General features: G+C 66.7%; 44 protein-coding genes, 1 tRNA gene and 2 pseudogenes (1 of these 47 cut by a window edge). 30 read left to right on the top strand and 17 right to left on the bottom strand.

Annotated features, from left to right (window positions below; genetic code table 11):
* Positions 1-72: 72 nt before the first annotated feature.
* Together ON37_RS21885 and ON37_RS21880 are read right to left on the bottom strand one after the other, a co-directional pair.
* Entirely contained in the window at positions 73-969 is an 897-nt protein-coding gene (locus ON37_RS21885) for an aminoglycoside phosphotransferase family protein (protein ID WP_040721836.1), read from the bottom strand.
* Complete coding sequence (locus ON37_RS21880; RefSeq protein WP_245553330.1) at positions 966-2,402, bottom strand: helix-turn-helix domain-containing protein; 1,437 nt, start codon at positions 2,400-2,402, stop codon at positions 966-968. Before ON37_RS21880 ends, ON37_RS21885 begins: the two co-directional genes overlap by 4 nt.
* A 574-nt stretch (positions 2,403-2,976) precedes the next feature.
* Between ON37_RS21880 and ON37_RS21870 the strand changes: the two genes are divergently transcribed.
* The 4 genes from ON37_RS21870 to ON37_RS21850 all read left to right on the top strand — a co-directional run bounded on the left by ON37_RS21870 (position 2,977) and on the right by ON37_RS21850 (position 5,140).
* On the top strand, positions 2,977-3,444 hold the full coding sequence (locus ON37_RS21870) for a hypothetical protein (RefSeq protein ID WP_040721833.1): 468 nt from the start codon (positions 2,977-2,979) through the stop codon (positions 3,442-3,444).
* 132 nt (positions 3,445-3,576) lie between these two features.
* Positions 3,577-3,741: a hypothetical protein gene (locus ON37_RS21865; RefSeq protein ID WP_245553328.1), complete on the top strand. Its 165-nt coding sequence runs from the start codon at positions 3,577-3,579 to the stop codon at positions 3,739-3,741.
* Positions 3,742-3,931: 190 nt separating this feature from the next.
* A complete protein-coding gene (locus ON37_RS21855) occupies positions 3,932-4,183 on the top strand; it encodes a recombinase family protein (protein ID WP_040721831.1) in 252 nt (83 codons plus the stop codon).
* Between the two features lie 423 nt (positions 4,184-4,606).
* Positions 4,607-5,140 carry a sigma factor-like helix-turn-helix DNA-binding protein gene (locus tag ON37_RS21850; protein ID WP_157171541.1) on the top strand — a complete coding sequence of 178 codons (534 nt, stop codon included), beginning with the start codon at positions 4,607-4,609 and terminating at the stop codon, positions 5,138-5,140.
* 108 nt (positions 5,141-5,248) lie between these two features.
* On the opposite strand, the gene ON37_RS21845 is transcribed toward ON37_RS21850, so the two are convergent.
* Positions 5,249-6,025 carry a TetR/AcrR family transcriptional regulator C-terminal domain-containing protein gene (locus tag ON37_RS21845; protein WP_083893189.1) on the bottom strand — a complete coding sequence of 259 codons (777 nt, stop codon included), beginning with the start codon at positions 6,023-6,025 and terminating at the stop codon, positions 5,249-5,251.
* Positions 6,026-6,162: 137 nt separating this feature from the next.
* Between ON37_RS21845 and ON37_RS34285 the strand changes: the two genes are divergently transcribed.
* From ON37_RS34285 to ON37_RS21825, 4 genes and pseudogenes are all read left to right on the top strand, one after another.
* On the top strand, positions 6,163-6,744 hold the full coding sequence (locus tag ON37_RS34285) for a DUF5994 family protein (protein WP_306306502.1): 582 nt from the start codon (positions 6,163-6,165) through the stop codon (positions 6,742-6,744).
* Positions 6,745-6,857: 113 nt separating this feature from the next.
* Positions 6,858-7,199 (top strand): DUF5994 family protein, encoded by a 342-nt coding sequence (locus ON37_RS21835; protein ID WP_245553326.1) that lies wholly within the window; start codon positions 6,858-6,860, stop codon positions 7,197-7,199.
* Positions 7,200-7,231: 32 nt separating this feature from the next.
* The gene (locus ON37_RS21830; RefSeq protein WP_040721830.1) at positions 7,232-7,747 is read left to right on the top strand and encodes a DUF5994 family protein; all 516 of its coding nucleotides are present in this window, start codon (positions 7,232-7,234) and stop codon (positions 7,745-7,747) included.
* A pseudogene (locus ON37_RS21825) lies at positions 7,723-7,974 on the top strand (LpxL/LpxP family acyltransferase); the annotation flags it as partial. The gene ON37_RS21830 and the pseudogene ON37_RS21825, both read left to right, overlap by 25 nt.
* Positions 7,975-8,201: 227 nt before the next feature.
* Here the strand turns inward: ON37_RS21825 and ON37_RS21820 are convergent.
* Together ON37_RS21820 and ON37_RS33705 are read right to left on the bottom strand one after the other, a co-directional pair.
* Positions 8,202-8,678, bottom strand: coding sequence for a DUF5994 family protein (locus ON37_RS21820; RefSeq protein ID WP_040721828.1), 477 nt, complete (start codon positions 8,676-8,678; stop codon positions 8,202-8,204).
* Positions 8,675-9,259: a DUF5994 family protein gene (locus tag ON37_RS33705; RefSeq protein ID WP_157171538.1), complete on the bottom strand. Its 585-nt coding sequence runs from the start codon at positions 9,257-9,259 to the stop codon at positions 8,675-8,677. The genes ON37_RS21820 and ON37_RS33705 overlap by 4 nt, the downstream gene beginning before the upstream one ends.
* A 515-nt stretch (positions 9,260-9,774) precedes the next feature.
* On the opposite strand from ON37_RS33705, the gene ON37_RS21810 reads away from it, so the two are divergent.
* Positions 9,775-10,680: a phosphatidylinositol mannoside acyltransferase gene (locus ON37_RS21810; protein ID WP_040721827.1), complete on the top strand. Its 906-nt coding sequence runs from the start codon at positions 9,775-9,777 to the stop codon at positions 10,678-10,680.
* Between the two features lie 261 nt (positions 10,681-10,941).
* On the opposite strand, the gene ON37_RS21800 is transcribed toward ON37_RS21810, so the two are convergent.
* The gene (locus ON37_RS21800) at positions 10,942-11,826 is read right to left on the bottom strand and encodes a slipin family protein (protein WP_051031894.1); all 885 of its coding nucleotides are present in this window, start codon (positions 11,824-11,826) and stop codon (positions 10,942-10,944) included.
* A gap of 326 nt (positions 11,827-12,152) precedes the next feature.
* On the opposite strand from ON37_RS21800, the gene ON37_RS21795 reads away from it, so the two are divergent.
* Complete coding sequence (locus ON37_RS21795; protein ID WP_040721825.1) at positions 12,153-12,563, top strand: VOC family protein; 411 nt, start codon at positions 12,153-12,155, stop codon at positions 12,561-12,563.
* Between the two features lie 856 nt (positions 12,564-13,419).
* Here the strand turns inward: ON37_RS21795 and ON37_RS31130 are convergent.
* A pseudogene (locus tag ON37_RS31130) lies at positions 13,420-13,857 on the bottom strand (DUF5994 family protein); the annotation flags it as partial.
* Positions 13,858-14,471: 614 nt separating this feature from the next.
* Between ON37_RS31130 and ON37_RS33700 the strand changes: the two are divergent.
* The 3 genes from ON37_RS33700 to ON37_RS31120 all read left to right on the top strand — a co-directional run bounded on the left by ON37_RS33700 (position 14,472) and on the right by ON37_RS31120 (position 16,023).
* Entirely contained in the window at positions 14,472-14,888 is a 417-nt protein-coding gene (locus ON37_RS33700) for a hypothetical protein (RefSeq protein WP_083893188.1), read from the top strand.
* Between the two features lie 291 nt (positions 14,889-15,179).
* Positions 15,180-15,611, top strand: coding sequence for a site-specific integrase (locus ON37_RS31125; RefSeq protein ID WP_051031891.1), 432 nt, complete (start codon positions 15,180-15,182; stop codon positions 15,609-15,611).
* Entirely contained in the window at positions 15,595-16,023 is a 429-nt protein-coding gene (locus ON37_RS31120) for a tyrosine-type recombinase/integrase (protein ID WP_168441348.1), read from the top strand. The genes ON37_RS31125 and ON37_RS31120 overlap by 17 nt, the downstream gene beginning before the upstream one ends.
* 251 nt (positions 16,024-16,274) lie before the next feature.
* On the opposite strand, the gene ON37_RS21770 is transcribed toward ON37_RS31120, so the two are convergent.
* The gene (locus ON37_RS21770; RefSeq protein WP_051031889.1) at positions 16,275-16,640 is read right to left on the bottom strand and encodes a DUF5994 family protein; all 366 of its coding nucleotides are present in this window, start codon (positions 16,638-16,640) and stop codon (positions 16,275-16,277) included.
* A gap of 432 nt (positions 16,641-17,072) precedes the next feature.
* Between ON37_RS21770 and ON37_RS21765 the strand changes: the two genes are divergently transcribed.
* The gene (locus ON37_RS21765; protein WP_040721823.1) at positions 17,073-17,507 is read left to right on the top strand and encodes a hypothetical protein; all 435 of its coding nucleotides are present in this window, start codon (positions 17,073-17,075) and stop codon (positions 17,505-17,507) included.
* A gap of 985 nt (positions 17,508-18,492) precedes the next feature.
* Here ON37_RS21765 and ON37_RS34280 read toward each other — a convergent pair.
* Positions 18,493-18,924, bottom strand: coding sequence for a DUF5994 family protein (locus ON37_RS34280; protein WP_245553318.1), 432 nt, complete (start codon positions 18,922-18,924; stop codon positions 18,493-18,495).
* Between the two features lie 588 nt (positions 18,925-19,512).
* Between ON37_RS34280 and ON37_RS21760 the strand changes: the two genes are divergently transcribed.
* The gene (locus ON37_RS21760) at positions 19,513-20,061 is read left to right on the top strand and encodes a sigma-70 family RNA polymerase sigma factor (RefSeq protein ID WP_051031888.1); all 549 of its coding nucleotides are present in this window, start codon (positions 19,513-19,515) and stop codon (positions 20,059-20,061) included.
* Positions 20,062-20,068: 7 nt separating this feature from the next.
* On the opposite strand, the gene ON37_RS21755 is transcribed toward ON37_RS21760, so the two are convergent.
* A complete protein-coding gene (locus ON37_RS21755) occupies positions 20,069-20,797 on the bottom strand; it encodes a TetR/AcrR family transcriptional regulator C-terminal domain-containing protein (RefSeq protein WP_040721822.1) in 729 nt (242 codons plus the stop codon).
* A gap of 280 nt (positions 20,798-21,077) precedes the next feature.
* Between ON37_RS21755 and ON37_RS21750 the strand changes: the two genes are divergently transcribed.
* The 3 genes from ON37_RS21750 (at position 21,078) to ON37_RS21740 (ending at position 22,627) form a co-directional block, all read left to right on the top strand.
* A complete protein-coding gene (locus ON37_RS21750) occupies positions 21,078-21,581 on the top strand; it encodes a DUF5994 family protein (RefSeq protein WP_051031886.1) in 504 nt (167 codons plus the stop codon).
* A gap of 111 nt (positions 21,582-21,692) precedes the next feature.
* Positions 21,693-22,055 carry a DUF5994 family protein gene (locus ON37_RS21745; RefSeq protein WP_245553315.1) on the top strand — a complete coding sequence of 121 codons (363 nt, stop codon included), beginning with the start codon at positions 21,693-21,695 and terminating at the stop codon, positions 22,053-22,055.
* Positions 22,056-22,099: 44 nt separating this feature from the next.
* Positions 22,100-22,627, top strand: a complete 528-nt coding sequence (locus ON37_RS21740) for a DUF5994 family protein (RefSeq protein WP_040721821.1) — start codon at positions 22,100-22,102, stop codon at positions 22,625-22,627.
* A gap of 366 nt (positions 22,628-22,993) precedes the next feature.
* On the opposite strand, the gene ON37_RS21735 is transcribed toward ON37_RS21740, so the two are convergent.
* Together ON37_RS21735 and ON37_RS21730 are read right to left on the bottom strand one after the other, a co-directional pair.
* Positions 22,994-23,066 (bottom strand) — tRNA-Ala (locus ON37_RS21735).
* A 136-nt stretch (positions 23,067-23,202) separates the two neighbouring features.
* Positions 23,203-23,973, bottom strand: a complete 771-nt coding sequence (locus tag ON37_RS21730; protein WP_051031903.1) for a uracil-DNA glycosylase — start codon at positions 23,971-23,973, stop codon at positions 23,203-23,205.
* 413 nt (positions 23,974-24,386) lie between these two features.
* Here ON37_RS21730 and ON37_RS21725 point away from each other — a divergent pair, with 413 nt between their 5' ends.
* The 6 genes from ON37_RS21725 (at position 24,387) to ON37_RS21700 (ending at position 30,895) form a co-directional block, all read left to right on the top strand.
* Positions 24,387-24,830: a GyrI-like domain-containing protein gene (locus ON37_RS21725; RefSeq protein WP_040721820.1), complete on the top strand. Its 444-nt coding sequence runs from the start codon at positions 24,387-24,389 to the stop codon at positions 24,828-24,830.
* Positions 24,827-25,258, top strand: coding sequence for an effector binding domain-containing protein (locus ON37_RS21720; protein WP_040721819.1), 432 nt, complete (start codon positions 24,827-24,829; stop codon positions 25,256-25,258). The genes ON37_RS21725 and ON37_RS21720 overlap by 4 nt, the downstream gene beginning before the upstream one ends.
* A 524-nt stretch (positions 25,259-25,782) precedes the next feature.
* Positions 25,783-27,600, top strand: coding sequence for a putative bifunctional diguanylate cyclase/phosphodiesterase (locus tag ON37_RS21715; protein ID WP_051031902.1), 1,818 nt, complete (start codon positions 25,783-25,785; stop codon positions 27,598-27,600).
* An 8-nt stretch (positions 27,601-27,608) separates the two neighbouring features.
* Complete coding sequence (locus ON37_RS21710) at positions 27,609-28,655, top strand: GAF domain-containing protein (protein ID WP_040721817.1); 1,047 nt, start codon at positions 27,609-27,611, stop codon at positions 28,653-28,655.
* A gap of 131 nt (positions 28,656-28,786) precedes the next feature.
* Positions 28,787-29,914 carry a glycosyltransferase gene (locus tag ON37_RS21705; RefSeq protein ID WP_040721866.1) on the top strand — a complete coding sequence of 376 codons (1,128 nt, stop codon included), beginning with the start codon at positions 28,787-28,789 and terminating at the stop codon, positions 29,912-29,914.
* Positions 29,915-30,067: 153 nt separating this feature from the next.
* A complete protein-coding gene (locus ON37_RS21700) occupies positions 30,068-30,895 on the top strand; it encodes an SDR family oxidoreductase (protein ID WP_373282069.1) in 828 nt (275 codons plus the stop codon).
* Here ON37_RS21700 and soxR read toward each other — a convergent pair.
* Positions 30,876-31,436, bottom strand: a complete 561-nt coding sequence (gene soxR / locus ON37_RS21695) for a redox-sensitive transcriptional activator SoxR (RefSeq protein WP_083893184.1) — start codon at positions 31,434-31,436, stop codon at positions 30,876-30,878. The genes ON37_RS21700 and soxR overlap by 20 nt on opposite strands.
* A 127-nt stretch (positions 31,437-31,563) precedes the next feature.
* On the opposite strand from soxR, the gene arcA reads away from it, so the two are divergent.
* Positions 31,564-32,790 carry an arginine deiminase gene (gene arcA, locus ON37_RS21690; RefSeq protein ID WP_051031901.1) on the top strand — a complete coding sequence of 409 codons (1,227 nt, stop codon included), beginning with the start codon at positions 31,564-31,566 and terminating at the stop codon, positions 32,788-32,790.
* A 6-nt stretch (positions 32,791-32,796) separates the two neighbouring features.
* Positions 32,797-33,165 carry a GntR family transcriptional regulator gene (locus ON37_RS21685; protein ID WP_040721815.1) on the top strand — a complete coding sequence of 123 codons (369 nt, stop codon included), beginning with the start codon at positions 32,797-32,799 and terminating at the stop codon, positions 33,163-33,165.
* A gap of 18 nt (positions 33,166-33,183) precedes the next feature.
* Here ON37_RS21685 and ON37_RS21680 read toward each other — a convergent pair whose 3' ends face one another.
* Positions 33,184-34,770: a dolichyl-phosphate-mannose--protein mannosyltransferase gene (locus tag ON37_RS21680; protein WP_051031883.1), complete on the bottom strand. Its 1,587-nt coding sequence runs from the start codon at positions 34,768-34,770 to the stop codon at positions 33,184-33,186.
* 231 nt (positions 34,771-35,001) lie between these two features.
* Between ON37_RS21680 and rsmI the strand changes: the two genes are divergently transcribed.
* Positions 35,002-35,850 carry a 16S rRNA (cytidine(1402)-2'-O)-methyltransferase gene (gene rsmI / locus ON37_RS21675; protein ID WP_040721813.1) on the top strand — a complete coding sequence of 283 codons (849 nt, stop codon included), beginning with the start codon at positions 35,002-35,004 and terminating at the stop codon, positions 35,848-35,850.
* 15 nt (positions 35,851-35,865) lie between these two features.
* Here the strand turns inward: rsmI and ON37_RS21670 are convergent, their stop codons facing one another.
* Together ON37_RS21670 and metG are read right to left on the bottom strand one after the other, a co-directional pair.
* Positions 35,866-36,546 carry a TetR/AcrR family transcriptional regulator gene (locus tag ON37_RS21670; RefSeq protein WP_040721812.1) on the bottom strand — a complete coding sequence of 227 codons (681 nt, stop codon included), beginning with the start codon at positions 36,544-36,546 and terminating at the stop codon, positions 35,866-35,868.
* Positions 36,547-36,559: 13 nt separating this feature from the next.
* Positions 36,560-38,128, bottom strand: a complete 1,569-nt coding sequence (gene metG / locus ON37_RS21665) for a methionine--tRNA ligase (RefSeq protein ID WP_040721811.1) — start codon at positions 38,126-38,128, stop codon at positions 36,560-36,562.
* Positions 38,129-38,241: 113 nt separating this feature from the next.
* On the opposite strand from metG, the gene ON37_RS21660 reads away from it, so the two are divergent.
* Complete coding sequence (locus tag ON37_RS21660; RefSeq protein WP_040721808.1) at positions 38,242-39,078, top strand: TatD family hydrolase; 837 nt, start codon at positions 38,242-38,244, stop codon at positions 39,076-39,078.
* A 196-nt stretch (positions 39,079-39,274) separates the two neighbouring features.
* On the top strand, positions 39,275-40,402 hold the full coding sequence (locus tag ON37_RS21655; RefSeq protein ID WP_040721861.1) for a resuscitation-promoting factor: 1,128 nt from the start codon (positions 39,275-39,277) through the stop codon (positions 40,400-40,402).
* An 84-nt stretch (positions 40,403-40,486) separates the two neighbouring features.
* Here ON37_RS21655 and ON37_RS21650 read toward each other — a convergent pair whose 3' ends face one another.
* Entirely contained in the window at positions 40,487-41,248 is a 762-nt protein-coding gene (locus tag ON37_RS21650) for an SDR family NAD(P)-dependent oxidoreductase (protein WP_040721860.1), read from the bottom strand.
* 189 nt (positions 41,249-41,437) lie between these two features.
* Here ON37_RS21650 and ON37_RS21645 point away from each other — a divergent pair, with 189 nt between their 5' ends.
* On the top strand, positions 41,438-42,120 hold the 5' portion of the coding sequence (locus tag ON37_RS21645; protein WP_051031882.1) for an alpha/beta fold hydrolase. Its footprint extends 508 nt past the window's final position; 683 of the gene's 1,191 nt are visible here — the first part of the coding sequence; its start codon is at positions 41,438-41,440; the stop codon falls past the right edge of the window.

Here is a 42,120-nt window from a genome sequence, read left to right as displayed (position 1 = left end):
AAGGATCTTTTTCAGGCGGGGTGTCATTTCATGTCATTCCACTCGGTAGGCTTTACGAGCGAGCTGAGGCGCTCATTCCAACGCATGCCAGCCCGACCAAGGCCGGTCGCCCGCTTGGCCGCGAATGCAAGCCAACCGATGGCCCGCCTGCTCCCGCCATCTCGGATCGTTTGCCGCCACCTGCACGGCCATCGTCGTCATCCGGAACTCCCGGATGTCGCGAAGCAGCTCGAACCCCTCCCACCCTGTGACGTCATACCCGTAGACATCGCAGAACTCGCCGTACTGTTTCGAGTCGATCCACCCGAATGATGACCACTTGATCGCCGTATGTACCAAGTCCCACTCCGGCGGCCCGATCGACGTGCGCTCCAGGTCGAGCAGGATCACGCGGCCGTCGTCGGCCACCACGACGTTGCCCACCCAGGCATCGCCGTGAATCACGCACCAGGGCAGCCCGGTCGGCAGCTTCTCCCACCGCCGACGCAGCTGCGCCAGGTGCTCGCGCATCCAGCGTCGGTCATCGTGCGGCAAGGAAGCCGCACCCGCGATTCGCTCATCGAGGCGGACGAACGGTGCGACCTCTCCGAGCGTGAAATTCGCCGGCGGTGCCAGCGAGTGAAGCTTCTTGAGTGCCCCAGCCACCTGGGCGGGGGTGGTGGGATGGTGGGGTGGCAGCTCGCGCCAGAACGTCACCGCCCGACCATCAGCCTCGACAGGCTGATGGACATCGGGTTCAGCCTGGACGGCCTCGACGCCCGCGGCTTCCAACCACCGGGCCACCGCCACCTCCCGCGAAGCGGCAGCCTGTTGTCCTGGCCGACTGATCCGCACCACGATGCCGCCAGGCAGCCGGTAGATCGCGTTCTCGCCGAGTCTTAGCAGCTCGGCACCGGACGAATTGAAACCTGCTGCAGTGCAGGCAGACCGAAGAACAGCCGACACCTCCTCCGGGTTCGCCTCGCTCATACCCCCGCCACAACAGCGTCGATCCGGGTACGGAGTTCGTTGACCTCAGTCGTCCGCTGGTGCTGCTTCGCGAAGCCCGCCAGTTCGCGCAGATCGTCGGCAGCACGGCGTGAACGGATATGGCCAGCGTCAGCCAAGGCAGCTGTCCCCAGCTCCGTTGCTTCGACCGGATCGCCAGCTGCCATCGTGAGCGACGCCAGCTTGATGCCCGAGATCGCTCGGGAACGTACGTAGGTGTCGGTGTGCCCGTCAACGGCAGTCTGGAGGCGCTGCTTGGCTTCCGTGAAGAATCTGCCCTGCACGGCAAGGTCGAACAGCGCGTGGCCAGTATCGCCGGAATGCTGGGCCCCGTCGTAGTAGGACATCCACGGCGGATCGTTTTCGGGCGAGGCGTCGGCGAATGCTTCGTCTGCTTGCCCGACGGCCCACATTGCCTCTTCGACACGGTGAAGCTTGGCGAGCGCTCGCGCCCGTGCCGACTGCAACATGGCACGTTCAGTAGCTGTCAGCCGGTCCGAACGCACCATCGCCAGTTCGATGTAGGTAAGGCCGTCATCGGGATTGCCGCACCAGATCGCCTGGCGGGCCATCGACGACAGCACCTTCCCCCGAAGGTGCCAGTCGCCGGCTTCCTCGGCGCATGTCCAAGCCAATCGGAACATACTTCGAGCGTCAGCATGGGCGTAGGCGTCGAAGGCCATGAAGCCCGCGGTGTGCCCCAAGAATCCCACCGCGCTCTGCAATTCGGCACGGTGCCGCTCCGCGCAGTTGGCACTCAGCAGACTGACGGCGTAACGAAGTTGCGCGCCAACCGCTTCCCGGATCAGGCCGCCGCCGTAGGCATGGTCCCAGGTGCTGAACTCGCGGGCGGTTTGACGGATCTGCTCGATCTCCGTCGCGCCGACTGTCGACGGCACCGGGCTTGGCTGGATCGCACTGAGGAGATCCATCAGCGGCGCGGCGGCACCGGTTACCGTGACGCCGAGCGCGGCGCGAAGAAAATCTTGGCGCTTCACATCATCGAGCGTAGCGGCGGACGCGCCGGGCAGCTTGAACCACAACAGGTCCGCGGGCACCCGAAGGATCTGCGCCCACCGGATCAATTTCGACAGGTACTCCGGTGCCGGGCCCTTCTCCAAGCGACTGAGCTGAGCTTGCGTCAGGCCGAGCCAACCGGCGACGAGTTCCTGCGGCAGCGTCCGGCCGTGGTACGGATGCGTCCGGTACGCCGCAATGACCCGCCCCATGTGCCAGGTAGCGAGCGCATCGCGCATTTGATCGGTCTGCCAGAACCCGAATGGCACCTCCGGCGGGTGAGCCATCTCCTGGCGGAAGGTGGCCTCGCATGGGCCACAATATGGCTGGCCGTTGTAGCTGTTCAGGCGGTTGCCGCAGCGCGTGCAGTACCGCTGCGGCTTCGGTACCCGCGTCATCGTTTGCCCCCGGTGCGGTCGGGTTGTGCGCCGTTTTCCCTGGTCGGGCGGACATTACCACCGGTTCGACCCACCGCCTATACGTTTCATGTATATGTCAAACCCGCTGGTAAACCGGCGTACGGGCTGGTGTCGCGGCGCTGGGGTGACATACGGGAAATACCTAGCGGCGGTGCGGATTTCGGCATACCGGCGAATACCCGGGTCCGCCACTGTGGTCCTGGTACCCGGCCCCAAGCCGACGCCGTTAGCCGTGAACGGCGCACCCGCGCCCGGTGAGCCGGGCCAGGTGGCGAAAGCCCTTGGGGCCGGGTACCTATCGCCTTTCACGATCACCGGAGGTAGTCGGACCGATGCCGTACAGCACACTCGCCATCCACCAGTTGGCCACCATCACTCAGCAGGAAACTCACCTGGCACCTGAGACGCCTTTTGGCATCGACCAGGCGCACTCCGTCATGCAGTTCCACGTCGCCTGCCGGGCGAAACGGTGCCCGCGAAAGGCAGCGGCGCTCCAGACGCTGGCCGAGGCCGGCCGGGTCATCCCCTCTTCCAGCAAGCCGCGGTAAGTGCCGTGAACGAGCTACCGCTGTTCCCGACCGCCGAGCATCTTCAGCGGGCCTTTCGGGGCGACGTGGTGACGTCACCCCTGGCCGATCTGACTGACGCGGCTTCCGCCCTGATTCCCTTTCACTGCCAACGACGCGAGGCTATTCGGCAGATGGCGGAGCCGGATGCGTTGTCTGACAGCATGCTTCGGCAGGCGGTAGAGAATTTCAACGCAGCAGAGGCACAGCTCGCCACACTCGCCGCGACGATCGACCAGGCCGTGACGCGAGTCCTTCGAAGCCGCAAGCATGTGGCCGGGATGTGGCACACCGAAACTGTCGGCCTGGTGGTCTCTCGGCTGGCGGAACTCTGGCTGGACTACCTCGACAGGCAATCTCACGAAGATGCCTACTGGGTGGCCCGGATGAGTGACGCCTACAACTGCCTGGTCGCGGAACTGGCCACGGGTCGGCGGCTGCCGCCGGATATGTAGCTGTCGCAGCAAAAAGTCATCTTCAAACACATTCAGGCGCAACCAATTTCGATTCCATCGAGCGCCACTCATGTCGACACCGAAGGGATGACCGCCGTGATGTCACCAGACCCTCTGCGCCAGAGGACTTTCGTGCACGCAGATGGGAAGCTGGCCGAGTTCATGTGCCAAGTGCATCTGCTGGAGTTGACGTCGGAACGCGCCGAGGAACTGCGCCATATTCACAGGACACATCACCCGGACGAGTGTGTGGTGCACCTGGAGGCGGCCTATCTGCTACTGATCGAGGACGACTGAGGTGGTGCCCTCGATCGTCGGGGTACTGTGGCCCGCCTCCGTGTTCTTCACGGCGGTGCTCAGCTACCGAGTCGGGGCCTACTGGAGTTCGACGGAAAGCGTTGGACGGCACCGGGCGGGAGTGGTGCCAAACGAGGACCCCTGGGACCAGAAGCTGACGGACGACTTGGGACGAGGATGAAGCAGGACCATGGCCGACTTGAAGAAGCGCGGCGTCAGCCTGGTCAGTGCGACAGAGTCGATCGATGACACACCGGTCGGCCAGCTGATGCATGGCATCCTGGCCGCGTTCAACGAGTACCGCTCGCGCGAGGGCGGTGCCGACATCGCCTACAAGATCGGCCAGAAGGCCAAGGAGCCTAGAGCTGCTGCGCAACCCTTACGAGATGTACAAGAGGGCGAGCGACAAGGTTCGGCGCAGCCTAAACCATGCGATCTTTAAGCGGATCTACGTGTTCAACGAGGAGATCATCGGACACGAGTTGCAGCCCCACCCTGGCGGGGCTGCATGCGATACAAACTGGAGTTGCGGCCGTACGGCGTGGGGAAGATCCAGGCAGGGCGGTGGCGCTGGCGCGGAGTGTCCTGAGGCGCATCTGCCAGAAACGGAACTCGCCGCCCCGATGGGTGGCGAGTCGCTATGGTTGATTGAAGCCCTGACCTGGGGCTCTTCTTCAGGTCAGGGTTTGAATAAGGACCATATGGTGGGCCTAACGCTCCACAACCCGAACCCGCTGACGGTCGAAGGGCCCGCGATACGGATCAGGCCGTTAGGCATTCGGCAGATTGAACCACGGCGCAACCGGGACCGGAATACGCCGTGTCGGCCGGCACGGTGAGGGGACGTGGTGCGCTGGCGTGGATCATGATCGACCTGTTTCCGGTGCATGCTCGAATGGAAATCGGGGATGGCATGCTGGACGGTGGGCGTCGGATTTCCGCGATTGCGCTGATCAGGATTGGCGAAGTGGTTGGCTCGGCCGGAATTCAGGGTCGAGGCAGGGGTGCGTTCCAGGTGGTGCGGGTGCCGGGCCCACGCGGGAGCCCCATAGCGTGGCTGATGATGTTCGCTCATCGCCGCGCTGTCGACCGGGTGCGGGCGGAGCAATCACTGGCCGCCCGCGAACGCGTTTTCGGTCTTACACAGTTCCCGCCCGACAGCGATGTCGTGTACGACGAGGTCGGCCAGCGTCTCGTCGAATGTGCTGTTGCCCGGGAGGTACACAAACTCCGCGACCGCCAGCGCGAAGCGGTCGTGCTGGCCTTCTTCGGTGACCACACCTATGCCCAGGTCGCCGTGGACCTGGGCATCTCGGTCCCGACCGCTAAATCGCGGATTCGAGCCGGACTGAAAACTCTCGGCCGCCGCCTGCCATCGAGCTTGTACGACCTCCCGTAAAAGTCAACCTAACAGAGAACCCCGAGGCTGATCGGTGAAATTCGTTGAGACACTGATACTTCGAGCTGATACGCTGACTCGGCCGTCCGCCGCCGCCGGTCGAGGTAGTCACCCCTTCTCTCCGCTGCCGGCAGCGATATCGGGTGCGGCGGCACCCGTGCCGGGGTGCGGCAGAGTGGCCGTAAGGCCGGCCAGCAGCATATCGAGTCCCCGCTCCAGCTCGGCTTCACCGTCGTAGTCGGCCAGCAACGGCGCGAGTTGGCGCAGCAACGGGAACTCGGTGACCGGCAGCCGATGCAGGCCGAGTCGCAGTACTTCGTCGGACTCTTCCGGACGTTCCACCAATTCCTGCAGCTCATTGAGCACATGGCCGTAGAGGAAACCGAACAGCGCGCGATAGATGTGCAGCGCATCGGCTTCGGAGAAGCCGACATGGGTGAGCAAGGCCAGTATGTCCTCCAGCGGCCGGAGGACCGCTGGGGAACGCTGCCCGAGCGGCGTCGCCAGTGGTCGCGTCACCAGCAACGGAACCACCCGCGGATGCGCCAGCGCCAGTTCGCGGAAATCACGAGCAATCGTCCGCAACCGCCCGCGCCAATCCGGGTCGGACCTATCCACTCGCAGCTGTCCGAAGATGATCTCGGCGACTCCGTCGAGCACCGCCGCCTTGTTCGGCACATGCCGATAGATCACCATCGGGTCCCGGCCCACCGCCTCGGCCAAACGGCGCATCGACAACCCTTCGACGCCGTCGTTGTCGATGATCGCCAGTGCGGCCGCCAGCACTCCGGCGCGCGTGACCGGGCCGGCCACCCGACCGTTCGCGGCACGACTCACGTCGGCCCTGTCCGAGAAACCCTGGAGGTTCGATGACGATTCGTCCATGTTGCAGCCTCACTCGCCGGCGGGAAATGCGGTAGCGATAGAGTGTAGACCTACAGCGTTGACATTACCGTGTCCACGGGCGTCTACTGGAGGAACAGCACGTCTTCGAGCACCGACCACTGCGTCCTGAGCTGTCGATGCGGCATCGGGCACAGGTCGAGTGCCGAATATTTCGGCCGCCACGTTCCATCCCGACCAGCAAGGGACCGGTCACTATGGCCATCGCTCACACATTCGCACACAAGACCAGGGCCTTCCCGGAAGCAATCCGGCGCTATCTCGACCCGTTGCCCGAACACACCTCGAGCGCGCCGGCTCAACCCTCGCACCGACTTCACGAACCTGCGGCCACCCACCGCCCACCGCGACTGCGGCTGAAGCCGGAAGACGGCCATTCGGACTACATCGATGGCGCGTGGTGGCCCAGATCTACCGATCTCGCTACCGAGCTTCCAGAACTGTTGGCTGCCTTGACAACTCGGCTGGGTCGGGTCGATCGGATCGTCTACGATCCGGACAGCTGGTCCCCGCTGCCACGGCAGGTGACAGTGGCAGATCATTCGATCAGCCTCGAGCCGTACTGGTTCCAGTTGCGAAACACGATGTACGTCGTCGGCTCCAATTCCGCCGTCACGGTGCTACATGTGATCCTTCCATCCACCGACGGACGTACCGCCCACTCCGCGATGGTGGACGCCGTCACCGCGCAGCAGGAGTAGATCATGCCTCGCCTGCATGTACGACGCCCCGTCATCAGCGGCTTCGAATCGGACACGCCCGCACACGACGAGCGGCAGCCGTTCCGAACCCCCTCGCGCACACCGCTAGTGTCGTGACTGGAAATGTCGACGGCGCCTGGTGGCCGTGGACTACGAACCTCACGTCCGAGCTACACGACCTGATCAGTGCGGTCACCCCACGCCTCGGGCCCAGGATGCGCGTCGGCTTCGAATGGAACGCGACCAGCATCGCCCAGCGACGCATCGACACCGACGACCACATCCGCGTGCACGGTGCCAGTGACGGCCAACCTCCCGACGTGATGCGCCTCTACGGGGCACACGACACCGCACTGGCGCTGCTCGCCATCCCAGCCGACACGACCCCCGAGGTCGCACGCGAGCGCATGCGTCTCGCGGTGGCAGGACACATCGGCCCGCCGCCCGGGCCGTGACACCGGGACGCGGCCGAGGCAGGACCGTCGCTATGGCACAGGACAACGACCGCGCGCATCGGCAAAGCTCCGACCCGGTCGACGACCGAGTACCGCGACTGCGGCTGAAACCGGACTCGGCGAAGACCGGCTACGTCGACGGGGCGTGGTGGCCGCGCAGTGACAATCTCATGATCGAATTGCCCGCGCTGCTGGCAACCGTGACAGGCCGGCTCGGCCCAGTCCGCCGGATCACCTACCGCCTCGGTGAGTGGGCGAGCGCGCCCAGCGATCTGGTCATCGAGGGGCTGGCCGTCCGCCTCGAAGGCCACCGCACCGGCACCGTCAACACGATCGAGATGCTGGGCACCCGCGACCGCCGACTGGTCCTCCTGGTGATCCCGCCCTATACCGACGACCATCGGGCCTTCGCCGCAATGAACGCCGCATCCGCCACCGGCGACATCTCCACCGTGGACGAACTGTTGATGATCAGCCCCGGAGAACGACGAGCTCGCACCACACGAGCGGAGGCGGTGCGCCGATGGAGCTCCGAGGACCAGCGTTGACCTTGAAGGGTCGCGCACTCGATCTCGGCTACGCGGTCGGTTGGCAGTTGGTGCGTACCCTGCCGCAGCAGTGGGCGCTGGGCCTGTTCGGTCTCGCGGCCGATCGCGCGACCAGGGACGGCGGTCCGGTTCAGCTACGGCGCAACCTGGCCAGAGTGCTGGTCACCACTCCCTCGCAGGTGCCGGACGACCTCGTACACGCGGGCATGCGCTCCTACGCACGCTACTGCATGTGAACGATATGTGGGTCGCGCGGCAATCCCGGGCTGGCGCCGTCCCGGGCCGCTGTTGGTGTTCGACTCGGCGGAATTCGAATCTGAGCGGGCTCTGTCGGGCCGTGGTCGCTGCCGCTGGGTACAGGCTACGGGGATATGCGTTTGCGGTGCCGGGTCGGTTCCGTCCGGCGAGGTTCGCTACGGAAACCGGTGGTCGGGTACCGGCATGGAGTGGTTCGTCATCGTGGCTGTTCCGCGGCTGTGTTCACGGTCTGGCGGAACTGTGCTTCGGCGTGGGCGGGGAAGGTGGCGGGGTCGATCACCAGCAATCGAAGGCGCCGGTCGTGCGGACCGAAGACGTACATCAGTCCGGGCGGTTGTCCTGGGAGCGGTCCGGTGACCTCGATCCCGTCCGGAGGATCGATTCCGCGCTGGGACCGGCTCAGCGAATTCCAATCGAAGGTGATGCGCGCGGTGGCGCCCAGTCGCGTGGTCAGAGCGGCGACCAGGTCGTGCAGTTCGGTGGTGAGGTTGTCGGTTCTGGGCCACCAGGCACCGTCCACGCCCGCGGATTCCTCGTCACGGTCGCGTAGCAGCAGCCGCGGGGTGCGGGTCGGCGTGTCGAATGGTTGGCCGCCGCCCTCGGAGTGCTGGGGTCGGCCCGCACCACGGCCGGCAGTGCTACCGCCCTCCTTCGGCGGCGGGTTCTGTGTCATCTCGAACCTCCCGCAACCGCGATAGACGTATCTCGGTCCTGCAGGGCAACCGGCGCATCGTGTCCGCCTTCGTCGTCCCAGCGGCACAACGCAACCCGGTTCTGAATGTTCTCGAGGCTGCGGCGGGTACCGGAGGCCACGAGTTCGTCGGCGGTGAACTCGCTGCCCGGTCGAGCCGCGGCCGTCAGCAACGCCTGGGCTGCCGCGGCCTCGGTTCCTGCCGGGATCACCAGGAGGACGAGACGGGTGCCGTCGAGTCCCAGCACACAGAGCATGTGCGTGGGCAGATGCCGGTAACCGTCCAGGCGTACCGAACGCTTCCCGATCACTGTGCGCTTGGGTGCCGGGTCCCAGGCGTCGATGTTGTACATGATTCGTTCCACGCTGCCTGCCCGCCGGCCCAAAAGCGCCTCGAGACCGGCCATTTCGGCGACGAGGTCGGTCGTGTGGGGCCACCAGGCCCCGCCCACCACCCCGGGCCTGGGCGCTTGCGGTAACCGCCGTGATCGCGGCGAGGCGCCGCTGCGGAGGGAAAAGCGTGCCGAGCGGTCCAGCGGGACCGGCTCGTGTTGTAGCGTCATCGCGACGCTCCTGACCGGGACGGCATTGCGGTCCCTGTTCATTCACCGAGCGACGACGAGACTGTGGCTGTCTCGTACGAAAAGCCCCCGGCACCTCGAGCCTACCCGCGATGTACCCGGGCTGCCCCTCGCGTGTGCCGACGAGCGATCTTCGGGCTTCACAGTGAGCCCATTCCTGAAGCAGAATCCCTCGTCGGCGAGTCGAATCTGGACAGCGCCCACTACTCGGCGTTCACTGGGGAAGTACACCTCCCGGCGTTGGGGGACTTCATGAGCACCATTTTCCGGCTGATCGGGCCGATCTCCGCGGCCCGGCGCGCCGGTTGCCCGGCCCACCGCGACACCACTGCCGGGACCGGACGACCTCCGCGCGGTCCCGAGAACCGGCCGAGGCCAGAACACGGCGACGTCCGTTCCGGAGTTCGTCGGGGCACCGACCCGACTGCGCGGCACACTCGGGCCGCTCCGGGAGCCTGCGGCGACGAAACCGTGACCTCCTCAGTCGGCGGTGGCCGATGGCCCTGACCGAGCGTGCGTGGGATCTCGGATACGCGGCAGGCTGGCAACTGGTGCGGGCCTTGCCGCAACGGTGGGCGATGCGATCGTTCGAGGCCGTCGCCGACCGTGCCGCCCGTGACGGTGGACCGATTCAGTTGCGGCGCAACCTGGCCAGGGTGCTGGCCACCACCCCGGCGCAGGTGCCCGACGAACTCGTGCGCGCGAGCCTGCGCTCCTACGCGCGCTACTGGTGCGAAGCGTTCCGGCTGCCGTCGATGGATCCGGCTCGGTTGGCCGAGCGCATCGACTCCGTCGCCACCGGGCTCGAACATATCCACGAGGCGGCCGAGCGCGGACGCGGGGCGGTGCTGGCGCTACCGCACAGCGGCAACTGGGAGGTGGCCGGCGTCTGGCTGGTTCAGCGGATCGGTTCGCCGACGACCGTCGCCGAGCGACTGAAACCGGAATCGCTGTACCGACGCTTCGTCCGGTTTCGTGAGCGTCTCGGTTTCGAGATCGTCCCCCTCAACGGCGGCGCTACCCCACCCTTCCAGCATCTGACCACGCGGCTACGGCAGGGAGTCATGGTCGGGCTCCTCGGTGAACGCGACCTGTCCGGCACGGGAGTGCCGGTCACCTTCTTCGGTGAACCGGCACACATGCCGGTCGGTCCGGCTCGGCTGGCGATCGACACCGGCGCCCCGTTGCTACCGGTGCAGTGCTGGTTCACTTCCGACGGCTGGGGCTTCGATGTCGGCGCACCGATCGACACGGCCGGCGGTCTGCGGCCTACCACGCAGGCATTGGCCGACCGATTCGCCGCCGCGATCGCCGCCCATCCCGCCGACTGGCACATGCTGCAACCGGTGTGGGACGCCGACCAGCTCCCGCGTGAGCGGGCTCGTAGCGTTCCGCGTCCCTGAGCCGGCCCGGGCGGCCATCACCGCCCGCGCCGGTGCCACACTGTCTACCCACGCCCGCGGCCACCTGCGTGCACCCGCTGGCTCGTCCGGAATCACAAGCGTATTCGCCGGCGACGGGGCCTTATGGTCAGCGCAGGTTGGGGTGATCGCCGAGATGGGCGCCCGCGATCATCACGATGACCGGCCGAAGACGTCGAGCACGGCCAAGCTGTAGTCCTGCGGGATCGGATCCTAGGCCGACCGTTTGACCTACGCGGTGGACTACACGGCGGTCTGATCCCCGGCTGGTCGAGGATCACCGGAATTCGGTGCGGAACCGGTCGGCGCGGGACGGGCGGACTCTGGATCGGGGGACGCGGTGGTCATCGATGCGGCGGCGGCCGATTCGCGGGCGAGGAAGGCGCCGAGTTCGCCGATCGCGCTCATCAGTGGTGCCGGGAACACGACAGTGCTGTTCTTGTCTACGCCGAGGTCGACGAGGGTCTGCAGGTTGCGCAGTTGCAGCGCCAACGGGTGCGCCATCATCGTGTCCGAAGCGTCGCCGAGTGCGGCGGCAGCCATCGATTCGCCCTCGGCGGCAATGATTTTCGCGCGCTTCTCCCGCTCGGCTTCGGCCTGGCGGGCCATCGCCCGTTTCATGCTCTCGGGCAGTTGGATGTCCTTCAACTCGACGAGGGTGACTTCGACGCCCCATTCCAGGGTGGCCACATCCAGAATCTCGCGGATGTTGGCGTTGATGACGTCGGTCTCCGACAACGCCTCGTCGAGCGTGTGCTGGCCGACGACCTTCCGTAGCGTGGTCTGCGCGATCTGATCGATGGCCGCGTTGACGTTTTCGATGGCCACTACCGATTTCACCGCATCGATCACGCGAAAGTATGCGACGGCGGAGATATCGACGCTGACGTTGTCGCGGGTGATGATGCCCTGGGACTGGATCGGCATGGTGATGATGCGCAGCGATACCTTCGTGAGCCGATCGATGACGGGAATGATCAGGGCCAGACCCGGTTCCTTGACCCCGACCACCTTGCCGAGCCGGAACAGCACACCCTTTTCGTACTGGGTTACGACTCGCACCGACCGCGACAGGCCGATCAGGACCACGATTACGACGACAACGACAACGGCGATAACGATGGACATAGCACGTCCTCCGAGGGGCGGGTCACCGGGCAGTCGGCGAAGGTCCGCGCGCCCAGTTGTAGACGAGTGTCGCGGCGACCCTGGGTCCGAATACCGAAACGGTATTCAACACGACGATAAGCCGACGCGCGTTCACAGTCCACGCCCGGGTCCAATGCCCCGGTTCGGCGGACATCCGAATTCGGCTGTAAACAACCCCGCTGAGCGCAAACTTCGCCCGCAAAGCCGCGTGTTGTCAACGACACGAAATCTATTGGGCACCGGCTGAACCGGACGCGGCGTAGCGTGAAGGTCTGGGCAGCGCTTCTCGAAAGAGGGGAACGGATGTGGGAACGTCGACACGGATCGCCTCCTGCTTGATGCGAGTGTCCGACCTCGAGCGTTCCGTGGACTTCTATTGCGACGTGTTCCGGTGCAACGTCGCGATTCACGAGCCGGACGCGGCGCTTCTGTTGACGCCGGACGGCTTCCAGCTCTACCTGCGTACGCGCGAGGCGATCTACACACGCGATATCAATGCCGTGGGCGTCGAGCAGGTCATCTGGTCCGCGGGCAGCGAGCAAGAACTGCGACAGATCGAACAACGTCTGCGCGGCCACGATCCCCGCATTTACACCAATACTCTGCACGGAATCTCCTTCGTCGACGGCGTCGATCCCGACGGCATTCGCGTGCTGATCACCTACCCGACTCCCGAACAACTTCCTCGCGAGGTCATCGACCGCCGATTCCGGTAGCCCGACAGAGACTCGATCATCTGTACCGGCGCGGCGTCGCGCACGTTGTCCGTTCGGCCGTGCGCGCTGGTCGCCGGGTGAGATTCTCTGCACCCGCCGTTGGGATGGGGATCGTCCGCCGGTGCACTGTGTCCGGCTTCGTCGTCCCAGCGGCGCAACGCCGCCTGGTTCTGGGCCGGCCGGGGGGCAACGCCCTCAACGATGGCGTCTTCTGACCGTTTCCGATCCGTGCCCCGCGCCCTCCGGTTTCGACCGCTCAACCGATCCCGCCAGCGTAAAGGCTGCCGCCGAGAGCCGGGTCATCGGCGCAGGTCAGCTTATCCGTTGTTTTTCGGCGCCGGCCGCCGCGCCGGGGTCCTTCTCATCGGGAGGCGTTGACCGGTCGATCAGATCATTTTTGTCAATCCCCTCCTCACACAGCGAACTCCACCGGCCATCGTCAGCTACCGGTCGGTGACGCTTCATATTTCACAGGAAACGACTCTTGCCGGCAGGTGATTCCTATCGCCGATCTGGGCTGCAGTTGGTCGTGTATGTCGACACCCTGGGGGTGGCGAGTCCTCGCTCGGTGCTCGCGCCGATCACTGAGTGGGCGGACAGGGGCGATGGACCACGTTTCTTCCACGCTGCGCTCAGCTGGGGCCGTTCCGCACCCCCATCGGTGTCCTGGGCGTCCGGACACCCGACTGCGGACTTCCCCGATGCGAGCACGAAATGCCAATCCGGCACCGCCGCAGGCGATGTCAATTGTGCCGACCATGATCGGAACCACCCCGCCCGACCGACATCGGAATTCGCGAATGAAGCCGGGCGCCCGAGCCGGACGGCGGCGCCGACCGAAGCGGGGGAGCAAAGATCAGTCCTGGTGTGCAGCTTCCGGGCAGCTACCGGCTGAACGGAAACCGGACTGAAACCGGACCAAAGAGTCATTGCCGAGGTGCCGTCGCTGGGCGGTAACTGATATCAGCAGCGTCATCCAGCTGAGTCGGTGCTGGAGGTCGGCGAGCGTCGCGGTGCCTTTCGGGTCCGCGGCCGCGCTCATGGCGGCGCGGGCGAGTTCGCGGTCCGTGCGGGGTGGGACGATCAGCAGCGCGATCGTCCTTTCACCGCTTGCCGGCAAGCCGACTGTGTGGTGCGGCCGGTGCCGGTAGCCGTCGAGCCGCACGCGATGCTCGGCTGTGTTGAATGCCCTTGGCGCGGTGGACCATTCGCCGAGGTTGTAGACGATCCGGTAGATGGCCCCGCAGCCGAGCTCGAATGTCGCCGGCAGGTCCGGCAGTTCGGCGAGGAGATCGTCCCCGTGCGGCCGCTACGCCCCTTCGACGGTGCGCGATACGTCGGCTTCGGAGGTGAATCGCAGGCGCAGCGGACGCCGCCGGGGCTGAGTAGCGGGGGATTACAGCATCAGTGTCGCTTCTTTCATCGCGCTCGGGTTCACCGTGTTTCCACGTCGTTAGTCTACGTCGTAGACATACGTTGCAGGAGCGGCCTACGCTGGAGCTATCCGGCCACCCTCGGCCGGATGAGAACCGAGGTTGTGAACGATGGCACCTACCGACTCCGAGCCCCCTGTCCATCCGATCGGAGCCCCGCGCGGGCATGAACTCGACGAGATTCGCCGCGATGTCCGGAACCAGCGCGGCATACGCACATGATCATCGTTACCTTGTTCGCCGGTATAGCGATCGGAGCGGTCGCGATGGCCCTGGTCGATCGCCGCCGATCCGGTGTCCACCCCTATGCCCGGCGAGCCCGTCCCGGCCTCCGTCACCACGATTCGGCGGCCGACCGCGACCTGCATGAAAACGCCGGCGGCTCGCGGCATATCCGCACTCACCCCAGCTGGCGAGACCGGCTCGAGCAACCGCACCCAACCAGCGGGGAAACCAACCGAACCGAGGAGTTGCCGTGATCGTCATCATCGGACTCGTCATCCTGGTTGCTGCCGTAATCATCGGCGTCGTAGGAGTATTCGCCAATAGCGGCAACAGTCATCTCCTGACCGACAACTTTGCGGTGTTCGGCTATCACGTCAGCGGATCGACCGGGGTGCTGTTCCTTTACGGCATGGTTCTCGGCGCCATCGCGGTCGCCGGATTGGGCCTGCTACTCGCCGGCACCCGCCGCACTGCCCGCCGTGGACGCGCCGCCCGCCACGAACTGGAGTCCACCCGACGGGAGACCCCGGTCTACTACAGTCACACCGGCACCACCAGCGCCACATCCGAACCTTCCGAGGTCGCCGAACACGACACCGGAAACCGGACCCCGCCCCACCGGCACGGTCGGGGAAGACTGTTCGGGCGCAGGTCGACAGCGAACTGATCGCCGGTGCGTCCGAGTGCGTCGTTTCAAAACCCCGGTCTACCCGCACCTTCGCAGGGCAGGTAGACCGGAGTCGAACAGGCACTGCGCGGACTGGAGAACCTACGGTCGTGATCCTGGAGCACGAAGTCGGTTTCGGAGCCTTCGAAGATGAGGTGGCAGTCGTGTGGTTGTCGATGCCGAAACGTTGTCGGATTGCCGAAAACTGTTGTGCCGCAGAGCGTCATAGTTGATGGATGGGGGATCTCGAAGAGCGTCGTCGATGCGGACCGGACGCAATGTGCTGTCGGGATGTTCCGCTACGCCGTCCGCAAGCACGCGCTCAGCGTCAATCCTGTCCGAGAGTCGCAGTGGACCAAGAACATCGAAGTCAAAGGCCGGACCGGCGGCGCTCGCGGCATCACCATCGAGGACCTGCGGTTCATGCTCGCGGCGGTGCGGACCTCGCGGCTGCCGTGCCCGCGCAAGCTGTCTCGCGCGGCACGCGATCGCGGGACTCCGGTGAAGTCCTACACCGCGCCGACGGTCGCGGACTACTGCGAGAGCACCGACTTGGCCGACTGGGTCACCCTGCTCGCGGCAACCGGCCTTCGCCGCAGCCAAACCCTGGGCCTGCTCTGGTCGGACATCGACCTCGACGACTGCACACTGCACACTGCGCGTCAGCGGCAAGGTCGTCCGCGTGAAGGGCCAAGGGTTGGTGCGGGTGGAGAAGGACGATGACCCGAAGAACCGTCGCGGAGTGATTGCGCTGCCGGAGTTCGCGGTGGAGATGTTGCGCCGCCGCAAGGTCGCGCTGGCCGCACGCCGGCTCGCGTCACCGCCGGACCCGAACGCGAAGGTCTTGGATCTGGTCTTCCCATCGACGGTGTGGGCGCTGCGTGATCCGCGGAATGTCGGTCACGAGTGGCAGCGAGTCCGCGACGCTCTGGGCATCCCGGAGGACGTCACCGCCCACAGTTTCCGCGGCGCGGTCGCCACGATCCTCGACGACGCGGGTTTGCCAGCCCGCGTCACCGCCGACGTTCTGATGCACGTCGACCCGGCCATGACCCAACGCCACTACACGGCCCGAGGCCGAGCCCGCAGAGCAGCTGCGGAGGCGCTGGATCGAGCCGTCAGCGGACAGTTCTGACGCACCACGCGCAGCGAATTAGTTTGGGATTTTGTTGGAGGATCAGACCAACGAGGTAGATATTCGGGCGGAGGAAACCCGCTCTGACCTGCGATCTAAGCGGGCCTAACGCTCCACAACCCAAACACTATGACTGTCGAGGGGCTGGCGATTCGGATCAGGCCAGTAGGCGTTCGACAGGTTCAAACAAGGCGCGACGGCGATGGGCATACGCCTCGTCGGCCAACACGGTGAGCGGATGTGGTGCGCTGTCAGCGATCGTGATCGACCCGCTTCCCTGCACCCGGTACCGCTGCCAGCGCCGCGTTGGCCGCGGTACCGTCGGTGGTGGAGGGGATAACCTGCAGTATGACGACGATGCCGTGCGCGCTGTGTACGTGCATCGTGTTGAAAAGCTCGAAAGGATAAGGGTCCAAGTGGGTTCGATGACTGCCGAGCTGCAGGTGCCGGGCAGAGGGTGACCATCCGGTGGGGTCGTAGACGACCTGTCGCACCAGTCCGAGGCGCGGCCGCAGGGCGGTGAGCAGTCCTGGGAGTTCGGCGGCGAGGTCTTGTGTGCGGGGCCACCAGACACCGTCGATGTGGCCGGTGCCATCGCGGCGCGGACGCAATCGCAATCGTGGTGTACAAAGCGGTGGGCGGCGAGGCGGTGCAGGATGCAAAGTTGTCGATCGTTGCGCCATGAGACGCTCCTGTCACAGCCCGCCAGGGCCGGAATTCGAGTCGGAGACGACGCGACCTCGACTGGTCGGCATGCGAGGTGCCTCCGAATATGGTCCAGCCTACTCGCTGACATCTGCCGGGCGACCTGCGCGAATGGAATCGAGGGATGCCACATGCGGCACCGTCTGTCGGATTCCACGCTTGCGTTGATCATCATCGGTGAATGGGTCCGCGCGGCCAGAAGACCCTGATCGCCGCCCGGCGTGCGCGGGTGCATCGTGCTCGGCGGACACCCACCAGCCGACCGCGTTCCTGATTTCTCGGGTCGGTACGACGAGTTCGCGCCATATGTAACCCGGATACCGTGCGGGAGCGAATCTGTAGATATGCGAGCCCGTGAGGTGAAAATCGGGCACACCTACGTGGTCCTGGTCCCCCAGCGGCTGCCGGCCGCGCGTTATCCCGACCGTGAGGTACCGGGTACATCGATGTGGGTGGCCGGGCTTCTGACCGGTGCCAGGTTCCGCTTCACCGTCACCGGCATCGACTACGACACCGCACCGGTCATCGTCGAAGGGCTACGACTGATAGAACGGGCCCATACCGACGTCGAACTCACCGACGATCAGGCCACCGCCCTCGGCCTGCTACCCGGCCAGGGCTATCACGTTGTCGGCTTGGTGCTCGACCGCCGCGGGCATCCGGCTCGCTTGCCGTGCCTGGAAACCATTCGAGTACCGATCCGATGGGTGTATGCCGCCGATGATCCCCGCCTGCGACGCCGCACCCACCGTGACGCTGACCTGTGGCCATACATGTAGACCACACCGTTGCGTAGGAGGGAGATCGGCCCCAGCGTGCGCCTCGGCCGGTGTGACGCCGTCGGCACCCTCGGGGTGCAAGTGGTAGGGTGGCCGGCGATTTCCCGGCTGGACACGGTGCCGGCGCGAGATGACCGTGGCAGGGCTCCCTCGCCGGCACCGAGCCTTCCGGTCCCTCGATTCCCCGGCTCAGTGAGGAAGCCGAAGGCACAACAAGCCGGCTTGGGCAAACCGGCCCGCGGAATCCGTGGCACACACCAAAACCTCGACGGCAACCGCCGCCCGACAGCGTGTGATGTTGTGGTGCTCCACAACCTAGCGCATCACCCGCGCGAACCAACCCACAACCGGCAACATTCACAGCCACACAACCCCGGCCGCACCATCGCCGGTTTTCCCGGATCGATCGGCCGCCTCCAACTCTTCCGTAGGTCCCTTGCGATCGAGCTACCGGCCCCGCCTCCGTTCCCACCCGCGTTCTGACCTCGGCGGGATAGAACGGGCTCTGCGGCCACCGAATCCGTAACAACCGGGCGCGGACTCGGCGACAAGTGAGGCGCTCGCCGATTGGTCCGACTAACGAATTTGCCGTGTTCGCGATGCAGCCTGAGCCGAGGGCTGGGCAGACCCTCGAGGTAAGCGCGAGCCGCACGCGCCCTCGCCTGGGCGGCACCCAATCGAGCGACGGCTTCGGCCAACCGCTCGTTCGCGACCTCAGCTCGATCCCACGAGCGGCGAACCGCCCGCCGTGCAGACGCGAACTCCCGGCCGTAACCCGCACCGCTACTTCCTGACATATCTCGATCCGCCGATCGGCCGCGAACCCCACCCGCACATCGGTCAACGCGCATTACCCGAACAGGCCTCCTGCTACACACATTGCTGTGACGTCTCGGCGCGCCCCGTCGACACCGCTCCCGTTCCGCGCCATTGGGAAGCGGAATGTGGCTACAAGCGAGCGAATCCCGATCAGGGTTCGTGGCCGTCACTGCCGGGCAGCGTCGGTCCGAGCGGCTCGCCCGGCCGCCGCGAGTACCGATGTCGCGAGGGCAGGATCGGTGCTCTCCGGGATGGCTTGCAACACGATCACGGTGCCGTTGGTCGCGCACAGATACATGATGCCGAACAACTCGAACGGGTACCGGTCCAGGCGCACAGCGCGTCCGGCGACGATGGGATGCCGGTCGGTGGTCGACCAGGCGCGCGGATCGTAGACGATGCGCCATATCTGTTCTGCTCGCGGCCGAAGTGCGGCAATCAGATCGGGTAGCTCGGCTGTCAGATTGCTCGATCGTGGCCACCAAGTCGCATCGATATAGCCGCTCGCGTCAGAATCCGGGCGCGGACGTAATCGAGGGGGGTCGGTGAGCGTTCGATCACGGACGGACACAGACGCGTTCAGTGATGGTGGCGTCATGGGACGCTCCTGCCGCGGCCTCCGCGAAGACCGGATATCGCATTCGGGGACGTCGCTACCTCTGCTGGTCAGCGCACGTGATGCCGCCGAATGCTTCGACTCTACACGCAGCGCTCGGCGCGAGTCCGGTCCCGCAGACCCGTCTCCCTGTTTCCGCCCCGGGCGTGGCAGCGAGTGCCTGTCGGCGAGTGCTGGCCTCCCGATCGGCACAATTCACCGGATCGTGCGGGCGATCCGGTTCCCGCGGCCGCTCGCATAATTCTCGGTAGCCAGACAGCGAAATCAGCGGCGAACCGGTGTCGGTCCGGTAACAACGCCCCTCACGCTGCTAACACCCGGCATCCTGGAGCGATGCTGTAGGTGTCGCCGATCCGACGACGCAGTCCGGCCGCTTCTGCCGCCCCGGATATGGACTCAACACGCGTCGAGGCGAATTTCAGCGCTGTGCAGCGCGAGCATTGGCTCGACGGTTCGGCCAGGTGGCACGCACCCTCGCTGCCGGGCATCACCTTTTTGCGAGACGAACGGTGTGCGATGAAGGACGAGCTACGTCCCCGTAACGGTACTTCGACGACCAACGCTGCAAGTTTGACCACCTTGCTGCGAGAGACTGCGAACGGCAACACCGATTCCTTCGCCGCGTTCTATCGATCGACCAGACCTCGGTTGCTCGCCAGGCTGACCTTCATCCTGCACAGTCCGGTTCTGGCCGAGGAAGTCAGCCAGGAAATATATCTTCACATCTGGATCGCGGCCGGGGACTACGACGCCGACCGCGGAACTCCCATGGCATGGCTGATGATGTTCGCTCATCGTCGCGCTGTCGACCAGGTGCGCTCGGAGCAAGCGCTGGCCGACCGCGAACGCGCTTTCGGCCGTAGACAGTTCCCGCCCGACCATGACGTGGTCTACGACGAGGTCGGCCAGCGCCTCGACGAACGCGCCGTCGCCGGGGAAGTGTGCAAACTTCGCAGCCGCCAGCGCGAAGCAATCGAACTGGCCTTCTACGGTGACCGCACCTACGCTCAGGTCGCCATCGATCTCGACATCCCGCTACCGACCGCCAAAGCGCGGATCCGAGCCGGACTGAAAACCCTCAGCCGCCGCCTGTCGTCAAGCTCGTACGACCTTCCGTGAAAGGCGGTCATCCTTCCTCTGCCCCGCAGGCAGTGGCATCGCGTGTGGCGGTATCCGCGCGGGGAGGTGACAGTGTGGCCGTGAGGCCGGCGAGCAGGATGTCGAGTCCACGTTCCAATTCGGCGCGGCCGTCGTAATCGGCCAGCACCGGGGCGAGTCGGCGTAACAACGGAAATTCTGTGACCGGCAACCGATGCAGACCGAGGCGCAGCACTTCGTCGGTCTCTTCCGGGCGTTCCACCAATTCTTGGAGCTCATTGAGCACATGACCGTAGAGGAAGCCGAACAATGCACGATAGATGTGCAGCGCATCGGCTCCGGAGAAACCGGCACGGGTCAGCAATGTCAGTACGTCCTCGAGCGGCCGGACCACCGCTGGGGAACGTTGCCCGAGCGGTGTCGCCAGCGGCCGCGTCACCAGCAACGGCACCACCCGGGGATGCGCCAGCGCCAGGGCGCGGAAATCGCGAGCGACCTTCCGCAGCCCGCCGGCCCAGTCCGGATCGGCGCTGTCCACTCGCAGTTGCGCGAAGACGATCTCGGCGACACCGTCGAGCACCGCCGCCTTGTTCGGTACATGCCGGTAGATAACCATCGGGTCCCGGCCCACCGCCTCGGCCAAGCGGCGCATCGACAATCCCTCGACGCCGTCACTGTCGATGATCGCCAGCGCCGCCGCGAGTACTCCCACGCGCGTGACCTGACCGGCGCCACGACCGTTCGCAGCACGACGCATGCGGGCACCACCTGTCGGATCCTGGACGTCCGATGACGTTTCGTTCATGACGCAGGCTCATTCCCTCGAGGCCGACCACCGTAGACATAAACTGTATACCTACAGCGTTGACATTGTCTCGACATGGGCGTCTACTGGAGTTGTCACTCCCATTCGAGCGTCGGCACCCGCGTCCCTCTTCTCTCGGCGAGTCGGCAGCCACGGATTCGGACACAGGCAACGGTCGACATGCCGATCATTGCCACCACATTCCGCCTCGACGAGTAAGGACCGGTCCATCATGACCATCGCTCACACAATCGCAACCAAGACCAAGGCTTTTCCGGAAGCAATTCGCCGCCACCTCGATCCCCTACCCGAACGCGCCTCCGCCGCCCCGGCTCCCCTCTCGACCGGCCCGCCCGAAGCCGCGGTGACCCACCACCCACCGCGACTGAGCCTGAAGCCGAAAAATCGCCACTCGGACTACATCGACGGTGCGTGGTGGCCCGAGTCCACCGACCTCGCTACCGAACTCCCGGATCTCCTGGCTGTCTTGACGATTCGGCTGGGTCCGGTCGATCGGATCGTCTACGACCCGGACGGCTGGTCACCCCCACCCCGGCAGATGACGGTCGGAAGTCGTTCGATCAGCCTCGAGCCCTATCCGTTCCACTTGCGCAACACGATGTATGTCGTCGGCGCCGACACCGCCGTCACGGTACTCCGCGTAATCCTTCCATCCACCGACGCCCGCGCCGCCCACTCCCAATTGGTGGCCGCCGGCACTACACGGGAGGGATAGATCATGCCCCGCCTCCATACACGACGTCCCATCGTCAACCACTTCGAGACGGACACGTCAGCCTCGGACGAGCGACAGCCCTTCCGCACACCCACACGCACACCCCGTCTGATGCTCCGCGAACGCGGAGCCGTCCCGGGAAACGTCGACGGCGCCTGGTGGCCGTGGACCCCGAATCTCACGTCGGAACTGCACGACCTGATCAGCGCCGTCACCCCACGCCTCGGGACCACGATGCGCGTCGGATTCGAATGGAACGCAACAAGTCTCGCCCAACGACGCATCGACACCGACGACCACATTCGCATACAGGGCCGCAGCGACGACCAACCGCCCGAGGTCATGCATCTCTACGGAGCGCACAACACCGCACTCGCACTGCTCGTCATCCCCGCCGCCACCGCGCCCGAGGTCGCCTGGGAACGCATGCGGCTCGCCGCGGCCGGCCATCTCGGCCCACCACCCGGACCGTGACACCCGCAACCGACCGATACCCGCTCGAGATAGGAGCGTCGACCATGACACCGGACAATGTTCACCCGAACAGGGAGAACTCGGGCTCGGTCGGGGAATTGGTACCCCGGCTGCGGCTGAAACCGGAGTCGGCGAAGACCGGCTACGTCGACGGAGCGTGGTGGCCGCGCAGCGACGACCTCGTTGTCGAGTTGCCCGCGCTGCTGGCGAGCGTGTCGGGCCGGCTCGGACCCGTCCGCCGGATCACCTACCGCCTCGGTGAGTGGGCGAACGCGCCCAGCGATCTGGTCGTCGAAGGGCTGGCCATCCGCCTCGAAGGCCACCGCAACGGGACCGTCAACACGATCGAAATGCTGGGCACCCGCGACCGTCGACTGGTCATCCTGGTCGTCCCGCCCTACACCGACGACGATCGGGCCCTCGCCGCGATGAACGCCGCCGCCACCACCGGCGACGCCTCAACCGTGGACGAACTGCTGATGATCACCCCGCGAGAACGGCGCAACCGCACCGCACAAGCGGACGCAGTGCGGCGATGGCGAACCGGCGATCCGAATCCGCACGACCGATGAAAAATCGCAGCGGGCGCATGCCCGCCGCGCCGACTCGTCGCGGGCTCGTCAACCGGCACACACACTGGGCCGGTCGAACGCGTCGGCTACTCGTTTGAACCGACGCGTTCTCGATCGCTGCATATTCCCGGGAAGATGCGGTGACCTGCCAAGCCCATACCCCAACGGAACCGACCCAAACCGACTGTCCCTCATTGATGGCCTGCCGCTGCAACTCGCGCACAGGCACATCGACCCCAGCGAAGCCTCCGCAGTGATCACCAGCTTCGTCGCACTCATCTTCGGCGATCAACTAGCCCAACGAGTTCGCGCGATGCCACATAACAGCGAATCCGCAGGTCAGTGACCTGCGGATTCGCTATGAAGTGGAGCTAAGGGGAATCGAACCCCTGACCTTCTCGATGCGAACGAGACGCGCTACCAACTGCGCCATAGCCCCGTGGCTCGTTTCCGAGCCAACGGAGGAGAACTTTAGCAGGTGACTGTGGAAGATTCCGAATCGGCTGGTCGGGCGGGGGAACGGCGGGCAGGAGGTGGGAGAAGGTCAGGGGTGGGGTGGCGGGAGGAGAACCGGCTCAGGTGGGTTCCTGGGTGGGTGGGGTGAGGGTGAGGCCGGCGGTGGTGGCGGCTTCGGCGAGGACCGTTTCGAGCATGGCGGGGGTGAGGCGGCCGGTGAAGGTGTTCTGCTGGCTGACGTGGTAGCAGCCGAACAGGTCGAGGCGGTGGCGGCCGGGGCGGGCGGGGTCGATCGAGTAGTGCACGCCGTGGCCGAAGGTCGGGCGGGGGCGGGGGACCTGCCAGCCGGCGGCGGTGAGGGCCGGCATCAGGGCCTGCCAGCCCCAGGCGCCGAGGACCACGACGGACCGCACGGTGGGCGCCAGGAGTTCGAGTTCGTTGATCAGCCAGTGCCGGCAGCGGTCGCGCTCGTCGGTGGTGGGTTTGTTGTCGGGCGGGGCGCAGTGTACGGGTGAGGTGACTCGGGTGCCGATGAGGCGGAGTCCGTCGTCCCGGCGGGTTGCGGTGGGCTGGGTGGCGGCGCCGATCGTGTACAGCGCGGCGAACAGGACGTCGCCGCTGCGGTCGCCGGTGAACATGCGGCCGGTGCGGTTTCCGCCGTGGGCGGCGGGGGCCAGCCCGACCAGCAGCATGCGGGCGTCGTCGGGACCGAATCCGGTCACCGGACGGCCCCAATAGGTTTCGTCGCGGAAGGCGGCGCGCTTCTCGCGCGCGACCTGTTCCCGCCAGGCGACCAGGCGCGGGCAGGCGCGGCAGTCGACCAGGGCGGCGTCCATGGCGGCCAGATTCGGATAGTCGGCGGTCGTCGCCGGCTGCCCGGTGGTGCGCATCCGTTCGCTGCGGGTGGTCCTGGACACCCTCGGCCCTCCGTTCGATCGGTACCTCTGCGAGTGTGCCCGCTCGACGCGGGTGCTGCCACGCCGGCGGGATCGGTAGCTCCGTATTTGCGATGGGGATCGCGCTGAGAGCCGATTGATTTCGTTTGCCCGGCATGCCCGGGGTGCGGGACCCTGCTCGGCTCCGGGTGCGGGTAACGATCGGCACCGGGAGGCGGTGATCGGCGGTGGTGGCTTTGGAAAGCCGGACGGTCGCCGCGGTGAATCGGTCGGATGATCAGCTGTTCGGCGCGGCCGACGTACGGGTTGCGCGTTTTCGATGTTGATAACATGGCGTTTCCAGCCGGACGGTCCGCCGCAGCACCGGTTGCGCGGCGCAGGCGCGATCACATCGAGAGAGTTCTTGCATGCAGTTCGAAATCGTCGAGCGGGACGAGACGTGGGTCGCCGGACTACCGGTGCGCAGCCCGAAACGTGCGCTCGGAGAACTGCGCGACCGTGATCTCGAGGCGGCTTGGGCCGCGGTGCTGCATCAGGAACTGGGTGGCCCGCTGGCCAGCTCCTATACCGATTACGCCCCCGATCTGGGCACCTTCAATACGCAGATCGTCGGCTACGAATGCCGTTCGTTCGAGCAGGTGACGCGCGGTCATATCGTTTCCCGGCTCCCGGCCGGTACCTATGCGCGTTTCTCCTCGGTCGGTAATTTCCCGCAGATCATGACCGATCTGTGGACCCAGATCGCCTACGCCGAGGAACACAACCAGATCAAACGCACCTTCACCGGCGATTTCGAGTGCTATCCGCATGCGTACAAGATCGATCTGTACCTGGCGGTAGATCCCCGATGAGCCATTCGATAGTGGTCCGCGATGCGGCCGTCTACGGCGGTTTGGTGGTGCCGCGAGTGCGGCCGAGTTTCAAGGTCAGCAACAGTGAGCTGATCGAATTTCTGCGCGACCGGCTGCGTGATCGCGAGGTCGGTGGGGCGCTCCACACCGTATACGTGCCCGATCCGTCCGGAAATTACAACGTGCTGGTCAGCTACGAATATCGGACGCCGGATGAGGTTCCGGTGGGTGATGTGATGATTCGGGTGCCGAAAGGTGTCTATGCCCGTTTCGAGCCGAACGGTGATTATCACGATCCGGTCGAGGATGTGTGGGCGCAGGTGGACGATGCCACCGCGTCGGCCGAGATCACCCGCGCGTATCGGGAGGAGATCGAGGTCTGGCGGGGTCCGGATCGGCTGGAACTGTTCATCTCGATCCTGGTCTAATGTCCGATTGCTGACTGATAGCCGGTTCTGGACCGGACGGTCTTTTTGTTGTCTGTGTCGTACAACACCGGCGGCATGACCTGGCCTGATACCCGACTCCGCGCTCTGGTTTCGGAAGATTTGCCGGACGTCTGGTCAATTCCGGTGCGATGACGGATACTGCCCTGGGTGGCCGAATCCGACACCGAAAGGTCGCGCCGCGCCGCGCAGCAACAGAGTAGGAACCGTATGACTGGGCTGGAAGCCGGACCGGAGGCGCTGCGTCGATATGGCTGCTGACGAGCATGTGCGACCCGGTGGTACCGACGTCGTCGCGAGCCGGGGCGAATTGCGCCGCGGACCTCTCCGCGAACTCGCCGCGATTTCACCGCAATACGTCGATACACTAGCGTCGGTTCAGGGCGAATTCATCGACGCTCGGGGCGTGGACGTCCTTCCCTTGACATGCCGTGGATAGCGCGATCGGAGACAAGGTGCCTCGGCGAACGCTCGACTCGTTGGTGACCCAGGTCGCCGCGGAGTTGATGGGTGTCGACGCCACGACGATGGTGGCGGCGACCGAACGAGTGCTGGCCAAACTGGTCGACTACTTCGACGTCGATTTCAGTTTCGTCCGCCATACCGACCGGGAACGGCGGGCCACGGTGCTGGTCGCGGAATGGCCGCCGCGTCCGGACGTGCCCGATCCGGACCCGCTGCGCGTGGTGTATTTCGACCAGGCCGATTCGGTGTTCCGGGCCGTCGAACATGCGACCGAACCGATGATCGCGCGGCCCACCCCGGAATTCTCCGATTATCAGGAGACGATCCGGCGGTCCTCGGGCTTCGGGGATGTCACCACCGCCACCGTCCCACTGATCTCGCGTGGCGAACCCACCGGATTGCTCGGCTTCATGAAGATGGGCGATCGCGAGTGGAGTAACCGCGAAATCAATGTCCTCAAGGCCATTGCGGCATTGCTGGCCCAATTGCAGGCACGGGTGGTCGCCGAGGAACGGCTGCGATATATCGCGCTGCACGACGACCTGACCGGTTTGGCCAATCGCCGCGCGCTGCTCGAGCATATGGAGGAACGGCTGCGTCCGGGCAGCCCGGGACCGGTCGCCGCGTTCTTCCTCGACCTCGACCGGCTCAAGGCGCTCAACGACTTTCTGGGGCACACCGCGGGTGACAATTTCATCCGCACCCTGTCCGCGCGGCTGAAGGAACATCTGGATCCCAACGACATGATCGCGCGGCTGGGCGGCGACGAATTCGTGATCGTGCCGGCCAAGCCGGTGGATCCGGTCGCCGCGGAACTGGAGGCCACCCGCATCCAGCAGCTGATCACGCGGCGGGTGTCGGTGGGCGGTGAGACGGTCAGCCGCGGCGCGAGCGTCGGTGTGGCGCTGGGGATGCCGGGCGAGACCACGGTCGCGGATGTGTTGCGGCGCGCCGATCACGCGCTGTTGTCGGCGAAGTCCGGGGGCGGGAACGGCGTCGCCGTGTTCACCGATGCGATGCGCGCGCAATTCGAATTGCAGGACGATGTCGAATTGAACCTGCGCGGCGCCGTGTCCGACGGATCGCTGCTGTTGCACTATCAGCCCGAGGTCGATCTGCGCACGGGGCGGATCGTGGCGCTGGAAGCTCTGGTGCGCTGGCAGCATCCCACCCGTGGCCTGCTGCCGCCGGGCGCTTTCGTCGGGGTGGCCGAGGCGACGAACCTGGCCGGTGAACTGGGCCGATGGGTATTACGCACCGCCTGTGCGCAATTCGCCAAATGGCGGCGGGCCGGGCTGGCGTCGAATGTGGTGATTCGGATCAACGTGTCGCCGGTGCAGCTGGTGAGCCTGGATTTCGTGGAGTGCGTCGAGGATGTGCTGCGGCGGCACGGCATCGACGGCAGTTCGGTGTGCTTGGAGATTACCGAACACGTGGTGGTGTCGGATCTGACCCGCACCCAGGTCACGCTGCGGGGACTCAAACGAATGGGTGTGCAGATCGCGATCGACGACTTCGGCACCGGCTACAGTTCGCTGTCGCACCTCAAGGCGCTGCCGGTGGACGCGGTGAAGATCGACCGCGGTTTCGTCCAGCGGCTCGGCGCCAGTACCGACGACCTGGCGATCGTCAAATCCATTGTGGGACTTGCGGGTTCGTTCGGGCTCGGAGTGGTCGGCGAGGGGGTCGAGACGGCGGTGGCGGCGCGCACCCTGGTCGGGCTGGGCTGCTATCGGGCGCAGGGATTCCTGATCGCCCGGCCGATGCCGGCCGACGAGGCCGAACCGCATCTGGCCGAGGGACGCATTCCCCTGGATCTGGAACTGCCGCGGGTTTCCCGTGGAGCACATCGAATCTGAATCCCGGTATGGGCGAGGCAGATACCGTCGGTTCGTCTTGGTTGCTCGTGGAAACGCTGGGGCCCGGGGCGGAGCCGACGATCGTCGCGGACGGACCGCGCATTCGGGAGTGGACCAGCCCGGCCCGGGCGGGACGTGCGCTCGGCGCCGCTGCCACCACCCTGGCGGCGACCGCCATCGACGCCGCGCTGGGCGCGGCACCCGCCAAATATCCACAGGTGTCCGATGATTCCGTGGCGGACGGGCGGATCGTGCTGACCGAGGCCGACTGGACGGCGATCGCGGTGCCGATCTTCTGCTCCTTCGGGGCCGTGCACGGGGTGCAGTTGTGGCTGGGCGCCGCCGGGCAGCAACCGCCGCCGCGGCGGGCGGTAGCGGCGTGGGACTGGGACTCCGGTACCGAACTGGCTCATCACGGTCCCGGCCTGGAGGAGCTGGCCTTCGCCCGTGCCCCCGAGAACGTGCGGCTGGTGCGCACGCCGCCGGAGGTGTTCGGCCGGATGGTGCGCTTCGACGAGCGGATGGCCTACACCGCGGTCGTCGCCGGAACCGATCCCGCCGGCCGCTGGCAGGGTGAGCTGGCCATTCGCGGCGACGACGAGGTCGTGCGGAACTTCCAGCTGGTGATTCGGGTGCATCGCGCCGATCCACATCTCGGCGCGGCGACCCCCGCGCGCACCGCCCATATCACTCGGGCCCTGCTGCACGAGATCACCGATGTGAGCCCGCCGCGTCCCGATACCGACCTGGCCATCACCAGGGCGGTGTCCCGGTCGGGCCGGGCCGGCGTCGGCTTCGTGGAGCTGGCGATGGGCGTGGTCTACGAGTGGACCAGTGTGCCGCCGCCGCCCTTGCACCGGTGGAGTACGGAGCGACCGCTGGTGCATCCCGACGACCAGCAGACCTACCGCGGCGCCTTCGCGACCGTTTTCGCGGGTACGGGCGACAGCGCCGCAACGGAATTCACCTTCCGGCTCCGCTTCGCGGACTCGGAGTGGATCACGGTCCGCGCCGAATTGTCGCGGCTGGGTCCCGAGCGGGCGCACGTGGCATGATCCGGGTACGCCCGGCCGCCGGGTGAAGCGATCCGGGGAGGCACGGACCGGAGCAGGCGGTTCGCCGATCCTTTCGCGGGGATTCATCCGATATTCGCCGGCGTGGTTCACGCGGGTTGCACGATCGGCGGGTGCGCATCGCTCAGCTGGCGAACTTCTACGGTCCGCGTTCGGGCGGACTCCGCACCGCACTGCATCATCTCGGCGCCGGATACGTGGCCGCCGGTCACGAGGTGGTGCTGATCGTGCCGGGCGCCCATCGCGGCGAGGAGGTGCTGCCGAGTGGGGTGGTGCGGATTACCGTGCCGGCCTTGGCGATTCCGTGGACCGGCGGTTACCGCGCGGCCGACCCGCGTCGGGTGGCCGATCTGCTGACCGGCCTGGCGCCGGACGCGCTGGAGGTGTCGGATCGGCTCACCCTGCGCGGCTTCGGCCGCTGGGCACGACGCCGCGACATCGCCTCGGTGATGATCTCGCACGAGCGGCTGGATCGGCTGCTCGGCCAGGTGCTGCCCGGCTCGCTCGCCCGCCGGGCCGCCGATATCGCCAATCGTCGCACCGCCGCGGACTACGACATGGTCGTGTGCACGACCGCGTTCGCTCGCGCCGAATTCGAACGCATCGATGCGCCGAATCTCGCCCTGGTCCCGCTGGGCGTCGATTTGGATCTGTTCACCCCGCACCGCCACGACCGGGCGTTGCGGGCCCGGCTGGGCGGCTCGCATCTGGTGGTGCACTGCGGGCGACTGTCGGTGGAGAAGCGGGTCGATCGCAGTATCGAGGCGGTGGACCGGCTGCGGCGGGACGGGGTGGATGTGCGCCTCGTGGTCGCCGGGGACGGTCCGCGCCGCGAGGCGCTGGTGCGGCGGGCGCGTGCGGTGGCGGCGCTGCCCGACGGTCGGCCGGCGGTGCATTTCACGGGATTCATCACCGACCGAACGTATTTGGCGACGCTGTTGGCCAGCGCCGATATCTCGCTGGCTCCGGGGCCGCACGAGACCTTCGGGCTGGCGGCGCTCGAGGCGCTGGCGGCGGGGACCCCGGTGGTGGCCAGCCGATCCTCGGCGCTGGCCGATATCGTCACCGCCGAATGCGGGGCGGTGGCCGCCGACCATCCCTCGGCCTTCGCGGCGGCGGTCACCGATGTGCTGGCCCGCCCGCCCGGCCAGCGGCGCCGCGCGGCTCGTTCGCGCGCCGAACAGTTCCCGTGGCCGGTCGCCGTCGCCGGAATGCTGTCGGTAATGGGCGGATTGTCATAGCTGTGACCGGCTCCGACCGGCCCGGTGTGGATGCGGTGTGTCCGGGAACACGTATGCTCCTGGGCAACGGAGATTTCCGGTCCGGAAGCGACGTCTGTGACGGACGTCACCACATAGCATTCGAGGAACGGCGTGCGTGATCGCTTGAAGTCCGTGAGCGGCAAGAAAACTCTGGTCACCGGCGCGGCCAGCGGCATCGGTAGGGCGACCGCGATCGCTGCCGCCGCGCAGGGCGCCGAGTTGGTGCTGACCGATATCGACGCCGCCGGTCTCGCCGATACCGTCGAGGAAATCGGGCGCACCGGAGGGAAGGTGCTCGAATCGCGGGCGCTCGACATCAGTGACTACGCGGCCGTCGCCGCCTTCGCCGACGATGTGCACAACAATCACGGCAGCCTCGACGTGGTGATGAATGTGGCCGGCATTTCGGCCTGGGGCACGGTGGAGAATCTCGAGCACCGGCACTGGCGCTCGCTGGTCGACGTGAATCTGATGGGCCCGATCCACGTGATCGAGAGCTTCGTGCCCGCCATGGTGCGGGCCGGGCGTGGCGGGGCGCTGGTCAACGTGTCGTCGGCGGCGGGGCTGCTGGCCTTTCCCTGGCATGCCGCCTACAGCGCGAGCAAATACGGTCTGCGCGGGGTGTCGGAGGTCTTGCGCTTCGATCTGGCGCGGCACGGGATCACGGTTCACCTGGTGGTGCCCGGCGCGGTGAACACGCAACTGGTGGAGACCGTCGAGATCGCCGGCGTCGACCGGCAGGACCCGCGAATCCAGCGCTACGTCAAGCGCTTCCAGTCGCACGCGGCCACGCCGGACCAGGCGGCGCGGGCCATTCTGCGGGGGATCGAGAAGAACCGCTTCCTCGTCTACACCTCCTTCGACGTGCGCTTCGGCTATTGGTGGGCGCGAAAGTTCGCCTGGCCCTACGAGTTCGCGATGCGCCGGGCGAACGACCAGTTCAGCAAGTTCCTTCGCTGAGTCCGGCGCTCTGCGCGCCGCAACCGGCTGCCTCGGATTCGTCCGGCGCGGCCGGTGTCCGGCAATCCTCGGGCCGGGTGCAGTCGATGCTGACGTCCAGGGTGCGGGCGCCGGGTCCCTCGTCGCCGAGCCGATCGTGATAGTTGACGATGCGGCAGCTGCCCAGCGACAGGCAGCCGCACCCGATGCAGTCGGTGAGGCTGTTGCGCAGCCGGGTCAGTTGTTCGATGCGCTGATCGAGGTCGGCGCGCCACGTTACCGACAATCGCTCCCAATCCTTGCGGTTGGGCGTCCGTCCCTCGGGTAGGGTGTCGAGAGCCTTACGGATTTCGCTCAGCGGAATTCCGACGCGCTGCGAGATCCGGATGAATGCCACTCGGCGCAGCGTTTCCCGGGAGTACCGGCGCTGGTTGCCGCTGGTGCGCCGACTCGCGATCAGGCCCTCGCGTTCGTAGAAGTGCAGTGCCGACACCGCGACCCCGCTGCGTTCCGACAGTTGGCCGGGGGTGAGCTCCTTGGCTTGCCAGGTCGTGTGTTGCATACCTGAACAATACTTGAGGTTATCGGCGGCCGGGCCGGAACCACCCAACTCGATGGTGGCGGTACGGACCGGCGTGGTGGCCGAACAATTTCGTGCCAACCCGGCGGCGGGCCGTTACGGTCGGAATATGGGAACAGAGGCTGTGCCGCCGGCGCGACCGTTTTCCGTGACGACGGAGGTCGGAACCCTGCGCGCCGTGCTGTTGCATCGGCCGGGCGATGAGCTGCGCCGGCTCACCCCGCGCAACAACGACCAACTGTTGTTCGACGCCATCCCCTGGGTGGAGCGCGCACAGCAGGAACACGAGATCTTCGCCGACGTACTGCGCGGTCGCGGCGTGGAGGTGCTGCTGCTGGCGGATCTGCTGACCGAGACGCTGGCGGTCAGCGGGGCGGGGCGCAGCATGGGAATCACCGCCGCCGTCGACGCGCGCCGGATCGGCTACGCCCTCGCCGAGGAGTTGAAGACCTATCTGCGCGCGGTGCCCGCGCCGGACCTCGCCCGAATTCTCATGGCGGGCATGACCTTCGACGAACTGCCGTTCGAACCCGATGCCACCTCGCTGGTGCGCCGCATGCACCACGGCACCGATTTCGTCATCGATCCGCTGCCGAATCTGCTCTTCACGCGGGATTCCTCGTTCTGGGTGGGGCCCAAGGTGGCCATCACCTCACTGGCGCTGCCGGCCCGCGCCCGGGAAACCTCGCTGACCGATCTGGTCTACGCCTTCCATCCGCGCTTCCTCGGGGTGCGCCGCGCCTACGAATCGCATACCGCGCCGATGGAGGGCGGTGACGTGCTGCTGCTCGCCCCCGGGGTGGTGGCGATCGGCGTGGGCGAACGGACCTCGCCCGCGGGCGCGGAAGCATTGGCGCGCAGCCTGTTCGACGATGCGCTGGCCCACACCGTCCTGGTGGTGCCGATCGCGCAGAACCGGGCGACCATGCACCTGGACACGGTGTGCACCATGGTCGACCGCGATGCGGTGGTGATGTATCCCGGCGTACAGAATTCGCTGTGCGCGTTCACCATTCGCGCCGATGGCGATGCGGTGCGGATGAGCGGCCCGGATCCGTTCCTGCCCGCCGCGGCCGAGGCGATGGGCATCGACAAATTGCGGGTCATCGACACCGGCCTGGACGGGGTGACGGCCGAACGTGAACAGTGGGACGACGGTAACAACACACTGGCCTTGGCGCCCGGCGTCGTCGTCGCCTACGAACGCAACGAGAACACGAATTCCCGGCTGGCCGATGCCGGTATCGAGGTGCTGACCATTCCGGGCTCGGAACTGGGCTCCGGTCGTGGCGGCCCCCGGTGCCTGTCCTGCCCGCTGTCGCGCGACGAGGTGTAGCCCCCGATGCTGGATATCCCGGTCGATCACCACTCCACGGTGCCGCCGTACGAACAACTGCGGCTGGGCATCGTCGCCCGGGTGCAGTCCGGCGAACTGACCGCCGGGACCAAGATCCCCACCGTGCGCGCACTCGCGGGACATCTCGGTCTGGCACCCAATACGGTGGCGCGCGCCTACCGGGAGCTGGAACAGGACGGTGTACTCGAAACCCGGGGGCGGCTGGGCTCGTTCATCGCCTCGTCGGGCGATCCGACCCGCGACGCGGCCGGCCGGGCCGCGACCGAATACGTCACCGCCGTCCGGCGATTGGGCCTCGACGACGAGGCCGCGCTGCGTTTCGTCCGCGCGGCACTCGGCGAAACTCCCGGATAGCTCGAGTTCGCGGGCGGCTCAGCGCCAGCTCGGCAACCACAGGTGGTCGTGCCAGTTGCCCGGGGTGATGGGTAGCGCCGTCAGAATCGGCCACAACCAGATGAAATTGGCGATCACCAGGCCCAGATACAGGCAGACCAGGAGCAGACCGAGACTCCGGCGCTCGCCGGCGAGCGCGAACCAGCGGCCGGAGCGGGCTCGTACCAGCGGCGCCGGACCGAGGATGTCCCCGAGTATCAGCGCCAGACCCATCACCAGGAACGGGGCCATCGGCACCGCGTAGAAGAAGTACATCTGCCGATCCAGATCGGCGAACCAGGGCAGCAGGCCGGCGCCGTAGCCGACCAGCACCGCCGCGTACCGCCAGTCCCGGCGGGTGACGCTGCGCCACAGGGCCCACGCCACCATGGGCAGCGACAGCCACCACATGGCCGGGGTCCCGATCAGCATGACCGCCTTCACACACACCGATTGGCCGCAGCCGGTGACGCCGTTGTCGGCGTAGTAGTACAGCATCGGCCGCAACCCCATCGGCCACGACCACGGTTTGGATTCCCACGGGTGATGGTTACCGGCCGAATTGGTCAGGCCCTCATGGAATTTCAATGATTCGGCCTGGTTGTGCCACAGCGAGCGGAGGGCGTCCGGAATCCAGGACCAAGTGCCGCCGGTGCCGACGGCGTTGCCGACCGAATAGCGGTCGTAGCCGTCCTCACTGGCGAACCACCCCCAGTAGGTGGCCAGATACACCAGCAGCGGAATGAGCACCAGCGCGTACAGGGCCGGGCCGATATCGCGGACCGCTGTTCCGGCCCACGGCCGCGGCACCCCGTAGGCCTTGCGGGCGGCCACATCGAAGCAGACCGTCATCAGGCCGAAGAACAGAATGAAGTACAGGCCCGACCATTTCGTGCCGCATGCCATTCCCAGTAGGAGTCCGGCCCCGAACCGCCACCAGCGCACCCCCAGCCGCGGCCCGAACGCGGTCAACGCGATCCGGCCCTCGGCGTCGGCCCGGGCCAGTCGCGTCCGCACCTCGTCCCGGTCCACGATCAGGCAGCCGAAGGCGCCGACGACGAAGACGGCCTGGAAGATGTCCAGCATCCCGATGCGCGAGGAGACGAAGGTGACACCGTCGGCGATCAGGAGAATGCCCGCGGCCGCGCCGATCAGCGTGGACCGCGTCATGCGGCGGGTGATGCGGATGACCAGCAGTACCAGCAGTGAGCCGAACACCGCGGCGGTGAAGCGCCACCCCCAGCTGGTGTAGCCGAACAGCGCCTCGCCCAGCGCGATCATCTGCTTGCCGACCGGTGGATGCACCACCAACCCGTAGGCCGGATTGTCCTCCACCCCGCCGCCGGTGAGCATCTGCCAGGCCTGCGGCGCGTAATGCTTCTCGTCGAAAACCGGGGTTCCGGCGTCGGTCGGGTAGTTCAGCATGGTGAACCGAGTGACCGCCGCGATCGCGGTGAGGAAGATCGTGACCAGCCACCCCCGCGCCCGATCGGTGGGGCCGAAATCGGGGGAGGGGCGCAGCGGCGCCGGACTGGACAAGGCCGGGCCCGCGCCGATCGCCGGTCGCGCATCGGTCAGCTGGGTCACGCCACCGATCGTATGCGGTCGGCGGACACATCCCCCGCGCGGCGGTGAGTCGAGGTGCACGGGAGACGAAGCCGACGGGGACGCGGGAGCCGGGGCCGTCGCGAACGACGTGACGGCGAACGCGGCGGGGCGGGCCCGAGCCGAGGGGGTAGCGTGTGCGCGGATCGGGTGCGGGCGCCGGCGGTCCGGAACGAACGACGGGCGGTGCGCGGAACGGCGGAGAGGACGGCGATGGGCGAGCACGGCGGGCGGTTGGTGCTGGCGGCGACGCCGATGGGGGATATCGGGGACGCCTCCCAGCGGCTGCGGGACGCGTTGACCACCGCGGACGTGGTGGCCGCCGAGGACACTCGCCGCACTCGCGCCCTGGCCAAGGCGCTCGGGGTGGAGATCACCGGGCGGGTGGTGAGTTTCTACGACCACGTCGAATCCGCGCGAATCCCGTTGCTGCTCGGGGAAATCGAAGCGGGCAGGGTCGTCCTGCTGGTCACCGACGCCGGGATGCCGTCGGTGAGCGATCCCGGCTACCGGATGGTCGCGGCGTGTATCGAACACGATCTTCCGGTGACGTGTCTGCCCGGGCCCTCGGCCGTCACCACCGCGCTCGCGTTGTCCGGGCTGCCGATGGAGCGGTTCTGCTTCGACGGGTTCGCGCCCCGCAAGTCCGGTCAGCGCAAGCAATGGCTGGCCACGCTCGTCACCGAACCCCGGGCGGTGGTGTTCTTCGAGGCGCCGCACCGGCTCGCCGACTGCCTGGCCGATGCCGCCGAGGTCCTGGGCGCCGACCGGCGAGCCGCGGTGTGCCGGGAGCTGACCAAAACCTACGAGGAGGTCGTGCGCGGCGGCCTGGCGGAGCTGGCGGACTGGGCGGTCGAGGGCGCCCGCGGTGAGATCACGGTGGTGGTCGAGGGGGCGCGACCGGTGTCGGCGGATCCGGTCGATCTGGTCGGCGCGGTGGAGGAACTGGTCGCCGACGGTGTGCGGCTCAAGGACGCCTGTGCGCAGGTGGCCGCGCGGGCGGGGGGAGTGTCCCGGCGCGAACTCTACGATGCGGTGCTCGCCGCTCGGGCAGGCGGATAGGCGTTCCGGCCTCGGCTAGACACGCACGGGCAGCGGCGCCAATCCCAGTACGGTATACGCGAATTCGATGAAGGCGGGCGCCAGGTCGGGAACGCGGCGGGCGCCTTCGCGAACCAGCACGCGCCGGGTGCGTTCACCGATGGCATCGGGGACCAAGGCGATCACGTCGTCCGATACGGCCGGTATCGCGGAGTTCCCGGCGCGCGCCTGATCGTGGAACTGCCGATAGAGGGTGGCGAACCGGTCGACCGCCCGATCGCGCAATCCCGCGGTCGCATCACCGACGAGCAGGGACTCCACCAGGATGAGGCGCGCGAAATCCGGTTCCGCGGCCACCACCGCACAGAACGTGCCGATCATCGTTGCGATCCGCTGCCGGGGGTCGGCCTCCGGTGGCAGTTCGGCCAATTCCCCGGCGATCCGGGTCCGGATGATCTCCACTCCCGTATGCACGGCCTCGACGAGACAGTGTTCCTTGTTGTCGAAATGTTCGTAGAAGGTGCTGCGGGATACGTGCGCGGAGCTGACGATATCGGTGAGGGTGGTCGCCGAATAGCCGCGGGCGCCGACACATTCGACCATCGCGTCGATGAGCCGGCCCCGCGGGGTGTCGAGCAGCTGCGCCCGCGCGGTGCGATGCCGCTCGGCGAACTCGGTGGCCGCGGGTGGGGCGCCGTGCGCCGGATCCGGATCCATACCGGTGGATCGCCTACTTCTCTTTCGGCTCGACGTACTTCGGGAACACCGGTTCGGGAGCCGGTAGGGCCAGGCCCGCTTCGATGGGTGTGGCGAGGTCGGCGAAGGTGCGCCCGGTCTGGCCGAGCTGGTCGAGAATCCGGCCCGCCGATCCGGGAATCACCGGCTGCACCAGAATCGACACGATGCGCAATACCTCGAGGGTGACGTACAGGACCGTCGCCTCGCGGGCCACATCCTCCGGTGTGCCGGATTTGGCCAGTGCCCACGGCTGCTGAGCGGAGAAGTATTTGTTCGTCTCGCCGAGGGTCAGCCAGATCGCCTCCAGCGCCAAATGGATCTGCTGCGCGTCGAATTCGCTGCGGCAGCGCTCCAGCAGGCCGTTCGCCCGGTCGAGCAGTTCCCGATCCGCCGCGGTGAATTCAGCCGGGGTCGGGACCGTCGAATCGAAATCGCGTGCCACCATCTTCAGGCTGCGCTGCACCAGATTGCCGTATTCGTTGGCGAGGTCGGTGTTGATCCGGCCCACGATGGCGTCGTGGCTGTAGGAGCCGTCCTGGCCGTAGGAGATCTCGCGCAGCAGGAAGAACCGGACCGCGTCCAGGCCGTACTGATCGACCAGGGCCAGCGGATCCACCACATTGCCCACCGATTTCGACATCTTCTCGCCCTTGTTGAACAAGAAGCCGTGCACGAAAACGCGTTTCGGCAATTCGACACCCGCCGACATCAGGAACGCCGGCCAGTACACGGTGTGGAACCGGGTGATGTCCTTGCCGATGATGTGCACATCGGCCGGCCAGAAGCGCTGGAACGCATCCGAATCCGTATTCGGGAAGCCCACACCGGTCAGATAGTTGGTGAGCGCGTCGACCCACACGTACATCACGTGTGCCGGGTCGCCGGGCACCGGCACACCCCAGTCGAAGGTGGTCCGGGAAATCGACAGATCCTTCAGACCCGCCTTCACATAGCTGACGATTTCGTTACGCCGGGTGGCGGGCAGAATGAAATCCGGTGTGGTCTCGTACAGTTCGAGCAGCCGGTCCTGGTATTTCGAGAGCCGGAAGAAGTAGTTCGACTCCTCGGTCCACTCCACCGGGGTCCGGGTTTCGGTCGCGATACGCGTCCCGTCCTCGGTGACGGTCGTCTCCTCCTCGGTGTAGAAGGCCTCGTCACGCACCGAGTACCAGCCCGAATAGGTGTCGAGGTAGATATCGCCGTTGGCCCGCATCCGCTCCCAGAGCGCGATGCTGGCGGCGAGATGATCCTCGTCGGTGGTGCGGATGAACCGGTCGTAGGAAATGTCGAGCGCCTTGTCCATGCGCTCGAAGACATCCGAATTGCGCGCGGCGTACTCCTCGACGGTCACGCCGGCGGCGCGCGCGGCCTGCTGCACCTTCTGGCCGTGCTCGTCGGTGCCGGTCATGAAGAACACGTCGTAGCCGTCGAGCCGTTTGAACCGCGCGAGCGTATCGGTGGAGATGTACTCGTAGGCATGGCCGATATGCGGCGCGCCGTTCGGATAGGCGATCGCCGTGGTGATGTAGAAGGCCGGTGACGTGCGTTCGGGTGCGCTCATGGTCTGTCTACTGTAATCCGCCGCCGATATTCCTTCGCGTCGATATCCCGTCGTCGGCTCGGTGCTCCCGCCGGGTTCACCGGCCGTCGGTTCGGTATGTCTAATCTGGTCCGATGCCCGGTAAACGACCCGCACCCGAGCCGCCCGAACCGCTGTCGCCGTTGATCGACGCGCACACCCATCTCGACGCCTGCGGGGCGCGGGACGCGGAATCGGTTGCGGCCATGGTGGATCGAGCCGCCGCGGTCGGGGTGGGCCGCGTGGTGACCATCGCCGACGATCTCGACGCCGCCCGCTTCGCCGTGGACGCCGCGCACTGGGACCCGCGCGTCTACGCCGCGGTCGCCCTGCATCCGACCCGGGCGAACACCCTGGACGAGGCCGCCCGCGCGGAACTGGAGAAGCTCGCCGCCGATCCGCGGGTGGTCGCGGTCGGGGAGACCGGGTTGGACTACTACTGGCCCGGCAAGCTCGAGGGCTGCGCCGCTGTCGAGGATCAGGTCGAGGGTTTCCGCTGGCATATCGACCTGGCGAAACGGCTCGGTAAGCCGCTGATGATCCACAACCGCGAGGCCGATCACGACGTGCTGGCCGTGCTGTTGGACGAGGGCGCGCCGGACACGGTGATCTTTCACTGCTTCAGCTCCGACGCGAATATGGCGCTGGCGTGCGTGGCGGAGGGGTATCTGCTCAGCTTCTCCGGCACGGTGAGTTTCAAGAACGCGCACGAACTGCGGGAAGCCGCGAAGCTGGTCCCGGACGAGCAGATTCTCGTCGAGACCGATGCGCCGTTCCTGACGCCGCACCCGTTCCGCGGCGCGCCGAACGAGCCGTACTGCCTGCCCTATACCGTGCGGGCCCTGGCCGAACTGCGGGAACAGGATCCGGCCGAGCTGGCCGCGATCACCACCGCCAACGCCGAACGGGTGTATCGGCTGCCCCGCGGCTGACGGCGTGCACGTGCGGTGCGTCACATAAGCGGCGGCCGACCTGCGCGGTGTGCTCCAGTTCACTTACGATTGCGCGGTCGTAACTTTTCCGCATCGTCGATATCGAACCGTGATGTGGAAATCCCCTGTTCCAGCGCATGTAGTTGCCAGGAACCTACCCCATCGTTATCGTATTGTGACCATGCCGGAGTTTCGGATATCCGCTCTCCAGCGGATCAACACGTCGCGTTCGCCGCTGCTCTACGCGGCGATCGCCGCGATGCTGATCACCCTGATCATCGGTGCGAGTCTGGCCATCGTGAATCGCAAAACCGTGACCCTGGTGGTCGACGGGCAGCGCACCACCGTCACCACGATGGCCGCGAGCGTCCGGGGGGTGCTCAAGGCCGGCGGGTTCAAGCTGGCCGGTAAGGATTCGGTCTCCCCGGCCGGCGACGCCGACGTCGCCGACGGTGCGACCATTACGCTCAACCGTGCCCGGCAGGTCGCCCTGACGTTCGACGGCAAGACCAAGCAGGTGTGGACCACCGCCTACACCGTCGCCGACGCGCTGATCCAGCTGCAGCTTCCCGACGACGTGTTCGTCTCACCCGCCCGGCCCACCCCGCTGCCGCTGCAGGGCGCCGCCCTCGCCGTCACCAGTCCGCGCACCGTCCAGTTGTCCGACAACGGAGAGCCCGCGAGTTACGTCCGGCTCGCCGCGCCCACCGTAGGGGAACTGCTGAAGGTGCAGGGTGTGCCGCTCACCGGTGAGGACACCGTCGAGCCGGTCGCCGTCACGCCGCTGCACGACGGCATGAAGATCACCGTCACCCGCAAGCGCACCGAGAAGCGCACCGAGCGCGAACCGCTCGATCCGCCCGAGAACGTCATCGACGACACCGACCTCAACATGAGCCGGACGATCGTCGAGAATCCGGGCAAGCCCGGGGTGCAGGACGTCACCTATGCCGTATCGATCGTCAACGGCAAGGAAGTCTCCCGCGAGCCGGTCGGGCACACCGTTGTCGTTCCCGCCCAACCCAAGACGGTCCGCAAGGGCGCCAAACCCGGCACCGAGGTGCCGCCCGTGCGCGACGGCGCGGTCTGGGACGCGCTGGCCAAATGTGAGTCGGGGGGCAATTGGTCGATCAACACGGGCAACGGCTACTACGGCGGCATCCAATTCGACCAGAGCACCTGGGCTCGGCAGGGTGGACTGCGCTACGCCGAGCGGCCGGATCTGGCCACCCGCGAGGAGCAGATCGCGATCGCCGAGGTGACGCGGGCCCGGCAGGGCTGGGGCGCCTGGCCCGCCTGCACCAGTCGGCTGGGTATCAGTTGATTTCGGCCTCAGGAAATTCGGCCTCGGGGAATTCGCCTCCGCTCCGCTTCGGCGGGGTCTCCGGTGGACGAGCCTCGGAAAGGCTTACATGAGCGCGCCGCCGTCGACGACGATCTCCGAGCCGGTGATGTAGCGGCCGTCCTCCGAGGCGACCATGGCGACCACGCCGGCGACGTCGGCGGGCTCGCCGAGCGCACCACCGTTCAGCCAGCCGGTCAGGCGGGAGAAGAGCTTCCAGTCGGCGTCGGCGGGGGTTTCCAGGTTGTTGGTGATGCCGCTGGTGATCCCGCCGGGAACGATGTTCACCGCGCGCAGGCCCTTTTGCGAATACTCCAGCGCCACCGCGTGAGTCATCGCGTTCACCCCGCCCTTGGACGCGGCGTAGGCCGCCATGTACGGGTTCGCGCCGAGCGCGGCGGTGGAGGAGAAGTTCACGATCACCGGGTGCTCGGATTCCAGCAGGGTCGGCAGCGCGGCCTGCATCATCAGGAAGGTGCCGGTCAGGTTGACGCCGATGACCTGGTTCCACGCCTCGAATGTCATCTCGTGGGTGTGTGCGGTGCGCATGATGCCGGCCGCGTTGACCAGCACGTCGAGTCCGCCGAGATGGTCGACGGCGGCGGCGACGGCCGGACGCACCGATTCCGGATCGGCGACGTCGACGGTGACCGTGTGCAGGCGTTCGCGGTCTTCGCCCACCGCCGCGACCGTCTCCTTCAGGCCCGGTTCGGAGATGTCGGCGCCGACCACGCGAGCTCCCTCGGCGAGCATGCGCACCACGATGCCCCGCCCGATGCCCGAGCCGGCCCCGGTCACCACCACCCGTCGTCCCTCGTGCCTGCGCATCATTGCGGCCGTCCTCTCCTGCTGCGTGCGGTGAAACCGAATGCGCCACCGCCTGTTCCGCGAGTACACCGAAACTAGAACGTGTATCAATTGCAGTCAACGCTCCGCGACGCCACGGCCTGGGAATTTCCGGTCCGGCGCGGACGTGCCCCGTAAAATCAGCGCATTCCCGACGATGTGAGGTGGCTGATGCGGTTGTCGAAATTTTCGGCTCGGATACGTGGGCCCATCGCGGCCGCGGCGATCGCGCTGGGGGCGCTGCTGCCGAGCGCGCTGGTGAGCGCGCCGGCGGCGACCGCGGCCGAACCGGCGGGCACCGTCATCTCGGTCGAGGCCCAGCCCGACGGCTGGCACGGCATGACCGGCGGCGCCGTCGTCGACTATTGGACGACGACCTCGAGCGGCACTCCCGTGCGGGCCAGCGGCGCGGTCTTCCTGCCTGCCGGTCAGCCGCCCGCCGGGGGTTGGCCGGTGGCCGCCTACGACCACGGCACCACCGGGCTGGGAATGGGTTGCAGCGGGATCACCAACCCGGTCGGCGCGCCCTATCCGGGGAGTCGCGGTAAGGAAGACCGCATCCTGGAGTACTTCCAGTCCAAGGGTTTCGCCGTGGTGGCGCCGGACTATCTCGGGCTCGGACGGTTCGACACCGGCCCGCATCCGTATCTGGAGCGGCAGACCGAGGCGACGGCCACCATCGATCTGCTGCGGGCGGCGCGGGCGACCTATCCGCAGCTGTCGCGGACCTGGATCGCGGTCGGCGCCTCCCAGGGTGGGCAGGCAGCGCTGGGTACCGGTCACCTGCAGCAGACCTACGCCTCCGATCTGGATTTCCGGGGAACGATCGCGTTGGACCCGGAATCGGATCTCGA

It is taken from the genome of Nocardia veterana NBRC 100344, assembly GCF_000308855.1.
GTDB classification, from domain to species: domain Bacteria; phylum Actinomycetota; class Actinomycetes; order Mycobacteriales; family Mycobacteriaceae; genus Nocardia; species Nocardia veterana.
This window is presented reverse-complemented; position numbering and strand designations above follow the sequence as displayed.

Excerpts from the sequence above, each read along its gene's own strand:
- ON37_RS21885 (WP_040721836.1), bottom strand. The coding sequence starts at position 969 with ATGAGCGAGGCGAACCCGGAGGAGGTGTCGGCTGTTCTTCGGTCTGCC.
- ON37_RS21880 (WP_245553330.1), bottom strand. The coding sequence starts at position 2,402 with ATGACGCGGGTACCGAAGCCGCAGCGGTACTGCACGCGCTGCGGCAAC.
- ON37_RS21855 (WP_040721831.1), top strand. The coding sequence starts at position 3,932 with ATGGCCGACTTGAAGAAGCGCGGCGTCAGCCTGGTCAGTGCGACAGAG.
- ON37_RS21850 (WP_157171541.1), top strand. The coding sequence starts at position 4,607 with ATGATCGACCTGTTTCCGGTGCATGCTCGAATGGAAATCGGGGATGGC.
- ON37_RS21845 (WP_083893189.1), bottom strand. The coding sequence starts at position 6,025 with ATGGACGAATCGTCATCGAACCTCCAGGGTTTCTCGGACAGGGCCGAC.
- ON37_RS34285 (WP_306306502.1), top strand. The coding sequence starts at position 6,163 with ATGCGGCATCGGGCACAGGTCGAGTGCCGAATATTTCGGCCGCCACGT.
- ON37_RS21830 (WP_040721830.1), top strand. The coding sequence starts at position 7,232 with ATGGCACAGGACAACGACCGCGCGCATCGGCAAAGCTCCGACCCGGTC.
- ON37_RS21820 (WP_040721828.1), bottom strand. The coding sequence starts at position 8,678 with ATGACACAGAACCCGCCGCCGAAGGAGGGCGGTAGCACTGCCGGCCGT.
- ON37_RS33705 (WP_157171538.1), bottom strand. The coding sequence starts at position 9,259 with ATGACGCTACAACACGAGCCGGTCCCGCTGGACCGCTCGGCACGCTTT.
- ON37_RS21810 (WP_040721827.1), top strand. The coding sequence starts at position 9,775 with ATGGCCCTGACCGAGCGTGCGTGGGATCTCGGATACGCGGCAGGCTGG.
- ON37_RS21800 (WP_051031894.1), bottom strand. The coding sequence starts at position 11,826 with ATGTCCATCGTTATCGCCGTTGTCGTTGTCGTCGTAATCGTGGTCCTG.
- ON37_RS31125 (WP_051031891.1), top strand. The coding sequence starts at position 15,180 with ATGTTCCGCTACGCCGTCCGCAAGCACGCGCTCAGCGTCAATCCTGTC.
- ON37_RS21765 (WP_040721823.1), top strand. The coding sequence starts at position 17,073 with ATGCGAGCCCGTGAGGTGAAAATCGGGCACACCTACGTGGTCCTGGTC.
- ON37_RS34280 (WP_245553318.1), bottom strand. The coding sequence starts at position 18,924 with ATGACGCCACCATCACTGAACGCGTCTGTGTCCGTCCGTGATCGAACG.
- ON37_RS21755 (WP_040721822.1), bottom strand. The coding sequence starts at position 20,797 with ATGCGTCGTGCTGCGAACGGTCGTGGCGCCGGTCAGGTCACGCGCGTG.
- ON37_RS21750 (WP_051031886.1), top strand. The coding sequence starts at position 21,078 with ATGACCATCGCTCACACAATCGCAACCAAGACCAAGGCTTTTCCGGAA.
- ON37_RS21745 (WP_245553315.1), top strand. The coding sequence starts at position 21,693 with ATGCTCCGCGAACGCGGAGCCGTCCCGGGAAACGTCGACGGCGCCTGG.
- ON37_RS21740 (WP_040721821.1), top strand. The coding sequence starts at position 22,100 with ATGACACCGGACAATGTTCACCCGAACAGGGAGAACTCGGGCTCGGTC.
- ON37_RS21730 (WP_051031903.1), bottom strand. The coding sequence starts at position 23,973 with ATGCGCACCACCGGGCAGCCGGCGACGACCGCCGACTATCCGAATCTG.
- ON37_RS21725 (WP_040721820.1), top strand. The coding sequence starts at position 24,387 with ATGCAGTTCGAAATCGTCGAGCGGGACGAGACGTGGGTCGCCGGACTA.
- ON37_RS21720 (WP_040721819.1), top strand. The coding sequence starts at position 24,827 with ATGAGCCATTCGATAGTGGTCCGCGATGCGGCCGTCTACGGCGGTTTG.
- ON37_RS21715 (WP_051031902.1), top strand. The coding sequence starts at position 25,783 with ATGGGTGTCGACGCCACGACGATGGTGGCGGCGACCGAACGAGTGCTG.
- ON37_RS21710 (WP_040721817.1), top strand. The coding sequence starts at position 27,609 with ATGGGCGAGGCAGATACCGTCGGTTCGTCTTGGTTGCTCGTGGAAACG.
- soxR (WP_083893184.1), bottom strand. The coding sequence starts at position 31,436 with ATGCAACACACGACCTGGCAAGCCAAGGAGCTCACCCCCGGCCAACTG.
- arcA (WP_051031901.1), top strand. The coding sequence starts at position 31,564 with ATGGGAACAGAGGCTGTGCCGCCGGCGCGACCGTTTTCCGTGACGACG.
- ON37_RS21685 (WP_040721815.1), top strand. The coding sequence starts at position 32,797 with ATGCTGGATATCCCGGTCGATCACCACTCCACGGTGCCGCCGTACGAA.
- rsmI (WP_040721813.1), top strand. The coding sequence starts at position 35,002 with ATGGGCGAGCACGGCGGGCGGTTGGTGCTGGCGGCGACGCCGATGGGG.
- ON37_RS21670 (WP_040721812.1), bottom strand. The coding sequence starts at position 36,546 with ATGGATCCGGATCCGGCGCACGGCGCCCCACCCGCGGCCACCGAGTTC.
- metG (WP_040721811.1), bottom strand. The coding sequence starts at position 38,128 with ATGAGCGCACCCGAACGCACGTCACCGGCCTTCTACATCACCACGGCG.
- ON37_RS21660 (WP_040721808.1), top strand. The coding sequence starts at position 38,242 with ATGCCCGGTAAACGACCCGCACCCGAGCCGCCCGAACCGCTGTCGCCG.
- ON37_RS21650 (WP_040721860.1), bottom strand. The coding sequence starts at position 41,248 with ATGCGCAGGCACGAGGGACGACGGGTGGTGGTGACCGGGGCCGGCTCG.